This is a genomic window from Bartonella sp. AA2SXKL, assembly GCF_042197205.1.
GTDB lineage: Bacteria > Pseudomonadota > Alphaproteobacteria > Rhizobiales > Rhizobiaceae > Bartonella.
In genome coordinates this window covers 165,896-223,566 of record NZ_JBHIRN010000001.1, presented here as the reverse complement: position 1 = coordinate 223,566, position 57,671 = coordinate 165,896, and the positions used below count along the sequence as shown (strand labels likewise).

45 protein-coding genes (2 of these 45 running past the window's edge) are annotated in these 57,671 nt (G+C 36.1%); 23 read left to right on the top strand and 22 right to left on the bottom strand.

Annotated elements, in window-relative coordinates; genetic code table 11:
- From ACFINS_RS00825 to ACFINS_RS00810, 4 genes are all read left to right on the top strand, one after another.
- Nucleotides 1-144, top strand: the 3' end of a protein-coding gene (locus ACFINS_RS00825) for a septation protein A (protein ID WP_375639861.1). The gene continues 543 nt to the left of window position 1, outside the view; 144 of the gene's 687 nt are visible here — the last part of the coding sequence; the start codon falls outside the window, past its left edge; the stop codon is at nt 142-144.
- Between the two features lie 62 nt (nt 145-206).
- Nucleotides 207-968: a hydroxyacylglutathione hydrolase gene (gloB, locus tag ACFINS_RS00820; RefSeq protein ID WP_375629105.1), complete on the top strand. Its 762-nt coding sequence runs from the start codon at nt 207-209 to the stop codon at nt 966-968.
- Between the two features lie 2 nt (nt 969-970).
- Nucleotides 971-1,468, top strand: a complete 498-nt coding sequence (locus tag ACFINS_RS00815) for a hypothetical protein (protein ID WP_375620898.1) — start codon at nt 971-973, stop codon at nt 1,466-1,468.
- Between the two features lie 195 nt (nt 1,469-1,663).
- Complete coding sequence (locus ACFINS_RS00810) at nt 1,664-2,131, top strand: hypothetical protein (protein WP_375648941.1); 468 nt, start codon at nt 1,664-1,666, stop codon at nt 2,129-2,131.
- 23 nt (nt 2,132-2,154) lie between these two features.
- On the opposite strand, the gene ACFINS_RS00805 is transcribed toward ACFINS_RS00810, so the two are convergent.
- From ACFINS_RS00805 to rho, 6 genes are all read right to left on the bottom strand, one after another.
- Nucleotides 2,155-3,051 (bottom strand): ParB/RepB/Spo0J family partition protein, encoded by an 897-nt coding sequence (locus ACFINS_RS00805; protein WP_375639853.1) that lies wholly within the window; start codon nt 3,049-3,051, stop codon nt 2,155-2,157.
- Between the two features lie 41 nt (nt 3,052-3,092).
- On the bottom strand, nt 3,093-3,890 hold the full coding sequence (locus ACFINS_RS00800) for a ParA family protein (protein ID WP_273790170.1): 798 nt from the start codon (nt 3,888-3,890) through the stop codon (nt 3,093-3,095).
- A gap of 6 nt (nt 3,891-3,896) precedes the next feature.
- Nucleotides 3,897-4,544, bottom strand: coding sequence for a 16S rRNA (guanine(527)-N(7))-methyltransferase RsmG (gene rsmG / locus ACFINS_RS00795; protein WP_375639849.1), 648 nt, complete (start codon nt 4,542-4,544; stop codon nt 3,897-3,899).
- The gene (gene mnmG / locus ACFINS_RS00790; protein ID WP_375639846.1) at nt 4,544-6,412 is read right to left on the bottom strand and encodes a tRNA uridine-5-carboxymethylaminomethyl(34) synthesis enzyme MnmG; all 1,869 of its coding nucleotides are present in this window, start codon (nt 6,410-6,412) and stop codon (nt 4,544-4,546) included. The genes rsmG and mnmG overlap by 1 nt, the downstream gene beginning before the upstream one ends.
- A gap of 106 nt (nt 6,413-6,518) precedes the next feature.
- Nucleotides 6,519-7,826 (bottom strand): tRNA uridine-5-carboxymethylaminomethyl(34) synthesis GTPase MnmE, encoded by a 1,308-nt coding sequence (gene mnmE, locus ACFINS_RS00785; RefSeq protein ID WP_375688776.1) that lies wholly within the window; start codon nt 7,824-7,826, stop codon nt 6,519-6,521.
- A gap of 31 nt (nt 7,827-7,857) precedes the next feature.
- On the bottom strand, nt 7,858-9,123 hold the full coding sequence (rho, locus tag ACFINS_RS00780; protein ID WP_015857121.1) for a transcription termination factor Rho: 1,266 nt from the start codon (nt 9,121-9,123) through the stop codon (nt 7,858-7,860).
- A 552-nt stretch (nt 9,124-9,675) separates the two neighbouring features.
- Here rho and ACFINS_RS00775 point away from each other — a divergent pair.
- The 6 genes from ACFINS_RS00775 (at nt 9,676) to polA (ending at nt 16,495) form a co-directional block, all read left to right on the top strand.
- Nucleotides 9,676-10,515 (top strand): pyruvate, water dikinase regulatory protein, encoded by an 840-nt coding sequence (locus ACFINS_RS00775; protein ID WP_375612767.1) that lies wholly within the window; start codon nt 9,676-9,678, stop codon nt 10,513-10,515.
- Nucleotides 10,512-11,108: a Maf family nucleotide pyrophosphatase gene (locus ACFINS_RS00770; RefSeq protein WP_375611343.1), complete on the top strand. Its 597-nt coding sequence runs from the start codon at nt 10,512-10,514 to the stop codon at nt 11,106-11,108. The genes ACFINS_RS00775 and ACFINS_RS00770 overlap by 4 nt, the downstream gene beginning before the upstream one ends.
- Complete coding sequence (locus tag ACFINS_RS00765) at nt 11,101-11,973, top strand: shikimate dehydrogenase (RefSeq protein ID WP_375629126.1); 873 nt, start codon at nt 11,101-11,103, stop codon at nt 11,971-11,973. Before ACFINS_RS00770 ends, ACFINS_RS00765 begins: the two co-directional genes overlap by 8 nt.
- Nucleotides 11,970-12,557 (top strand): dephospho-CoA kinase, encoded by a 588-nt coding sequence (gene coaE, locus ACFINS_RS00760; RefSeq protein ID WP_375612770.1) that lies wholly within the window; start codon nt 11,970-11,972, stop codon nt 12,555-12,557. Before ACFINS_RS00765 ends, coaE begins: the two co-directional genes overlap by 4 nt.
- Before the next feature lie 4 nt (nt 12,558-12,561).
- Nucleotides 12,562-13,269 (top strand): DNA polymerase III subunit epsilon, encoded by a 708-nt coding sequence (gene dnaQ / locus ACFINS_RS00755; RefSeq protein ID WP_375629128.1) that lies wholly within the window; start codon nt 12,562-12,564, stop codon nt 13,267-13,269.
- 298 nt (nt 13,270-13,567) lie between these two features.
- On the top strand, nt 13,568-16,495 hold the full coding sequence (polA, locus tag ACFINS_RS00750) for a DNA polymerase I (RefSeq protein WP_375705761.1): 2,928 nt from the start codon (nt 13,568-13,570) through the stop codon (nt 16,493-16,495).
- Nucleotides 16,496-16,500: 5 nt separating this feature from the next.
- On the opposite strand, the gene ACFINS_RS00745 is transcribed toward polA, so the two are convergent.
- The 7 genes from ACFINS_RS00745 to ihfB all read right to left on the bottom strand — a co-directional run bounded on the left by ACFINS_RS00745 (nt 16,501) and on the right by ihfB (nt 22,412).
- Nucleotides 16,501-17,364 (bottom strand): endonuclease/exonuclease/phosphatase family protein, encoded by an 864-nt coding sequence (locus ACFINS_RS00745; RefSeq protein ID WP_375620887.1) that lies wholly within the window; start codon nt 17,362-17,364, stop codon nt 16,501-16,503.
- 112 nt (nt 17,365-17,476) lie between these two features.
- Nucleotides 17,477-18,250: a Bax inhibitor-1/YccA family protein gene (locus ACFINS_RS00740; protein WP_375611347.1), complete on the bottom strand. Its 774-nt coding sequence runs from the start codon at nt 18,248-18,250 to the stop codon at nt 17,477-17,479.
- A 1,121-nt stretch (nt 18,251-19,371) separates the two neighbouring features.
- Nucleotides 19,372-19,875 (bottom strand): signal peptidase II, encoded by a 504-nt coding sequence (gene lspA / locus ACFINS_RS00735; RefSeq protein ID WP_375611348.1) that lies wholly within the window; start codon nt 19,873-19,875, stop codon nt 19,372-19,374.
- Complete coding sequence (locus ACFINS_RS00730) at nt 19,865-20,719, bottom strand: TrmH family RNA methyltransferase (RefSeq protein WP_375611349.1); 855 nt, start codon at nt 20,717-20,719, stop codon at nt 19,865-19,867. The genes lspA and ACFINS_RS00730 overlap by 11 nt, the downstream gene beginning before the upstream one ends.
- A 2-nt stretch (nt 20,720-20,721) precedes the next feature.
- Nucleotides 20,722-21,654, bottom strand: coding sequence for a class I SAM-dependent methyltransferase (locus ACFINS_RS00725; RefSeq protein WP_375611350.1), 933 nt, complete (start codon nt 21,652-21,654; stop codon nt 20,722-20,724).
- Nucleotides 21,655-21,829: 175 nt separating this feature from the next.
- Nucleotides 21,830-22,126, bottom strand: a complete 297-nt coding sequence (locus tag ACFINS_RS00720) for a lipopolysaccharide assembly protein LapA domain-containing protein (protein ID WP_273790185.1) — start codon at nt 22,124-22,126, stop codon at nt 21,830-21,832.
- Nucleotides 22,127-22,133: 7 nt separating this feature from the next.
- Nucleotides 22,134-22,412, bottom strand: a complete 279-nt coding sequence (ihfB, locus tag ACFINS_RS00715) for an integration host factor subunit beta (protein WP_273790186.1) — start codon at nt 22,410-22,412, stop codon at nt 22,134-22,136.
- 183 nt (nt 22,413-22,595) lie between these two features.
- On the opposite strand from ihfB, the gene lptC reads away from it, so the two are divergent.
- The 7 genes from lptC (at nt 22,596) to rlmN (ending at nt 29,753) form a co-directional block, all read left to right on the top strand.
- Nucleotides 22,596-23,240: an LPS export ABC transporter periplasmic protein LptC gene (gene lptC, locus ACFINS_RS00710; RefSeq protein ID WP_375705760.1), complete on the top strand. Its 645-nt coding sequence runs from the start codon at nt 22,596-22,598 to the stop codon at nt 23,238-23,240.
- A gap of 76 nt (nt 23,241-23,316) precedes the next feature.
- Nucleotides 23,317-23,916, top strand: coding sequence for an LptA/OstA family protein (locus tag ACFINS_RS00705; protein WP_375612778.1), 600 nt, complete (start codon nt 23,317-23,319; stop codon nt 23,914-23,916).
- 6 nt (nt 23,917-23,922) lie between these two features.
- Entirely contained in the window at nt 23,923-24,717 is a 795-nt protein-coding gene (gene lptB / locus ACFINS_RS00700) for an LPS export ABC transporter ATP-binding protein (protein WP_012754448.1), read from the top strand.
- Between the two features lie 913 nt (nt 24,718-25,630).
- Nucleotides 25,631-26,095, top strand: coding sequence for a PTS IIA-like nitrogen regulatory protein PtsN (ptsN, locus tag ACFINS_RS00695; protein ID WP_375611353.1), 465 nt, complete (start codon nt 25,631-25,633; stop codon nt 26,093-26,095).
- A gap of 624 nt (nt 26,096-26,719) precedes the next feature.
- A complete protein-coding gene (locus tag ACFINS_RS00690) occupies nt 26,720-26,977 on the top strand; it encodes a hypothetical protein (protein WP_375705759.1) in 258 nt (85 codons plus the stop codon).
- A gap of 1,004 nt (nt 26,978-27,981) precedes the next feature.
- Complete coding sequence (locus ACFINS_RS00685; RefSeq protein ID WP_375611465.1) at nt 27,982-28,485, top strand: invasion associated locus B family protein; 504 nt, start codon at nt 27,982-27,984, stop codon at nt 28,483-28,485.
- A gap of 41 nt (nt 28,486-28,526) precedes the next feature.
- Complete coding sequence (rlmN, locus tag ACFINS_RS00680; protein WP_375705775.1) at nt 28,527-29,753, top strand: 23S rRNA (adenine(2503)-C(2))-methyltransferase RlmN; 1,227 nt, start codon at nt 28,527-28,529, stop codon at nt 29,751-29,753.
- Between the two features lie 787 nt (nt 29,754-30,540).
- Here rlmN and ACFINS_RS00675 read toward each other — a convergent pair.
- Entirely contained in the window at nt 30,541-31,182 is a 642-nt protein-coding gene (locus ACFINS_RS00675; RefSeq protein WP_375645381.1) for a LysE family translocator, read from the bottom strand.
- A 170-nt stretch (nt 31,183-31,352) separates the two neighbouring features.
- Here ACFINS_RS00675 and ACFINS_RS00670 point away from each other — a divergent pair, with 170 nt between their 5' ends.
- The 6 genes from ACFINS_RS00670 (at nt 31,353) to trxA (ending at nt 43,684) form a co-directional block, all read left to right on the top strand.
- A complete protein-coding gene (locus ACFINS_RS00670) occupies nt 31,353-32,591 on the top strand; it encodes an argininosuccinate synthase (protein WP_375648977.1) in 1,239 nt (412 codons plus the stop codon).
- 374 nt (nt 32,592-32,965) lie between these two features.
- Entirely contained in the window at nt 32,966-34,627 is a 1,662-nt protein-coding gene (locus ACFINS_RS00665; protein WP_375620882.1) for a lysine--tRNA ligase, read from the top strand.
- A complete protein-coding gene (locus tag ACFINS_RS00660; protein ID WP_375638149.1) occupies nt 34,627-36,201 on the top strand; it encodes a peptide chain release factor 3 in 1,575 nt (524 codons plus the stop codon). The genes ACFINS_RS00665 and ACFINS_RS00660 overlap by 1 nt, the downstream gene beginning before the upstream one ends.
- Before the next feature lie 386 nt (nt 36,202-36,587).
- Nucleotides 36,588-39,710 (top strand): double-strand break repair protein AddB, encoded by a 3,123-nt coding sequence (gene addB / locus ACFINS_RS00655; protein WP_375682594.1) that lies wholly within the window; start codon nt 36,588-36,590, stop codon nt 39,708-39,710.
- Nucleotides 39,707-43,183, top strand: coding sequence for a double-strand break repair helicase AddA (addA, locus tag ACFINS_RS00650; RefSeq protein WP_375705758.1), 3,477 nt, complete (start codon nt 39,707-39,709; stop codon nt 43,181-43,183). The genes addB and addA overlap by 4 nt, the downstream gene beginning before the upstream one ends.
- Nucleotides 43,184-43,360: 177 nt before the next feature.
- Complete coding sequence (gene trxA / locus ACFINS_RS00645) at nt 43,361-43,684, top strand: thioredoxin (RefSeq protein WP_375611361.1); 324 nt, start codon at nt 43,361-43,363, stop codon at nt 43,682-43,684.
- A 680-nt stretch (nt 43,685-44,364) separates the two neighbouring features.
- Here the strand turns inward: trxA and tsaE are convergent.
- From tsaE to coaBC, 8 genes are all read right to left on the bottom strand, one after another.
- The gene (gene tsaE / locus ACFINS_RS00640) at nt 44,365-44,835 is read right to left on the bottom strand and encodes a tRNA (adenosine(37)-N6)-threonylcarbamoyltransferase complex ATPase subunit type 1 TsaE (protein WP_375611362.1); all 471 of its coding nucleotides are present in this window, start codon (nt 44,833-44,835) and stop codon (nt 44,365-44,367) included.
- A gap of 51 nt (nt 44,836-44,886) precedes the next feature.
- The gene (locus tag ACFINS_RS00635; protein WP_375705757.1) at nt 44,887-47,352 is read right to left on the bottom strand and encodes an ATP-binding protein; all 2,466 of its coding nucleotides are present in this window, start codon (nt 47,350-47,352) and stop codon (nt 44,887-44,889) included.
- 34 nt (nt 47,353-47,386) lie between these two features.
- Nucleotides 47,387-48,784 (bottom strand): adenosylhomocysteinase, encoded by a 1,398-nt coding sequence (ahcY, locus tag ACFINS_RS00630; RefSeq protein ID WP_375705756.1) that lies wholly within the window; start codon nt 48,782-48,784, stop codon nt 47,387-47,389.
- 713 nt (nt 48,785-49,497) lie between these two features.
- Complete coding sequence (locus tag ACFINS_RS00625; RefSeq protein WP_375649002.1) at nt 49,498-50,496, bottom strand: complex I NDUFA9 subunit family protein; 999 nt, start codon at nt 50,494-50,496, stop codon at nt 49,498-49,500.
- 44 nt (nt 50,497-50,540) lie between these two features.
- A complete protein-coding gene (locus ACFINS_RS00620; RefSeq protein ID WP_375705755.1) occupies nt 50,541-51,860 on the bottom strand; it encodes a bifunctional folylpolyglutamate synthase/dihydrofolate synthase in 1,320 nt (439 codons plus the stop codon).
- A 4-nt stretch (nt 51,861-51,864) separates the two neighbouring features.
- On the bottom strand, nt 51,865-52,785 hold the full coding sequence (gene accD, locus ACFINS_RS00615; protein ID WP_375611366.1) for an acetyl-CoA carboxylase, carboxyltransferase subunit beta: 921 nt from the start codon (nt 52,783-52,785) through the stop codon (nt 51,865-51,867).
- Between the two features lie 986 nt (nt 52,786-53,771).
- Nucleotides 53,772-54,491 carry a sulfate transporter family protein gene (locus ACFINS_RS00610; RefSeq protein WP_375611367.1) on the bottom strand — a complete coding sequence of 240 codons (720 nt, stop codon included), beginning with the start codon at nt 54,489-54,491 and terminating at the stop codon, nt 53,772-53,774.
- Nucleotides 54,492-56,384: 1,893 nt separating this feature from the next.
- A protein-coding gene (coaBC, locus tag ACFINS_RS00605) for a bifunctional phosphopantothenoylcysteine decarboxylase/phosphopantothenate--cysteine ligase CoaBC (RefSeq protein ID WP_375612794.1) crosses the window boundary here: on the bottom strand, nt 56,385-57,671 show its 3' portion. 135 nt of this gene lie beyond the right edge of the window; only the last 1,287 of its 1,422 coding nucleotides appear in the window; its start codon lies beyond the right edge, outside the window — the gene reads right to left on this strand; it ends in the stop codon at nt 56,385-56,387.

Here is a 57,671-nt window from a genome sequence, read left to right as displayed (position 1 = left end):
CGTAATTTTAGCGATAATTTCTGGACAAGTTTCAAAGTATTTGGCGTCATGCCTATAACAGTCCTTTTCATGCTTACCCAAATGCCTATAATTATAAAACATTCAAAAGGACTTTTTACAGAAGAGGACAAATCTGATTCTTAAAAAAATCATCACTACCGATTATTTTATAGATTCATCGCCAAACACTGTTCGGGAGAAAAAATATGTTGATTGAACAGTTTATTTGTCGAGAAAACAATTTCGGTGTACTCCTTCATGATGAAAAAAGTGGTATGACAGCTGCAATAGATGCTCCTGAAGGCAAAGCGATTCACAACGCCTTAAAGCGCCACAATTGGACACTTAACACTATTTTTGTAACTCATCATCATCACGACCATGTAGAAGCCCTATCAGAATTAAAACAAGTTTACAACACTACGGTTATCGGACCAGAAGCAGAAAAAGAAAAGATTGATCATCTTGATAAAACACTTCAACCTGATGAAAGTTTTTCTTTTGGCTCACACCTTCTTTTAGCTCTTTCAACACCTGGTCATACTCTAGGCGCATTATCTTACTATTTTCCTGAAAATAATTTACTCTTTGCTGGAGATACACTTTTTTCATTGGGCTGTGGACGTCTTTTCGAAGGAACACCAGCACAAATGCTGAATTCTTTAAAAAAACTTCGTAAACTTCCTGATGAAACACTTCTTTATTGTGGACATGAATATACAAAAAATAACGCTCTTTTCGCACTAACAATTGACCCACATAATAAAAAACTCCACCAAAGAATAGAGGAAGTTTTTTTGCTACGTGCAAAAAACGCTATGACTTTACCAGTAACCTTAGGGCAAGAAAAAGCCACCAATCCCTTTCTCCGCTGGGATGATAGTGTATTGCGAAGAAACCTTGTAATGGAAGAAGAAACAGATGAAGAAGTTTTTGCTGAAATTCGAAGAAGAAAGGATAATTTTTAACCATGCTTAAGTTCGTATTACGTTTGTTCCTCCTTTTTCTTTTCGTGATACATATTCAACTAACAAGGGCAGAGGAAAAGGAAACAGATAATTCTTCTCTTATATCATCTCTCATTGCAAATTATCCCTTAACAGAAGATTTTCTTTTAAAGCTGGAAAAAATTGAAAAAGAATGTAAAAACTTACTTCCAGAAACAAAAAATAATCTTATAACTTATGATTCTAGTATCCACTCTAGTATTGAAAATTACACTACCTATATTTCTAGTAAACCAAAACTTGTAAATATTTTAAAAGAAAATAATATAACACCGAAAGATTTTGCTTCAGGAACCTTAGCTCTTAAAGAAATATCAACGCTTCTCATATTTGTACCTGAAAAGGAATATTCTACTGAGAAAAATACTATATTTCTAAACAATCTTGAATTTGTTAAAAAACATTTTTTTAAAGCGACAATTCTTTTAGATAGCTGCGAAAAACTCATTTTGAGCAACTAATCAGCTATGACACATTAAAAATATCATCCCATTAATCTAATAAAAAAGTCCGTGCATTAAAAATCACCGTGTTTTTATCATTCCTAATAATTGTGTTTATTTCGACTATATTTAACAAATGTTTTTATAAAAATAAAGAATAACAGACGAAAAAATATTTATTGAAATTCAAAAAAGAAAGGATAATTTTTAGTCATGTTTAAACTTCTTTTGTGCTTTTTCTTCATTTTTCCTTTTGCATCATACGCTCAAGAAAAAAAACAAGAAATAGATGATCTTTCTTTTATACCGCCTTTCATTGCAAATTATCCCTTAACAGAAGATCTTCTTTTAAAGCTGGAAAAAATCAAAATAGAATGTAAAAATTTATCTTCAGAAACAGAACAAATAAATAAAAAAAGTGACTTCAATACTTATAATGATAATATTGAAAAATACGCTGCCTATATTTCTAATAATCCAAAACTTGTGAATATTTTAAAAGAAAATAATATAACACCGAAAGAGTTTGTTATTGCTCACCTAGCACTTCAAGCGACATTGTATGTACTTACTGATGAAGAAAATTCTACTTATGAAAAAAACTTTTTACCTTCAAGCAATATAGAATTTGCTAAAGAGCATATGTATAGAATAATAAAAATTTTAAAAGATAACTGTTAAAAAAATCTTTTTAGAACAATTGATTAACTTTGTAAACGCCGACAAATTTCATCTAATTGTTCTAATGAAGAGTAATGTATTTTTAAATCTCCACCTTTTTTACCATGTCGAATAATAACTTTCATTCCTATCACATCTGCAAGTAATTTTTCTAAAGATTTTGTTTCAGCATCTTTCTCCGTATTGGTACGCTTTTTAGTTTTAGGATTAGCTTGCTCATATGCAAGTATTTCTGTTTGACGTACTGAAAGCCCTTCACGAATAATTTTCTCAGCTAAATTTTGTGGATCATCAACGGTTATAAGACAACGTGCATGACCTGCAGAAAGTTGTCCATCAGTTAAGAATTGTTGTACTTTTTCTGGAAGTTTTAACAAACGAAGCGTATTTGCAACATGACTACGACTTTTTCCTATAACTTGCGCTAAATCTACTTGCGTATAATCATGTTCATTTAGAAGCATCTCATATCCCTTTGCTTCTTCGATAGGATTAAGATCTGCACGTTGAACATTTTCAATAATTGCCAATTCCAAAGCCGTTTTATCGTCCACATCACGAATAATAACGGGTAATTGACTTAAATTTGCACGTTGTGCTGCACGCCAGCGCCGTTCACCCGCAATCAATTCAAACCGATGAGGATGATCTCTTAAAGGCCTCACAATAACCGGTTGAACCACACCGTGTTGACGAATTGATTGTGTCAAATTATCAAGCTCTGTTTCAGTAAAATGACGCCGAGGATTGTGAGGATTACATGAAATAGATTCAATAGAAATAAATTGCTCAGAAAGACTACCGGATTCATTTAATTTATCAAAGCTTGATGAACGTGCAATATTGTTGTTTAAATTGATATCTCCAATCAATGCCGCTAATCCACGTCCTAGTCTTTTTTTTGATAGATCATCGTTCATAATTTTGCTCTTTGAGTTTTCTTACAAAAAATTTTACATTTTTAAGCAGCAGCACGTGCTTGTTTTTCACGTTGAATCATTTCTGATGCTAGACGCAAATAAGCTTGGCTCCCAGCACATTTAAGATCATAAAGCAATACAGGTTTGCCAAAAGAAGGCGCTTCTGATACTCTTACATTTCGTGGAATAACAGTACGATAAACTTTATCTCCCATAAAAGAGCGTACATCTTCAACAACTTGATTTGAAAGGTTATTACGTCCATCATACATTGTTAAAACAATACCTTGGATCTCTAAAGATGGATTAAGTACGGATCGCACTTGTTTTACTGTTTCAAGTAATTGACTTAAACCTTCAAGTGCTAAAAATTCACACTGCATAGGCACTAAAACAGAATCCGCAGCCCCCATAGCATTAAGTGTTAAAAGATTAAGGGAGGGAGGACAATCAATTAAAATATAATTGAATTTTTTTTCCATTTCCGGATCATCATAGAGAGCTTTACGTAAGCGTTGTATGCGATCTTTTGATGAAGAAATTTCCATTTCCACACCTAAGAGATCAAGTGTAGAAGGAACTATATAAAGATTGGGTACGGCTGTTTTTAAAGCCGCCTGTGTAATTGAAACGCCCGAAACCAAAACATCATAAGAAGATAAAGGACGGCTATTACGATCAATCCCTAAACCTGTACTAGCATTACCTTGTGGATCAACATCCATAATAAGGACATTTTCACCAATAGCCGCTAAAGCTGTAGCAAGATTAATTGCTGTGGTTGTTTTTCCGACTCCACCCTTTTGGTTTGCAATAGCGATAATTCGTGTTTCGCTCATTTTGCTCTACCCTCTATATGATCGAATATGAGAAATTTCCAAAATAACAGAATTTTCATCAACTTTACTTTTATGTTTTAACAGATCAAAGTGCCAATTGGCAGAGGCATTTTTTATTTCTGTAGCGTAATCCCGACCTTTTTGCAAAAGAGCTATTGTTTTTTCTGTTAATAAAGGAAAAATGAGTTGTAAAAGAGTATCAAGCGGCGCTAATCCCCGTGCTGTTATAATATCAGATATGGGAATTTTTTGATATATATCTTCAATTCTAGCGTGATAAACCGTTGCTGGAAGATTAAGTTGAGCAATAACTGTTCGCAAAAAAGCAACTTTTTTCCCATTACTTTCAACAAGATTAATATGTCCTGATTTTTTTTCTTTCAAAAAGATAGCAATCACAATTGCAGGAAAACCTCCTCCTGATCCTAAATCACACCAATGTAAAGAATGAGCATACAAAGGAAAAATTTGTGCTGAATCTAGAATATGTCGTGTCCATAGATCTGGTATAGTTGTAGCAGATATCAAATTAATATGTGCATTCCACTGAAGTATTAAAGACTCAAACTGAATTAAATTTTCCATCGTTTCACGTGAAACAGAAGGAACAATATTTAATAATTGTTGATATTTTTTTTCTGTAGAAAAATTCATTAAGCTGTTTTAGCCTTTTCACGTCGTTGACGTTGAATATGTGTAATAATAAGCGATAACGCGGCGGGTGTCATGCCATCAATTTTTTGTGCATCAGCAATTGAACGCGGCGACACTTCTTGAATTTTTGATTTAAGTTCATTTGAAAGACCTGAAATTGCCTGAACATCGAGAGAAGAAGGAATTTCTAAACGCTCATCTCTCTGAAGAGAGGCAATATCTTGTGCTTGTTTATCTAAATAAACCGCATATTGTGCTTCAATTTCTAAAGATTCTGCTGTTTTAGAATCAATTGTTTTTAATTGTGGCCAAAAATCTGAAAGACGCTCTAAGGTCATATGAGGATAAGCAAGAAAATCATAAGCCGAACGCCGAATTCCATCATGATTAACATGTAATCCATGAGCAGAAGCTTCATTGGGTGTTAAAAAAAGATTTTGACATATTGATCGTGCTTGATCAAGCCGTTGTTGTTTTTTCTGATAACATTCCCAACGTATTTTACTCACAATACCCCATTTTTGTGCCAAAGGTGTTAAACGCGTATCAGCATTATCAGATCGTAAAGATAAACGAAATTCAGCACGTGATGTAAACATCCTATAAGGTTCACAAACACCACGTGAAACCAAATCATCAATCATAACACCAATATAAGCAGTAGAACGACTTATAAGTATTTCATCTAATTTACCTACTTTACGTGCAGCATTTAATCCAGCTAAAAGTCCTTGTGCTGCTGCTTCTTCATATCCTGTTGTACCATTAATTTGGCCTGCTAAGAACAAACCCGGTAAAGAACGTAATTCTAAGTTTCTCGTTAATTGTTGTGGATTAACAAAATCATATTCAATAGCATAACCAGGTTGCAAAACTATAGCATTTTCCAATCCTTCAATGGTTTTCAATAGAGAAATTTGTACATCTTCAGGAAGAGAAGTAGAAAGACCATTTGGATAAACAGTATCATCATTTAATCCCTCTGGTTCCAGAAAGATCTGATGTCCATCACGTTCTCCAAATTTAACAATTTTATCTTCAACAGAAGGACAATAACGTGGTCCTAACCCTTCAATATTTCCAGAATATAAAGCAGAGCGATAAATATTCTCGCGAATAATTTGATGTGTTTTCTCATTTGTACGTGTTATTGCACATTCAATTTGTGGTTGTTCAATTTTCTCTGTTAAAAGAGAAAAGGGTATGGGATTTTCATCTGCTTGTTGTTTTTGGAGAGCTTCCCAAGCAATTGTTTTTTTACTCAAACGAGCAGGGGTTCCTGTTTTTAATCGTCCAAGTTTTATATGATATTTTTTCAAATGTTCAGCAAGTTTTACACTTGACTGATCTCCCATACGACCAGCAGCCCATGTTTTATTACCAATATGAATAAAGCCATTTAAAAACGTACCTGTTGTTAAAACAACAGCACCAGAAAAAATTGTTCCTTGTTTTTTTAAAATAACACCTGATACACAATTATCTTTAACAACCAGATCAATAACTTCATCCTCAATAAGAGTAAGATTTTCTTGTTCTTTTAATAATTTTTGAATTGCTTTTTTATAAAGTTGTCTATCTGCCTGTGTCCGTGGTCCTCTTACTGCCGGTCCTTTACGTCTATTAAGTAGTCTAAACTGAATTCCAGCAGCATCCGCTGCTCTTCCCATAAGACCATCTAACGCATCTATTTCACGAACTAGATGCCCTTTTCCAAGTCCACCAATAGCAGGATTACACGACATTGTTCCCAGTGCTGATATTTTATGTGTAACAAGCGCTGTTTTGGCTCCTACACGTGCTGAAGCTGAAGCCGCTTCACAGCCAGCATGACCACCACCAACAATAACAACATCATATGATTGCATTTAATTCATTCCGTAGAAAATATTCTAAGGTTTCACGTGAAACAGGATATAAAATACATAATCTTTATAATCTGTCTATGAAATAATCAATGTTTCACGTGAATCATTATTTACCAACACAAAATTCTGAAAAAATAATATCAAGCAAATCTTCAACATCAATATCTCCTGTAATTTTCCCAAGAAAATCACTTGCACAACGGAGATGTTCTGCACGTAAACTGAGATCAAGGGAATGATAATTAAGAGAAAATTCAATCTCTTTAACAGCCTCCTTTAATAATTGAAGTTGCCTTTTACGTGCTGGAACAATATTTCCAATTTCAGAAGCACGATGATGACAAAATAATTCAAGTTCTTTTATAAAATAATCAAAATTTAAACCAGTTAATGCGGAAAATTGTATAGACCAACGCTGATCATTTTTTTCATAAAGATCAAGCTTATTGCCAACACACCATATTTCAGCCGATGTTTCTGGTAAATCAACTTGCTTAGGATTTCCTATATCATAAACCAAAATAACCAAATCAGCTTCCCTAACATGCTGTTTAGCAATTTCTATTCCCATCTGTTCTATTTTATTTTCTGTTTTTCTAAAACCAGCAGTATCGGTTAAAAAAACAGGTAAACCACCAAGAATAATTCTCATTTCTAAAGCATCACGGGTTGTTCCTGCTTCTTCCGTTACAATAGCAACAGATCTTCCTGAAAGACGATTCATAATGCTTGATTTTCCAGAATTTGGAGCACCAGCAATAACAATTTTTAATCCATCACGTAAAATACTCGCACGTTCTCCTTCAGTAATATATTCCCGAATAGAAGTACAAAGATCCTGAACATCTTTCCAAACTTTATCAGATATTGCGTTGGGAATATCTGCTTCATCAACAAAATCAAGTTCTGCCTCAATAAAAGCACGCGCCTTCATAAGCTTATGACGCCAATCACGATAAAGCGTCGTTAAATGTCCACTTGTACCCATAACAGCTAAACGCCGTTGGCTTTCCGTTTCTGCTTCTATTAAATCAGCAAGACCTTCTGCTTGAACAAGATCTAATTTTCCTTCCATAAAAGCACGACGTGAAAATTCACCTGCTTCTGCAATACGGCATCCAGAAAATGTCGACAATTCATCGAGAAAACGATTAACGACTGCTTTTCCTCCATGTAAATGGAATTCTGCACAATCTTCCCCCGTAAAACTATGAGGAGCAGGAAAAAAAACAGTTAAACCAGAATCTAAAAAACTACCATCACGAGCAGTAAGATTTCCATAATGCATAAAACGTGCTTTAGGTAAACGACCACAAAGCGTTTTAACTATATCCACAACATGAGGACCAGAAAGCCGAATGACTGCAACCCCTGAAGGTAACAATCCACTCGAAACAGCAAAGATTGTATCCACAGGTTTTATCCTAATAAAAACTTTAATGACTCTACGTATTCATTGAATCAAAAAATTCACTATTGTTTTTTGTTTGCTTTAATTTATCAATCAAAAATTCAATTGCATCTGTTACATTCATAGATGCTAAAATACGACGAAGAACAAAAATTTTGTGTAAATCTTGTCGTTCTACCAGAAGTTCTTCCTTACGCGTTCCTGACTTTAAAATATCCATAGCAGGGAAAATACGTTTATCAGCAACTTTTCGATCAAGAACAATTTCCGAATTACCTGTTCCTTTAAATTCTTCAAAAATAACCTCATCCATACGACTTCCTGTATCAATCAAAGCCGTTGCAATAATGGTTAAAGATCCGCCTTCTTCAATATTACGTGCTGCACCAAAAAAACGCTTTGGACGCTGGAGGGCATTTGCATCCACACCACCTGTTAAAACTTTACCTGAAGAAGGAACAACTGTATTATATGCACGCCCAAGACGTGTAATAGAATCGAGAAGAATAACAACATCACGCCCATATTCAACAAGACGTTTGGCTTTTTCAATAACCATTTCTGCCACTTGTACGTGACGTATTGCAGGTTCATCAAAAGTAGAAGAAACCACTTCTCCTTTTACTGAACGCTGCATATCAGTAACTTCTTCTGGTCGTTCATCAATTAAAAGAACAATGAGATAACATTCAGGATGATTAGTGGTAATAGAATGAGCAATATTTTGAAGTAAAACTGTTTTTCCCGTCCGAGGAGGAGCTACAATTAACCCTCTTTGTCCTTTTCCCAATGGAGATATCAAATCAATCACGCGTGATGACATATCTTTCTCTGTAGGATCTTGTATTTCCATTTGGAAACGTTCATTTGAATAAAGAGGAGTAAGATTATCAAAGTGGATTTTATAACGAATCTTTTCAGGTTTTTCGAAATTAATTGTATTAATTTTAAGGAGAGCAAAATAACGTTCTCCCTCTTTTGGACTGCGTATGGGACCTTCAATTGTATCGCCTGTTTTTAAAGAAAACGACTGTATTTGTGCAGGTGAAAGATAAATATCATCAGGACCAGGAAGATAATTAGCATCAGCAGATCTCAAAAATCCAAATCCGTCTTGTAAAACTTCAACAACACCTTCTCCTATAATTTCAACGTCTTGTAGAGCAAGTTTTTTCAAGATAGCAAACATTAATTCTTGTTTGCGCATAAGGGAGGCATTTTCAACTTCTAATGTTTCAGCAAAAGAAACAAGCTCAACGGGATTTTTGCTTTTAAGTTCTTGTAGTTTCATTTTTTGCATGAAATATGCTCTTTGTAATTAAGGAGAAGATTGTTCTAAATAATTTATGGAAATTTATGAGTGAAATATTATTAAGAAAAAATATCCTACACTCAATTTTTTTAATCTGCAAGTACCATTTATATGAAATTTGTTCCTGTAATATTAAGTAATTATATGAAAAACTTGAAAAAATATAAAATCCAAATAGTATTTAATTATTTTAATAACAAAAATGTGAGTTAGGATTATAGCATTAATGAAATGCTATTCAAAAGTATTTTTTACAGAAATTTATATTAATAAATTTATATTAAAGAAAGGATTATTCTTATTTATAACTGTGTTTAGTGTGGATTATTATTTATCCTCAATTTTATCCACAAAAGGAACTGAAAAAAGAATAAAAATATCACTATCTTAAAGATATTATCCCCTCTTTTTTTATAAGAGGGATTAAATTATCACAAGCATTTAATTTGTGCATAAAAAAGGAGAATTTTTCATAAATTTTAGTTTTATAAAAAACGGTGAGGATATATACACATGTCTTAACAAGGAGTTAAAATTTTTGTGACAAAAGAAAAAAAATTCTTTCATTTACACATGCTTTCTGATGCAACAGGAGAAACATTAATTTCTGTTGGAAGAGCTGTAGCATCGCAATATGCAATGATTCAGGCAACAGAGCATATCTATCCTATGATTCGTAATAGAATACAGTTACAGAAAGCTCTTGATGAAATACAACAAGAGCCAGGTATTGTTCTTTACACAATGATTGATGAAGAACTTAAACTACTCCTTCAAAAAAAATGCAAAAAAATAGAAGTTCCCTGTATTGATATATTGCATCCTGTTTTAAATGCTTTTCAGTCTTACCTTGGAATGCCAACACATTTACGTGCGAGCGCACAACATGATCTTAATGCAGATTATTTTCGCCGTATTGAGGCACTGGATTTTACAATAGAGCATGATGATGGACAGTCTTCCAGTAGCTTATCCGAAGCAGATGTGATCCTTGTGGGAATTTCAAGAACCTCTAAAACACCAACAAGCATCTATTTAGCAAATCGCGGAATCAAAACGGCTAATGTTCCTCTTATTCCAGGAATTGATTTGCCAGAATCTCTTTTAGAGGTAAAAAATTCTTTAATTATTGGTTTAATTGCTTCAGCTGAAAGAATCTCACATATTCGTCAAAATAGAGATTTAGGAGAAGGTTTTGCTCTTGATAATTATACTAATCGTATCAACATAGCTGAAGAATTAATCCATGCAAAACGCATTTGCGAACGTTTTGGTTGGCCTATTATTGATGTCACAAGACGTTCTATTGAAGAAACTGCTGCTGCAATATTTGAACTGTTATCACGATTTCGTGAAGGAAATGAGAGAAAATTCTCATGAACGCAGATACTTTAATATTAGCATCTCTTAGTTTTTATCGTGCAAAATTATTAAAAAAAGCAGGCTTAAATTTTTCCATTGAAGGAGCTTCTTTTGATGAAAGAGAAGTAGAAAAAAAAGCAAAAGAAAAAACACCTAAAGAACTCAGCTGTTTTCTTGCGAGCGCAAAAGCAAAAAATGTTTCAGACCGTTTTCCTGATGCTTTCGTTATTGGTTGTGATCAAGTTCTTGATTTTGAAGGTCAAGTTTTTCACAAAGCAACAAATATTAAAGAAGCACATCAACGTTTATGTGAATTATCAGGAAAAACCCATTCTCTTCATAGTGCGGTAGCTTTATTTAAAAATGGTCAAAAAATTTGGGTTGAAGCTTTTAGTGCACATATGTCCGTCCGTTTACTCTCATCAGAATTTATTGAACGTTATTTAGCACGCGTAGGAAAAGATGTTTTAAACAGCGTGGGAGTATATCAAATTGAAGGAGAAGGAATTCATCTCTTTGAAAAAATTGAAGGAGATTTTTTTACCATTGTTGGTTTACCTTTGCTGCCTCTACTCATAAAACTGCGCCACTTAGGAATTATTGATGGTTGACTTAACAATAAAAAAAACAAATTATCCGCGTGCTTTTGTTGTTGGTTCTCCAATTCATCATTCAAAATCGCCAAGAATTCACAATTTTTGGCTTAAACAATATGGTTTACAAGGAGAATATCTTGCACAAGAAGTAACATCTGAAGAGTTCAGTCATTTTATTGCGTCTTTACAAAAAATAGGCTTTTGTGGAGGAAATGTTACTTTGCCTTATAAACAGGAAGCTTTTCGTTTAGCAGATTATAAAGATGAGAGAGCAACAATGATTGGTGCTGTTAATACACTTTGGTATGAAGGAGATAAGCTTTGTGCCACGAATAGTGATGCCTATGGTTTTAGCGCTAATCTTGATGATTTTGTATCTGATTGGGGAGGGGAAACAGCTCTTGTTTTTGGAGCAGGTGGTGCCGCACGCGCTATCATATATGCCTTAAAAAGACGCGGATTTGAACAGATTTATTTAATTAACCGTACAAAACAACGTGCTGATAATTTAGCTCAGCATTTTGGAAAAATCATTAAAGTTTACGATTGGCATAAAATCCATGAAATACTTCATCAAGCTGATTTGATTGTTAATACAACCTCTATTGGCATAAAAAGTCCAGAAGAAAAAAGTGATTCTTTTTTTTGCGATTTTCATAAAGCAAAAAAAACGGCATTAGTAACAGATATTATTTATACACCATTGATAACTCCTTTTTTACAACAGGCAAAGGCTTGTGATCTCAAGACGGTTGATGGACTTGGGATGCTTCTACATCAGGCTGTTATAGGGTTTGAACAGTGGTTCGGAATAAGACCACAGGTAACAAAAGCGTTACGGACAGCTATTTTAGAGGATATGAGTGAAAAAAGAGAATGAAGATCATAGGATTAACGGGATCAATTGCTATGGGAAAATCAACAGTTGCTGATTTTTTCAAGCAAGCGGGTATTTCTGTTTTTAGTGCTGATGAAGCAGTACAACAGCTTTATAAAAGTGAGCCAGCTTTGTCATTCATAGAGCGTATTTTTCCTGGTGTGGTTGAAAACGGAGAAGTTAACCGTTTGAAACTTTCTGAAATTTTGATTGATGATAAAGAAAAATTACAAACATTAGAAAAAATAATTCATCCTTTGGTGCAAGAAAAAGAAAGGGAATTTATTGATATAGCGCGTGAACAAGGAAAAAAATTAGTTATTCTTGATATTCCACTTCTGTTTGAAAAAAATGGTGAAAGTCGTGTGGATAGCGTTATTGTTGTTTCTGCTCCACCAGAAATACAAAAAGAACGTGTAATGATTCGCCAAGGTATGAATGAGAAAAAATTTGCCTTTATCAACGCTCAACAAATGCCAGATGAAAAAAAACGAGAACGCGCTGATTTTATTATTGATACAGGGAAAGATTTAGAGAATACACGTCAACAGGTTTTTGATGTGATAAAAAAATTGCTAAAGAATTAAAATTATGCGTGAAATTATTTTTGATACAGAAACAACAGGTTTAGATAAAGAGAAAGATCGCATAATCGAAATTGGTTGTGTAGAAATGGTTGATCGTTATCTCACAGGACGCCAATTTCATGTTTATTTAAACCCTGAAGGCGTTATTATTCCTGATGAAGTTGTAGCAATTCACGGATTAACCAATGAACGCTTGAAAAACGAGAAAAGTTTTAGTGATATTGTTGATGAATTTTTGGAATTTATCAAAGACGCGACAATGATTGCGCATAATGCGAGTTTTGATATTGGTTTTATTAATGCAGAATTAAAACGCGTCAACAAACCGCTTATCAGTGTTGATAATATTCTTGATACATTGGCTATGGCGCGGCGTAAATTTCCTATGGGTCCTAATTCTCTTGATATTTTATGCAAACGTTTTGGAATTGATAACAGCCATCGTGTTCTTCATGGTGCTTTGCTTGATGCAGAGATTCTAGCCGATGTTTATATTGAGCTCATCGGTGGAAAGCAAGGTGTATTGGGTTTTGATAACAGAAGGGGTATTGATGAACATATCCAGAACGATAAAGATACATCTTATGCCGTTAAAATTCGCCCGCAGGCTTTACCTTCAAGATTGAGTATGCAAGAAAAAAAGTTACACGCTGATTTTATCTACAAAATGGGTGAAAAAGCTCTGTGGAATAACTTCAAAATTCATGAATAACATCATCTTTTATCTAAAAGAGTCACGATTGAAATTAAAGAATATCGATGTCAAAAAAAACGGTCGTTGTGGGGAGGGGAACACCACAACGACCCTGTCGCTACATCGTACCTCAGCTATCATAGGAGGAGCAAAATGAAAGCTATTAATCCTGTAACAGCAAAGAAAAGCTCTAGGTACTTAATATAAAGTGCAACGACTTCACGTCTTATGAAGAGAAAAAATGGCTTTTTAGAGGCAAAGTGAAAAAATATATAAGGGTAATTTGTTTTTTTAGCTGAAATGGAGAAAAAATGTCATGAAAGCAACAGATCATCTTTTTTTGGTTGACGGATCAGGCTATATTTTTCGTGCTTATTATGCTTTGCCGCCTTTAAAACGTAAAAAGGATGGACTTCCTGTAGGAGCAGTAGCTGGTTTTTGCAATATGTTATGGAAATTACTTTGTGATGCTCGTAATACAGCTACGGGTGTTGTTCCAACACATTTTGCTGTTATTTTTGATTATTCATCTGATACTTTTCGGAAACAAATTTATCCTGAATATAAAGCGAATCGCGTTGAACCTCCTGAAGATCTAATTCCTCAATTCGCGCTAATACGCCAAGCAACGAAGGCTTTTAATTTGCCTTGTATTGAAAAGGAAGGCTTTGAAGCGGATGATTTAATTGCTACCTATGCAAAGTTGGCAACAAAGGTTGGGGCAAAAACAACCATTATTTCTTCCGATAAGGATCTTATGCAACTCGTAAATACGCATGTATCTTTGTATGATGGAATGAAAGATAAGCATATAGGTATCTCAGAAGTTATAGAAAAATGGGGTGTTGCGCCTGAAAAAATGATTGATTTACAAGCATTAATTGGAGATTCAACGGATAATGTACCGGGTATTCCAAGCATTGGTCCAAAAACTGCAGCTCAGTTGTTAAATGAATTTGGTTCTCTTGATCTTCTATTGCAAAACGTAACAGAAATTAAACAAACAAAACGACGTGAAAACATTCAAGCTTATAGAGAACAAGTTAAAATATCTCGTGAACTTGTCAGGCTTAAAACAGATGTTCCTATAGATAATGATTTAGATGATTTTATTTTGGAGCCACAAGATGGTCCACGTTTAATTGCTTTTTTGAAAGCGATGGAGTTTTCAACATTAACGCGTCGCGTGGCAGAGGCAACAACATGCGATGCAGCTGTTATTGACGCACTTGATATAAATGTTGAATGGGAAAAACTAAGCCCCAGGAATGATTCTGATATCAGGCATGATTCTGATATCAAGAATACTGAGCGCGCATCCCTTCATAATTTTTCTGAAAATTCTCCACAAGTTTTTGCACAAGAACGTAAAGATCAAGCGCTGACTCAAAAAATTACAAGAGATGCTTATACAACAATTCTTGATGAGGAAATTTTAAAAGACTGGTTATCACAAGCACAAGAGCAGGGTTTTTTCGCTTTTGATACTAAAACAACATCTCTTGATCCGATGCAAGCAAAGCTTGTTGGTTTTTCACTCGCATTACAGCCGGAAAAAGCAGCTTATATACCTCTTGAACATTTTGATGAAGGAGAAGAGGACCTTTTGAGGGGCGGGCGCATTGCTTCACAGATTGGGGCTCGAAAAGCTTTAGCACTTTTAAAACCGATATTAGAAGATTCAGCGGTGTTAAAAATTGGTCATAATATAAAATATGATTGGTTGGTGATGAAGCAATACGACATTATGATAAGCTCTTTTGACGACACCATGCTTTTATCATATGCTTTTGATGCTGGAATGTTAACCCATAATATGGATGATTTGTCTGAACGTTGGCTTGAGCATAAACCAATTGCCTATAAAGATTTAACGCATAACGGGAAAAAAATTACTTCTTTTGCACAAGTAGATTTAAAACAAGCAACCCTTTATGCGGCGGAAGATGCTGATATAAAGCTACGTCTTTGGCAAGTATTGAAACCGCAACTTGTTGCTCGTGGAATGACAAAAATTTATGAGCGTCTTGATCGACCTCTTGTAGAAGTTCTTGCAAGAATGGAAGAACGGGGGATTCTTATTGATCGGCAGATTTTATTGCGTCTTTCAGGAGAGTTGGCACAAGCTGCTTTGATTCTAGAAGAGGAAATTTACAAACAAGCTGATGAAAAGTTTAATCTTGCTTCGCCAAAGCAATTAGGGGATATCCTTTTTGGCAAAATGGGATTGCCTGGAGGCGCTAAAACAAAGGGTGGACAATGGTCAACTTCTGCACAGACCTTAGAAGAGTTGGCTGCTGAAGGTCATATTTTACCGCGTAAAATTATTGAGTGGCGTCAACTTTCAAAGCTAAAATCTACCTATACAGATGCCTTGCCTTCTTATATTTTTTCAAAAACAGGGCGAGTTCACACGAATTATTCTTTGGCAATAACATCAACTGGTCGGTTATCATCATCAGAGCCAAATTTGCAAAATATTCCAGTGCGAACTGCTGAAGGACGTAAAATTCGAACAGCTTTTATTGCTCCCAAAGGACATGTGTTACTTTCTGCTGATTATAGTCAGATTGAGTTGCGCATTCTTGCACATATTGCGGATATAAAAGCATTAAAAGAAGCTTTTGCTAAAGGGCATGATATTCACGCTATAACGGCATCACAAATGTTTGGTGTTGCGATAGAAGGAATGCATTCAGATATACGACGGCGTGCAAAAGCGATTAATTTTGGTATTATTTATGGTATTTCAGCTTTTGGATTAGCCAATCAATTGGGAATTTCACGCCAAGAAGCGGGTCGTTATATTCAACTGTATTTTGAAAGATTTCCAGGAATTAAAGATTATATGGAGAAGACCAAAATCTTTGCACGTGAAAATGGTTATGTAGAAACAATTTTTGGACGTCGTATCCATTATCCAGAAATAAAAGCAAAGAATGTAAAAATTCGTTCTCTTAATGAGCGGGCAGCTATCAATGCTCCAATTCAAGGTTCTGCAGCCGATATTATTCGCCGCGCTATGATACATATGGAAGATGCTTTAAAAGCAGAAAAACTATCAGCAAAAATGTTGCTGCAAGTTCATGATGAACTGATTTTTGAAGTACCAGAAGAAGAAAGTAAAAAAACCATGACTGTTGTTAAAAATGTTATGGAAAATGCTACAATACCGGTTCTATCTTTATCTGTCCCGCTTGAAGTAAAAGTTATGACGGCTCAAAATTGGGATGAGGCACATTAATTTTTTTATTTATTTTTAAGAATATTGATTGCGTTGGAAAGATTAAGATAGGCTTTGATAGGCAAATGATCTGAAGCAATGCGTGCAAGTGGTGAATAATGATTTTCAATACTTGTTACCAATTGGTGGGGAAAAGAAAAAACTCTATCAAGGGCTAACAAAGGAAAACGAGAGGGAAAGCTTGGTACAACTTCAAAAGTGCTATCAAAATAGGGAAAAAAATGATTTAAAGATGAGCCTTTTCCCATTCGCCATTCATTAAAATCTCCTATGAGGAGTGTAGGCATAAGGGGGCGTTTTTGGAAAATTTCAAGGAGCATTTTTGTTTGTTGTTTACGAGAGTAACGTAATAATCCAAAATGAGCCGCAATAATACGAATAGGTCCTGCTGCCATTTCCAACTCTACAATTACAGCCCCACGTGGTTCAATACTAGGAAGAGTGACTTGTAAAGTATCACGTACATATCCCTTTCGCAAAAAAAGAGCATTCCCATGCCAACCATGGCCATGAGGTGACATAGTATTAAGAGGTACAGGAATCAAACCGGTTTCAGCTTTTAATAGCTGAAGATTAATCAAACCGATGCGTTCCCCAAAACGTTTATCTGCTTCTTGAAGAGCAAGGATATCAACTTGTAATTCAGTAATAACACGGACAATTCTTGTAGGATTAAAAACTTTATCAACACCTACACATTTATGCACATTATAGGAAGCAACGGTCAGATCATAATTACTATTTTGATTGACAATGTTTGATTGATGATGAGAGCGGCTATGAATTGTATTTAAAAAGGAGCTATGGAGTTTTTGTTGGATAAAACCGGTAAACCAAGGGAATTTTTGCTTATAAGGGATTTTTGTCATTTTGCGAAAAGAATAGTTTCTAAGAAGCAGAGGGTAAAGATTTACACTAAAAACAAAAGAACCTTGTTTCTAAAAGAAACAAGGTTCTTTAATTAAGTAATGATTTTTGCAATCAATCACGGTTTGAGCCAAGAAACTGTAGCAAGAAGACAAACATATTGATGAAATCAAGATAAAGATTCAGCGCGCCCATAATAACTTTACGTCCTCTAGTATCGCTTTCATCTCCTTCATAATACATCAACTTAATGCTCTGGGTATCGTAGGCTGTTAAACCAGCAAAGATAAAAACACCAATCACAGAGATAGCAAACTGCAAAGCGCTTGATCCAAGAAAAATGTTCACAATCATGGAAAGCAACAAGCCGATCAATCCAATGAATAAGAATGAACCGATTGCTGTGAGATCACGCTTTGTTGTGTATCCATAAAGTGAAAGAGCTCCAAAAGTTGCGGCGGAAATGACAAAGGTTTGCACAACACTTTCTGTCGTATAGCGCAAAACGATTGAAGACAGTGAAAGACCAACCAGAGCAGCATAACCAAAAAAGAGACTACGAGCAGCATTTGTGCTCAATGTATTAATTTTAAAACTGAGAAATAAGACTGCTATGAGTGGTGCAAACATAACAATATAAGAGAATGGCGATGTATAAAATGTTACTCCAAATGGTGTTAGATAAACACTGCTATTGATTTGAGCTGCTGCTTGGCTCATATCTGTTGTCGTTGCTAATGATACAATTGCATAAGCGGCAGCAGCTGTAATAAGCAAACCAATGGCCATTGCATTGTAGACACCCAACATATAGTCGCGTAATCCCTGATCAATTGATGCATCGGCATGAGAAGCAGGTGCCGAACGTAAATCTTTAAAATTAGCCATAATATAAAATCCTTTAGCATATGTTCTGTCAGGTATAGGGCTTTAAAGGTGTCTCTGTCATTACACAGATAAGCTTGGTATAAGCCTTAATTGGGCAAATACAAAAACCCTTAAGAATCACTGACAGAATTCCAGCATATATGCTCTTATTATGGAGATTTATTTAAAAATTACAAGAGATTTATATGAAGAAGGAACCTTACAAATTGGTAAGGAAATAGTTCATTTTAATAAAAAATATTTCCATTTTTTGCCATATTTTTGCAAGATAAAAAGACTATACTTAAAAACTTTTCTATTTTCACAGAAACTATGTAATACAATCCCTTATAAAATATTCACTATTTTTGCGTTTATGAGAAGAGCGGCAAGTATCATCACACTATTTCAACCTCCAATATTGCATCTGTTTTGCACGGTTATAAGAGCTATTGAATTGGATTTTTTATAATATATTGATGTATAATGATAAATTGTCTTTTTGAATGCTAAATGATACTCCGAATATCGCAAGATTCTCTGGTTGAAAATCTGTTCATATTAAATCAATCAAGATTATTGACTTGCTTGTGTCTTGCAAGAGACATGGTTTTAATGGATTCAACATGAACAGATTCCAAATAAAAGAGATTTAGAATAGTAAGGGCTTTTATTCAATATGAAAAACGGTAATTTATATTTATAATCAATATGTTGCTTTAACAAGACACCATTGAAAATAGTTGAAAAAATGTTTTTTATTAAACAATATATAAAATAAAAAAGGAGAGTTTTTAAACGAAGCACTTAAGAAAGGCTCTGTAAAATCGATATCTGTAAAAACTAAAAAACATACGAAAAGCAATTGTTCTAATCAAATAAACAGAACTTCGAATGCTGTGAAATGTCTCCTCAAAAATTGTGATGTAGGACACATGGATAAAAAATATTGATTCTATTTGAGTTCATTTCTTTTGCACTAACTAAGTGTAGAAATGTAAAGTTGAAAAGAAAGTAAGATCTTATAGTCCCATGAAGAGAAACACGTGAAATGACGAGCAACAAGAATTGATTAAGAGAAATCAATGCGTAATCAGACTTGTGATGGTCAATAATCTCTGTTTTCTAAGGCACTGAACATATCAGTGAGAAGATGTACTATTGGAATGACGCCTTGCTTTCATCCAAGTACGCAATTCTTCAATAAGGATGGCAATAACACCGAGAGTGATAAAACTATCTGCAAGGTTGAAAATAGCAAAATAAAAAATATCATCAATATGAAAAAGTATATAATCAGTGACATGATGAAAGCGAATACGATCAATGAGATTGCCGATGGCTCCCCCAATAATAAGAATAAGGCCAAAGCGCATTAAAGACTTATTATATTCAGTATTTTTCCATAACCATAGAAGAAAGATAATCACAATGATCGTGATGGCGATGATTCCCCACTGAGAAAAGGAAGAAAAAAACGAAAATGCAATGCCAGAATTGCGCACATGATAAAGGGAAAGAAAAGGAATAAGCGAAATTTCTGTTCCTAAAGGCATATTGTGCATAACCCAGTATTTGACAGCTTGATCAAGTACTACTGTAAAAGCCAAGCCCAAGAGAAGAAAAGGGAGTGATTTACGAATCATGTTTTTCCTCACATGGTTCCAGTATTAAATAGGGGCGACGGATTTCATAAAGCATAACAGCTGTTGCTACAGCTAGATTAAGCGAGTCTGCTCGTCCGCTTTGTGGAATACGCGTAAGTTTATCACACCGATTCGTAAGAAGATCTGATAATCCCTGTTTTTCATTCCCCATTAAAAGGATAATAGGGCCATTTTTGAAGTCAAGTGTGCGATAATCCAGAGAACCTTTGAGGTGTGTTCCAACAATCATACCTTTAAAGTGAGAAGACCAGTTTAAAAAGCCGTTTTCATCAAAACGATAAAGTGGTACAGAGAAAATAGATCCCATGGTTGCGCGGACTGTTTCAGGCGAGAAAGGGTCTGTTGTCTCGCCAATTAAAATAACACCTTTAGCACCTACAGCATCAGCGGTTCGAATAATGGTACCAAGGTTTCCAGGATCACGTACACGATCAAGCGCGATGTAAACATCTTTAATCTGCCCTTTTATCATTTCAAAAGAGTGCCATTTTTGCTTGAAAATACCAATAACTGTTTGTGGATTATCGCGTCGGGTAAGTGATTCCATAACCTTTTGTGAGGCTTTAATAACAAAACCACCGTTGGCTACAGCACGTGCGGCAGTATTTTCGATAGTAGCATTACCGATTTCACTTTTAGAAAAAATAAGCGTCTGTATTGTCCAGCCAAGATTGAGAGCATCAATGACCAATTTCAATCCTTCTGCCATGAAAAGACCTTCTCTATTACGGTTTTTCTTTTGGCTAAGTGCTTTAAGATTTTTTATGATGGGGTTGCTAAGAGAGGTAATTTCTTTCACTCTACCAGTTTTGGGTCTACACATATTCAAGCAATCCAACGGCTAAAAAGAGAAGTAGAAAGAGCACGTCCTGCAACTTCTTCACGCAAAATGAGTTCTCCTGATTCGACCGTACCACCAAGATTTACAAATGCATCACGCATTAAAGCATGAAGTGCAAAGAAGGAAGCACGAATAGAATAAGCTGTAAGGACAACAGAGAGCGGTTTATCAGAGAGAAGTTTACGACAATTTGTGATCATGGCGGGTAAATGATCAAACAGTTGCCAAATTTCACCATGGGGTCCACGCCCATAAGCAGGGGGATCAAGAAGAATCATATCATAGCTTTTTTTACGACGCAGTTCACGCTCGACAAATTTCATAGCATCATCGCAAATCCAGCGAATAGAATGATCTGGTAATCCTGCTCTTTCTTGATTAGCTTTTGCCCACGCAATGGCTTTTTTAGAAGCATCAACATGGGTAACATTCGCACCCGCTCGTGCTCCAATCAAAGAGGCAATACCTGTATAGCCAAAAAGATTCAACAATTTTATAGGGCGTTCGGCTTTAACAATTTGTTCTTCCATAGAGCGCCAATGGGCATCTTGTTCAGGAAAAACCCCCACATGACGAAAGGAAGTAAAACGGCCTAGAAAAGACAATCCATTCCAAGCAAGAACCCATGTTTCATCAAGTGGCTTTTTAGGAAAATGCCAACGCCCAACCCCTTCTTCATCAAGGTTTCCTGTGAAAATAGCATCAACATCAGCCCATTGTTTTTGTGGTAAAGCGGGTTTCCATAGTGCTTGACCTTCTGGTCGAATAATGCGGTAAGCTCCATAACGTTCTAATTTTTGTCCATGACCAGAATCAATGAGAGCATAGTTTTCGCTTATACCCGTTTCTAAAATAAGGGGCAGCTTTTCCTGCGGATATCTATTGTTATGGGAGAATTGAAAGCATTGTGCAGGCATGTTTTGTATCACGGTATATGAGGTATAAAAATATATTATAAAGCTCTTAAATGTTTCGTAAAAGTGCAAAAAAGCTAAAGTCAATTAAAACAATGTATAAAAAAAAAGAAAAAGAGCACTTTTAACTCTGTACTGAATATAGAATACAGAGAGAAAAGATTTCATTTAAATACCATTACACCAAATTTGTGATAGATGTTTTCAATTTTTCAATCTCGGCTTTACTTTTTTTGAGAGCTTTTTTGTATTTGTGATAGGAAAACCAACTGATCAGATTTCCTAATAAAATACCAAAACCAAAGAAGATAAAGAGCCATATAAAGAGGGGAGCATGATAAGTAAAACTTTCAGGATTTGCTCGAAAAGGATCAAGGGTTAACGGAACCATTTGACGATTAGCCACGATAAAAACAATCAAAACCGCTGCGAGAATCACACCGATACTTGTTAGAAGAATACGTTTAATTATCATAAGTTTCTCACTGATTAAGACGGTCGCGTAAATCCTTGCCAGTTTTAAAAAAAGGAATCCACTTTTCTTCAACAGAAACGGCTTCACCTGTTCGTGGATTACGTCCATTACGAGCTGAACGGCTTTTTACAGAAAAAGCTCCAAATCCACGAAGTTCAACGCGATTGCCATTTGCAAGTGCTGTTGCAATTTCCTCAAAAATAGCGTTTACAATATTCTCCACATCCCGTTGAAAAAGATGCGGGTTATGACGAGCGATAATTTGCACAAGCTCTGATTTTACCACAATAGCCTCACTTTCACACAAAAAAATTTTGTAATTGTGCACTCCATGCATATTACAATATATAAACGGATAAAAGCAAAATAAAATCAAGAAAAAACAAATTGCAAGAAACAAAATTTGAAAATACCTTCTATAAAGGGTATACAGATTAAAAATGCGGAGGATTTAAGAGATCAGGAGAGTATGTCCGTACACAATCATTATAAAGCCTTTTCAACGCAATCATCTTTTGGAGATGTTTTAAAAAAAGCATCCCGTCATTCGCGTCGCATTAGCATATTAAAAATTTTTTTACCTATCTTAGCGTTGATTTCAGCGCTGGTTTTTTGCTGGTTTACGTTTTTCTTGGTTCCCGTTACTTCTGATTCTATGCCTTTGAATAATGGAGAAAGTGGCGTGATGAATTTGACGATGCTCAATCCAAAATTAGAAGGGTATACGCGTGCTCATGAACCTTATTGGCTTAAAGCAGAAAAGGCATTTCAAGATCATACCCACGCTGGAATGATTGGGTTGCAAAACATTACAGCTAGAGCATTTATGGGCCAACAAAGACAGGTTTTTCTCGCAGCACAAGGGGGGGTTTACGATAACATTAATGGTTTTTTACAGTTGGACAAGCCATTCACCATTATGACGAATGATGGGATGATGGTACAATTTATGTCAGCTAGTATTAACTTATCCGAGGGACAGTTAAAAACAGATCAACGTGTTAATATTCAGCAAGCCGGTTTTCATCTTGCCGCAAACGCCTTACAAATTCGAGAAAAAGGAAAAAACATGTATTTCCATGGTGGTGTGCATTTAGTGCTTCAAAAGCAATAACGCAATATCAATACAAATCTTTAAAGGATATTTATAAAGAGAAGTATGTGTATATACAAACAAAAGAATTGAAATAATGAAATCGTACAAAAGATGGATAGGTGTGATGTTGGCTTTTAGCATGGGAATGTTAGGAGAAGGAGCAGTTTTAGGATATGCTGAAGTGGCCCATTTTGGAATAAGTCTATCAAGCGATAAAGAACCGGTAGAACTTCATGCAGATTCTTTGGAAATACGTGATAAAGAAGGGATAGCGCTTTTTAAGGGTGATGTTTCAGTGGTACAAGGTGAACGTCTTTTAAAAACGGCAGAATTAGTTGTTTACTACGATAAAGCATATAAAGAAATTGATAAAAACAAGGAAGATACAAAGGCATCATCTGTTTCTTTATTTGGTTCGTCGAGTATACAAAAAATGGAAGCTTTGGGAAAAGTTTATATAAAAATTGCTACTCAAGTTGCTACGGGTGATAAAGGCGTTTTTGATGGAAAGTCAAAAATGATGAGTTTGACAGGGAATCATGTTGTGTTAACTGATGGTGACAATGTGGCAACGGGGTGCAAACTAACGGCAAATATGGAAAGCGGAAAGGCTTTTTTAGAAGGTTGTGAGACGCCTAAGAAAAAAGGTCGTGTTTCTATTATTTTAAAACAAAATCAAAAGAATGGCCATTAAGATTTCATGTTTGGAATCAAAAGAAAAAAACAGACGGATAGGTATAATCTTGAAAGTGAAGCTTCAAAAAATCCCTTAAAAGGGACCTTGATTGCCAGTAATTTGATTAAAGTTTATCGAGGAAGACGAACTGTTAATGGTGTTTCTTTTGGCATTCGTACGGGAGAAGCCGTTGGCATTTTAGGGCCCAATGGGGCAGGTAAAACAACTTGTTTTTATATGGTGACAGGGCTTATAAAATCTGATGGAGGATCCATTAAAATTGATGGATTTGATATTACGCATCTTCCGATGTATCGACGTGCGCGTTTAGGTATTGGATATCTTCCACAGGAAGCGTCTATTTTTCGTGGTCTTTCAGTAGAAAATAACATTAAAGCTGTTTTAGAGGTCGTTGAAAAAGATCGCCTTAAACAACGTGAAGAGTTAGATAGCCTTTTACATGAATTTAAAATTGATCATTTACGTAAAATGTCTGCACTTTCGTTATCTGGAGGTGAACGTCGGCGACTTGAAATTGCGCGCGCTTTAGCTTCTCGTCCCCATTTTATGTTACTTGATGAACCATTTGCAGGAATTGATCCTATCGCTATTTTCGATATTCAACAACTTATTCGTCATTTAACGAGGCGTGGCATTGGTGTTTTAATAACGGATCATAATGTGCGTGAGACATTAGGGCTTGTCGATCGCGCTTATATTATTCATACAGGGCGGGTGTTAGTTCACGGTTGTCCTAACGATATTATCAACAACGTTGATGTACGCAGAATTTATTTGGGAAATCAGTTTTCTCTTTGATTTTACAGCTTTCACGAGTTTCCATTTAAGTTTAACCAAACATTATTACTGAAAATTTCCTTATTTATGCCAAAACTTCTTTTATGACTATAACCTTAATGTTGTTATTGAGTGGTGAAAAAGGCTTCATCATTAGAGGTTAGTTTGTTGTTTTATAAGTTTAGCTTACTCATAATTGTATCATAGATAAAGATATCACTAGATTAACGTGATAATGAGTGATAAACGAAGCTCTCAATAAATGCGTGTGTTATTGAAAGGTAAGAGATATTTATCATATTTTTCTCTGTCGAATCAAAAAATATATCGATGATGCTGTTTTAGGTATTTTAATGGGAGCACCGGTTTATATATTGCGGTTATTCAATAGGAGTTGTCGTATTTTATTGGTTTATATCGCCTATTTGAAAATAGGAGCTTGGCTACAGATATCAGGCTAAATCTATAAATCTTTTAAAATAATCATTAAATTTCTAAAAATCTTTATATTCTTGTTATAAGTCGATGTTCAAGCTATACAGTAATTTTCAAAGTAAAGGTCCATTTTGCTCAGTATGCTTTTCATCTTAATTTAAGGGCTCATTTTTAAAGAAAGAAAAACTTTGATGGCGGATTATACATCAAACTCTTATGACAAGTTTAATAAATTTATGAATAATGGCCTTTTCTAGAGTCGTAAGGAAATTAACTTTATGAACAACTTCATTTCCTTGGTTTCTCATGCCGTTAATGATGATCCGAATACTATTTATTATTGTTTTAGAAGTGATATGAGATGTATTGAGCCATCACCTATTATAAATTGAAAAGTAAAAACACATGCGATGTTGCGAAAAGTGAAAGAACATTAAGTATCTATAGCGTTTATAGGTTTATTGATGAGCATTTTAGCGTGTAAGAGGAAAATTAAAGTATGAATTTGAGTGAGTTAATAGCACCGGAAGCGATCATTCCGGCTCTTAAGGCTAATTCGAAAAAACAGGTTCTGCAAATTTTAGCCGAAAAAGCTTCCAAGCTAACAGGTCTTAGTGAGCATGTGATTTTTGATGTTGTTTTACAACGCGAGAAGCTTGGTTCAACGGGTTTGGGTGGAGGTATTGCGATTCCTCATGGAAAATTACCTGATATTAATCGGATCATTGGTATATTTGCACGTCTTGAAAGTCCTGTTGATTTTGAAGCTCTTGACGACGAACCTATAGATCTCGTTTTTCTCCTTTTAGCACCTGAAAATGCTGGTGCAGATCACTTAAAAGCTTTATCACAGATCGCACGTGTTTTGCGTCACACTGATGTTGTACAAAAGTTGCGCAGTACGCATAATGCCAATGCGCTTTATGCTTTATTGATTCAAACTTCAGAATCAAATGCAGCTTAAAAGTTATTATGAGCGTATAAATTGCGAGGTATGCACTACAGAGCGTAGGAAATAATATAATTTGCATCTTAAGACTAATAACAAAAGGTTATGTTATGAGATTTAAGAAAATTACTTCTAATTGAACCTTCTTTTTAAAGAGCAACCAACAAAAACGAAGGGCTTTTCCTTTCTTGTTCTCGTATATTAAAGCATCTAATTATTATGTTCGTGGATTCTTTTATCCTGTTATACTGTAAAAACACTATCATTTGAGATATGGTGAGATAAATTCTGTAAGTCTTCTTAATATATTAAGTGCTTTTAGAGTGCGTGGTAAATATTTTTAAACAGGACTTGTCTGTAGAGCCTTTAGTTAAGTGAATCACATGAGTGGGAAGAAAAGAGGAGATTGCTCGACAAGAATCCAAACTTTTTCAGTCCAGATTGGATTAAGAATCTTCGTCCTTTGAAAGCGGGAAAGAAATCAACAGAAAAGTTTATTTGTGCATTGAATTTTTTTGTAAGTTGAGTTTGAGTGTTTAGGGATAATATTTTAATGCTCAAGAAGAAATAAGAGATATATTGTATCTTCAGTATAGCAAGATATTGATTTTAAATATAATTCACTATTTCGCATGTTAGATGAGAGATCCGAATATTGTAAAATTCTCTCATTCCAAACTTGCTTATGTTGAATCAATCAAAACCATTTCCTTGCACGTTGTAAACGGAATTAGCGTGTGGATAAAAACTGTACAAGAAAGGGGTAAAAATGCTTCCTATGAATCGTCTCAAGTATCGAGAGTTGTAGCAAAACATTGGGAGCTGGAAAATAGTGTTATGGTGCCAGCTTTCTTCTTCACAAGTGGAGAGATCAACTATTTTATAGATATGATTTAGATGTCTGCTGTTGTATAGAGCTCATGCTAAAGAACAATTTTGTACGGTAAGAATGAAAATTATACCTTTAGGTTGGGTGAAAGAGTTTTTATGCATAGGAAGATTTATTTAAGTGTCTTTAATTGATTAAAATATTTCTTAAAAAACGGTAATGTTAGAACTGCTATAGAAAAAAGTTTTATATTTCTTTTTATAAATTACTTAGAAATAAGATAAGGAGACTTTCCCAAAGAATTCTTAAGAAGTTTTTTATAACAGAAAGAAAAATATCGTCTAATACATTAAAATAATACGATTAAGCTATTATAAGCTACTAAAATCATTTTAGAAATTAATAATTGGAGATGAAATATATAGGGAAATAAGATCAAAAGAAACAAAATTGTATGTGATTATTGAGATAGAATCTAAATTCTTTATGTTTTATTATTAATATCTTGATAATATTTTATTATTTTTACAAGGTCTTTTGAAGATTGAGAAAAAGTGTTATCGGGACGATATTGAATACGAAATATGAATGCACTATAATGAGTAAAAGATGGAGTATTCTGCGAACATAAGTGTATTGAATGCATAAAGTCGAGAAGTGATATTCGTAAGGCGATTAAGCTTTTTTGCGGGGAGTCTGGGGTGTATTTTCAAAATTTTGCATCAGATTGCTTGTGATATAAAGAGTATGGTTTATTTCTTAACAGAGTGATGGTATATTTTCATCTCGTTTTGAAGTTCTATAGCTTAAAGAAATCGTTTTTTATACAAAAACGAAATAAGTAGCGCAAAATGAAGATATTATTTTTTAATGTGGTTATTGAATAAGAAGTTTATGTTTTGGTAACGATTAAAAGGTCACAATGAAACGTAGAAATCTATTTTGATTAGTGTGAAAATATTTCGCTTATTGAAGGAATTAGGACAATAACACATGAATATCGAGGAGTTTTTGTTGAATTTTTCCAATGAAGAAAATCTTGTTAGAGACTAAAGAAGTGAGCTAAATGAAGATGTTTGAAAAGACTGTTATTGCTGCATCTGTAATGGTTCTTGTTACAGCGGGAGTGGCATATGCACAAACGCCAAGCCGTTTAAATCAATTTGAAGCGTGGGGAGCCTATTCTTATAAATCGCCCAAAAATACGATTTGCTATGTGTTATCGGTACCTTTGAAGGCTCTTCCAACGACAGTTAATCATGGTGATAACTTTTTCTTGGTTACCAAGCGTTCTCATTCACCTATTTCGTTTGAACCGCAGTTTATGGCTGGTTATACCCTTCAAGAAGGGTCGAGAGTGACAGTGACCATTGGAGGTAAGGACTTTGATTTTTTCACGAAAGATTCCTCAGCTTGGCTGGCGTCATCAGAGCTAGAAAAGCAGCTTGTTTCTGCTATGCGTGCTGGAAGCAATATGACAGTGCAAGCGATATCAAAACGAGGAACGCATACCACTTATACTTATTCCTTAAAAGGGGTCACTGCTGCATTAAATGCAGCTCAAAAGTGCCATTAAGGTTTCGATAACTCTAAAATAGTGATGTGAATTGGAAAGCAATGGCCATTTCCTATGACCTTAGACCAGTTAGTTCATGTTTTGCACGAAAAACAGATAATGTGGTCGTGAAGGAGAGTTCTAAGCTCTCTTTAATTGGTTTGTCGCAAGATGAAATGATGCAAGCTTTAAAGACAGTTGGTGTACCAGAGCATCAAACGCGTATGCGTGTGCGTCAGCTTTGGCATTGGCTTTATGTGCGTGGTGTTTCAAATTTTGATGATATGCTGAATATTTCTAAAGCAATGCAAGAAACACTTAAGTGTCATTTCTCCATTGCGCGCCCAGAAATTGTTGGAGAACAAATATCAAAAGATGGTACGCGTAAATGGCTCTTACGTTTTCCTGCACGTGGAGCTGGAAGGCCTGTTGAAATTGAAACGGTTTATATCCCTGAAGAAGGACGTGGTACTTTATGTCTTTCATCGCAAGTAGGGTGTACGTTAACCTGCTCTTTTTGTCATACGGGAACGCAGATACTTGTTCGTAATCTGACCGCAGAAGAAATTTTGGCACAATTATTGGTTGCACGTGATTGTTTGGGTGATTTTCCTGATAAGAATACCCCTGATGGAGCAATTGTTCCCATTGAAGGACGAAAAATTACCAATATTGTTATGATGGGAATGGGAGAACCTCTTTATAATTTTGAAGCTGTTAAAAAAGCTTTATTGATTGCCTCTGATGGCGATGGACTTTCTTTATCAAAACGTCGAATTACGCTTTCAACTAGTGGAGTTGTTCCTGGAATTATCCGAACTGGAGAAGAAATTGGTGTTATGTTAGCAATTTCACTCCACGCAGTACACGATACACTAAGGGATATGCTTGTTCCCATTAATAAAAAATATCCGCTTGCTTTACTAATAGAGGCTTGCCGTAATTATCCTGGTCTTTCCAATGCAAAACGAATCACATTTGAATATGTTATGCTGAAAGATATCAATGATAGTTTAGATGATGCTAAGCGATTGATTCAGTTATTGAAAGGGATTCCTGCTAAGATTAATTTAATCCCTTTTAATCCGTGGCTAGGGAGTAATTATCAATGTTCTGATTGGGAGCAAATCGAGCGTTTTGCTGATGTCGTTAATCAAGCGGGCTATGCTTCTCCTATTCGGATACCGCGTGGACGCGATATTTTAGCTGCATGTGGACAGCTTAAATCAGCTTCAGAGCGCTTACGTAAATCTGAACGTTTACGACTTGAAAATGCCATTGGTCATTAGGTAACGCAATTTTCAGCGATATCGAGGCCTATACTTTTTTGTTTGTAATTTAATATCCAAACTTCATGCGATGGCATATGTGAGACAGAGATTAAGATGGATAAGTGCTAGACGAACAGTTTCAGCGTTTATATGCTAAATGGGGTAAGAGATTGTCTATAGTCTGTTTACATAATCTCTGAAATAAGAAGGAAACCTAATTTAGAGGGAATATGAGGTCTTAAGGATTATAACTAATTTCTACCTTATTATCATACTCGTTAATTCGGTTTTATGTCTTTTAAAAGCATCTACGGTAATATCTTTTAAAAAGTGGAGATTGTGCAGTGCCTCATGCTTTTGTTTATTATTTTCTTAAATAAGATCACGCTTCACAAGCAAAACAGAGGATCTAAAATATAAATACCATTGAGTTATCCATTGATATGTTTTTTAAGTATCCCTTAGTGCACTCTTCATATCACGATAATGCTTGAGGAGTATAACAAAAAGCTTCTGTAAATGTATTGTACTCCTACACCTTTATGTTTAATAAAGGTGTAAATTGGTACCACCATTCTATTTTTCAGCTCCCAATGTTGTAACAGCTTTTAGTACTTGAGATGGTTTATAAGAGGTGTTTTTATTCTTTTCTTAGATAGTTTTTATCCATACGAAAACTCCAGCTTCTCTTGTGATGTACAAAGTAAAGGTATTGTTTTATTCAAAATAAACAGGTTTGAAATGAAAAAATCTTATAATATTTGTTTTGTTATTTAAATTAAAAGCGATACATTACACTTATAAATCAATGTTTTGTAATGATAAGGAGATGGAGGGCAAAGCTGGTAAAAGTACCAGCAATAAGCCAGTCGAGAAAGCGAATATAAAGAGGGTTCTTTTTGAGAGTTTTGGTAAGTTTATGCGCTGTAAAAACGATTGCAATTGTAATGGGGAAAGAAATAGGGATATAAGAGAGTCCTAAAAAGAGCAATTTTTGTGTTGCCATAGGATCATTCGCATTGATAAATTGTGGTAAGAATGTCGCGTTAAAGAGTATAACTTTAGGATTGAGAAGATTAATCCCAATACCAGCAAGATAGTTACGTTTAGCGCTTTGAGATTTAGAAGATGTCTGTTCAAAGGAAAAAGTGGGGTTTCTCCGTAAAGCTTGAAAGGAAAACCATAAAAGATAAAAGGCGCCAACAATTTTCAGAAGAACAAAAGTATGTGGGGCAGCAAAAATAAGCGCTGATAAGCCAAGTGCTACAGCCGTAACCTGAATGGCAAACCCTGTTGCACTACCCAAGGCGCACATAATTCCAGCTTTTTTGCTTTGTGTAATGGTTCGCCCTACAGAAAGCATCATATCTGGTCCTGGAATAAGTGCTAAAATCAACGATGCTAAAGCAAATTGTACAACAATAGACCACTCCGGTAGAAATGACACGTAAATCTCCTTTTATTTTTAAGCAGTGTTCACTATTTATACTTTGAGGCGCCTTTATTTACGCTTTTTGCGTCTTTTTAATGTTGCTTAAAAAGAATTTATTTTTATATTTCTTGCATCGTTTTGATTTTTGGGTAGAAATAAAAAAGTAGCTCATATAGAACGTTAAAATGAAAAAGTGGCAAAATATTAGAAAAGTTGTTTTGGCTTATTCAGGTGGATTGGATACGTCAATTATTCTTAAATGGTTGCAAAGTGCGCTAGGTGTTGAAGTTGTAACTTTTACAGCAGATTTGGGGCAGGGAGAAGAGCTAGAACTTGCTCGTCGTAAAGCTGAAATGCTAGGTGGTGTTAAAGAAATCTACATTGAAGATTTGCGTGAAGAATTTGTGCGTGATTTTGTGTTTCCGATGTTTCGAGCCAATACCGTTTATGAGGGGACTTATCTTTTAGGAACATCAATTGCACGTCCACTTATTTCAAAACGCCTTATTGAAATTGCTGAGGAAACAGGGGCCGATGCCATTGCTCATGGAGCAACAGGAAAAGGCAATGATCAGGTACGCTTTGAGCTTTCCGCTTATGCGCTTAATCCTGATATAAAGATTATTGCTCCATGGCGTGATTGGGATTTTAAGAGTCGGACAGATCTCTTTGAATTTGCTCGTATTCATCAAATTCCTGTAGAAAAGGATAAGCAAGGTGAAGCGCCTTTTTCAGTGGATGCAAATTTATTGCATTCTTCATCAGAAGGAAAGATTTTAGAAGATCCAGCACTTCCTGCTCCTGAATATGTCCATATGCGTACTCTTTCGCCGGAAGATGCTCCAGATCAAGCAACCAGAATTACTCTTGGCTTTAAAAAAGGCGATGCTGTTTCAATCAATGGAAAAAATTTATCTCCTGCAACTTTACTTGCAGAATTAAATCATTATGGGCGCGATAATGGTATTGGTCGGTTAGATTTGGTAGAAAATCGCTTTGTGGGTATGAAATCGCGGGGTATTTATGAAACACCAGGTGGAACCATTCTTTTGACGGCTCACAGAGCTATAGAATCTTTAACGTTAGATCGTGGCGCAGCTCATTTAAAAGATGAATTGATGCCACGTTATGCAGAACTCATTTATTATGGATTTTGGTTTTCGCCGGAACGTAAGATGTTGCAGGCAGCTATTGATTTATCTCAAGAACATGTTGAAGGTGAAGTCACGTTAAAGCTTTATAAGGGGAATGTAATTGTTGAAGGGCGCCAAAGTAAAAAATCACTTTATTCCAGTGAGTTAGTAACTTTCGAGGATGATCAAGGTGTTTATGATCAAAGAGATGCAACTGGTTTTATTAAATTAAATGCTCTACGTTTGCGTACATTAGCAATGCGTCATCAAGGTGATAAAGAAAAGAAATAGAAAATTACGGTGACAAGTGTAATATGGATTAGTGCTTTTGTATGAAATGCCTAGTTTAAGCATTTTTCTGTCGGTTTTTACCGTTCTTTCGTTCAATACTAGAAGCTTATCTTCTGCGCTAATAAATATAATAAGCAAAACCCATGATAATAATAGCAAATGAAGGCTTCGATAATCAAAACAGGTCAATTTTGATTTATAATATTGAATGTTTTTGATTTTTATCAGAACAAAATATGTTTATAACGAGGGCGGTTTTTGTATAGTGACTTAAGAGTATAAAGAAATTTTCATCTTTTTGCTTGCTATTATTGACGAATAAATTCAAGAACCATACACCCTATTTTGAAAGAGTGTAATTTTTAGGATAAATAATGATGCGTGATCAGTGTGATACCCTCAACCTTACGCCTGAATTAAAAGATGCAGCTTCTCAATCGAGAACTTGGCCATTTGAAGAAGCACGTAAGATTATCAAACGGTATGAAAAAACGGGTTATCCAGACAGTGTGATATTTGAAACAGGTTATGGCCCTTCTGGTTTACCGCATATTGGAACTTTTGGGGAAGTTGCACGTACAACCATGGTGCGTCATGCATTTCATATTCTCACGGAGAATAAAGTAAAAACAAAATTACTTTGTTTTTCTGATGATATGGATGGTTTGCGCAAGGTTCCTGAGAATGTGCCTGATCGCGAGAGGATGGAACATTATCTTGGTCAACCATTGAGCCGTGTACCCGACCCTTTTGGAGATGATTATCCTTCTTTTGGAGCGGCAAATAATGCGCGGTTACGGGCTTTCCTTGATCGTTTTGGTTTTGATTATGAATTTGCAAGTGCTACGGATTATTACAATTCCGGTCGTTTTGATGAAACACTTTTGAAAATCCTTGCCTGTTATGACAAGGTTATGGCAATTATTTTACCAACATTAGGTGAAGAACGGCAAGCGACCTATTCACTCTTTCTACCGATTTCTCCCTTTTCTGGAAAAGTATTACAGGTACCGATGATTGCGCGTAATGTTGAAAAAGGGACTGTCACTTATATTGAACCTGAAACAGGAGAAACCATAGAAACAGAGGTTACGGGGGGCAAAGTTAAGTGTCAGTGGAAGGTAGATTGGGCAATGCGTTGGACAGCACTTAGCATTGATTATGAAATGGCCGGAAAAGACCTTATCGATTCCACAAATCTTTCTTCTAAAATTTGTAAAGTATTAGGTGGAACCCCCCCAGAAGGATTCAACTATGAGCTCTTTTTAGATGAGAAAGGGCAGAAAATTTCCAAATCCAAGGGAAATGGCTTAACCATTGATGAATGGCTTACTTATGCCCCAACAGAGAGTTTAGGGCTTTATATGTTTTCAAAACCTAAAACAGCAAAAAGGCTTTATTTTGATGTTATTCCTAAAGCTGTAGATGAATATTATGCTCATCTTTCTGCTTATGGTCGTCAAAAATGGCAAGAACGGCTCAGTAATCCTGTATGGCATATTCATAATGGTTGTCCACCGCAGGTTGATTTGCCTGTATCCTTTGCGATGCTTTTAAATTTGGTAAGTGCTTCAAATGCAGAGAATGCAGAAGTTCTTTGGGGTTTTATTTCTCGTTACGCTAAAGAAGCAAATGCACAAACTTATCCAGAACTTGATCAATTGGTGAAGTTTGCCATTAAATATTTTGATGTTTTTGTTAAACCAAACAAGAAATTTCGTATACCAGATGATAGCGAACGAGCAACATTAGCACAAATTGATGAAAAATTAGCTCATTTACCTGAAACTGTTGATGGCAACATATTACAAAATATGCTTCTTGATGTTGCAAGGTTAACGGAACGCTATCAAGATCATAGCAAAAAAAGCCCTGAAGGTGGGCCTGGTGTTTCTAATGTTTTTTTTCAAATGTTGTATGAAGTCCTTCTTGGACAAGAGCGAGGTCCACGATGGGGATCATTTATAGCGCTTTATGGGATTAATGAAATGCGTGCACTGATTGCTGAAACACTTGCACGTCCTGTGGAGGAATAATGGAACGAAGAGTGCAGGAAGTAAAGCGACGCCGTACATTTGCAATTATTGCTCACCCAGATGCGGGGAAAACAACATTAACAGAAAAGCTTTTATTGTTTGGTGGTGCTATTCAACTTGCAGGAGAAGTAAAAGCCAAAAAAGATCGTATTCAAACCCGTTCTGATTGGATGAATATTGAGCGTGATCGTGGTATTTCCGTTGTGACTTCGGTGATGACGTTTGAATATGAAAATCATATTTTTAATCTCCTAGATACTCCAGGACATGAGGACTTTGCGGATGATACGTATCGCACTCTCACAGCTGTTGATAGTGCTATCATGGTATTGGATGGGGCACGCGGAATTGAGCCAAGAACACTGAAATTGTTTGAAGTATGTCGGATGCGGGATATTCCTATTGTTACTTTTATCAATAAAATGGATCGTGAGGCACGTGATCCTATAGAGCTTTTAGATGAAATTGAAGAAAAGCTTGCTCTTGATACCGCCCCCATAACATGGCCCATTGGGTCGGGTAAAGATTTTGTCGGGACCTATGACCTTCATCATAACCGTTTTCGCCAAAAAGATGATGAGATAACACAGCGGATCGTTTCAAATCCCAGTGAGGTTGTCCATTTACTTCCCCAATATCAACGTTCCACTTTTCTTGAAGGAGTAGAACTCGCTCAAAGTGTTTGCAAGAATTTTGATCTTCAAGCTTTCCGTGAAGGTCATATGACACCGGTTTATTTTGGTTCAGCTTTGCGAAATTTTGGTGTTCGTGATTTGATCAATGCGCTTATAGATTTTGGTCAAAGTCCTCGTGATCAAAGTGCAGATCAGCGCAATGTCATAGCAACTGAACCTAAAATGACGGGATTTGTTTTTAAAATTCAAGCGAATATGGACCCTAATCATCGTGATCGTATTGCATTTTTTCGGGTATGTTCTGGAACACTTGAACGTGGTATGAAAACAAAGTTGGTTCGAACAGGAAAACCGATGACACTTTCGGCTCCACAATTTTTCTTTGCGCGTTCGCGCCAAATTGCTGATCAAGCCTATGCTGGTGATATCGTAGGGATCCCTAATCATGGAACATTGCGTATCGGCGATACTTTGACTGAAGGAGAAGATATCCTCTTTAAGGGAGTACCAAATTTTGCACCAGAGATTTTGCGTCGTGTTTGTTTAGGCGATCCAATGAAAGCAAAAAAGCTCAAAGAAGCTTTGCAACAAATGGCTGAAGAAGGGGTTGTACAATTGTTTATTCCTGATGATGGGTCGCCTTCTCTCATTGGTGTTATTGGTGCTTTGCAAATTGATGTCTTAAAAGAACGATTAAAAATAGAATATTCTTTGCCAGTGAATTTTGAGTCTGCGCGCTTTAATTTATGCCGTTGGATTTCAGCGCAGAGCAAAGATGAGTTGCAAAAGTTTCTCAGCAATCACCGCTCTGCTATTGCGTATGATTTAGAAGGTGATCCAGTTTTTTTAGCGGAGAACCATTTTTCATTAAATTATGAAGCAGAAAGAGCTCCTAAAATAAAATTTTCTGCTTTTAAAGATTATCAAGTACGCTCTTAAAATAAAGAAGAATTTTTTATGTAACAATTTGGTTGATAATGATTTTTCATATTGAGTTGGGGATCTGAATATTGTTATTTTTTCTGAAAACAAAAGGAGTATGTAAAGAACACTTTCAGATTGCACTGTATAAAGAATACGGTAAATTTATTTTATAATATTCAATAAGTTATAATATATTTGTAATTGTAACGTCTTTTAAAATTTTGATATATTTTTTCACAATAGCTTAAGGCAAGGTCATATATTTCAGTATTTTGAATGTCAGCTAAAAATCTCCTGTATAAATAGAGCTTTTCAGTTTTTTCTTGTATGAAAATTGTATACAGTCAAAATAAAGCAAATAATCAATAAGATGAAATTTGTTATTCCCAATATGAGATCATATGACTTATAAACCACGTGTCTTTTCTATATCTTCTGGAATGGCTTTTTTGCCTCACTTTGTTGAGGCACTGCTCTCCGGTACCCTTATTGATAATTTCGCTCCCAATGGAGACATTCAAACTGCCCTTGCCGATAGCCTTATTTATGTTCCGACACGTCGTGCTGCTCGCGCTTTACGTTTAGCCTTTGTTGAAAGAAGCGATACACAATCAACTTTCTTACCAACCATTCGTGCTCTAGGAGATGTCGATGAAGACAGTTTCCTTTTTGTTGAAAATCATACCAGCACTCTGAATCCACCCATTGGAAAAAGTGAACGCTTACTGCTTTTAGCGCGCCTTATTCGCCCATGGCGTGAAAATTTACCTGCGCATCTGCGTGCCATGTTTGGTACAGAAGATGTACTTATTCCGGCTCATAGTGCTGATGCAATTTGGCTTGCTCAGGATTTAGCGCATTTGATGGACGAAATTGAAACAGAAGGAGCAGATTGGTCGAAACTTAAAGATATTGCACCTGATATGGTCGCTGAATGGTGGCAAATAACGCTCGACTTTCTGACTATTGTTACGCAAAATTGGCCACAAATCTTGACCGAAAGGCAACGAAGCAATCCCGCGGAATGGCGTAATCAAGCACTCACAATGCATGCAGAGACTTTGCGATGCACGCAGCCTGATAAACCTATCATTGCTGCTGGTGTGTCAGGTTCTATGCCCGCAGTTTCTCATCTTTTAAAGGTTATAGCTTCTCTGCCCAAAGGGGCTGTTGTTCTTCCTGGCCTTGATCTTCATATGGATGAAGAACAATGGAATGCACTAAGCACAAGCAATAAAGAAAAAACAGCTTGTGATTTTTTTGATCCTGCAGAAAATGTTTTTAGCCATCCTCAATATCATTTAAAAAAACTTCTAACTCTCATGGAGTGTCAACGTCATCATGTTTGCGAAATTGGCCAACAAAGTATAACAAAGAAAAAACGAATGGCTCTTTTATCAGAAGCACTCCGACCTGCTTCTACAACAGATAAATGGATACAAATTATCCGTGATGATTATGAAAATCTTTGTGCAGATTGGTCATTTATTGAAGCTATAAATGAACGTGAAGAAGCTCTCGCTATAGCTGTTACCTTACGCAAAGCTATTGAAGAACCTCAAAAAACTGCAGCCCTTATTACAAATGACCGTAATTTAGCACGCCGTGTTGCTGTGGAATTACAGCGATTTGGAATTGAAGCAAATGATTCAGGCGGAATACCACTTGCACAAACATTGCCTGTAACTCTCTTACGACTTATCTTAGAAAATGTATTGCAACCTGATGATCCCATTGCTTTTCTTTCTCTTCTTAAACATCCCCTTACAACACTCCAACAAAATCGTCATCGTTTACGGGAAATGGCAGAAAATTTTGAACTTTTTGTTCTTCGAGGGAATACAGGGCGTATTAATCTTTGCGAATGTGATCAATTTCTTGAAAAATGGATTGAAACATCTTTTCATAATAGTTCTGAAAATAACACCCTTGATCAGCAGAAATGTGAAGAAGCACGTCTCTTTTGTCATCTTTTAAAAAAAGCTGTTGAGCCTTTAACGTCTCTTATGAAACAAGAGAAAGAATGCACCATCAATGAGGCTGCAATAGCAACTGTTGAGGTTTTTGAAAATTTTGGTCGCAATGAGGATAATTCTCTTGCACATCTTTATCAACATGAAGCAGGACAAGCCTTATCAAATTTTTTGCGTGAATTGGTCAGTGATCAATCGGGATTAACATTTCATCTTTGTGAATGGCCCGCTATGTTTTCTGCCATAATAGCAACCCGTTCCGTCGCACCTTCGCCTGGAGGACATCCACGTTTATTCATCTGGGGTACTTTGGAATCGCGTTTGCAAACGGTTGATACAGTGGTCATTGGTGGTCTTAATGAAGGATCATGGCCGATATCAACCCGAAATGATGCTTTTTTATCGCGACCGATGAAAATGATGTTAACTCTGGAACCACCAGAACAGCGTATTGGTCTTTCCGCGCATGATTTTCAATGGGCGATGGGAATGGATAAAGTGGTGATGAGCCGAGCACTACGAGTTGATCATGTTCCTTCTCTCCCTTCACGCTGGCTACAACGCTTAGAAACTGTCGTAGGACAACAAGTTTGGAAACAAATCCGTGCACGAGGTGAAAAGATACGCCATTGGGCAAAGATGCTTGACAATACGGACATGTCTGCTTGTGCAACACGCCCTTGCCCTGTGCCACCCATTGCAGTGCGTCCACGTCATTTTTCCATCACCGAAATAACAACGTTACGCCATGACCCTTATGCCATTTATGCTAAAAAAATCTTAAGGCTCAAACCACTTAAAGCCCTTATTCATGACCTTGGTGCTTCTGAACGCGGAACACTTTATCACGCTATTCTTGCAGATTTTTGCACACAAATAAAAAATCTAAATGCTGCAAATGCATTAGATGTGTTGCTCGCTATTGGACGTAAAGAATTTGATAAGTTTAATTTGCCTGCTGATGTTGAAACAATCTGGTGGAATACATTTGAAAATCTTGCTCCCTTTATTTTGCAATGGGAACAAAGTCTAGAACCCCGAATACGACATTCGGAAGTGGAATCGCAAAAAATACCCATAGGTACAACAGGGGTAACTCTTTCAGGACGTGCTGATCGTATTGATATATTGCCAAACAAAACGGTTGAAATACTTGATTTTAAAACGAGTACACCCCCTTCATCAAAACAGGTTCGCGAATTATTATTTCCACAATTAGCATTGGAAACCGCTCTATTAATGAGAGGAGCTTTTACAGATTTTCAAAATCTGTCCCCCTCAAAACTATTTTATATTCCTCTTAATGGAAAAGGTAAGATTACTCCTCAATTAATTCTTTCAGAAAAAGCGGAAAAAGATCACCAAAATGTTATTAATCTTGGTGAAAGGGCGTGGGAACATCTTATCGCGTTAATGGAGTATTATCAAAATCCACAACAAGGCTATCTTTCACACGCAGTCCCTATGTTAAAACAATATGAAAGTGACTATGATCATCTGGCACGCTTATGGGAATGGTCAAATGGATTTCATAAAGGAGATCAATCATGACTCTTTTTTCTATTCCTGAAGCAGCCCTTGATGCACAAGCAACAGCAACACATCCAAAAACACATGTATGGGTTTCTGCAAATGCAGGATCTGGAAAAACCCATGTTCTAACCGAACGCGTTATTCGTTTGCTTTTAAACGGTACTTCTCCAGCACGTATTTTATGCCTTACTTACACGAGAGCCGCCGCCGCTGTTATGCAATCGCGGATTTTTCGCACACTCTCCAGCTGGAATGAACTCGATGATGCACAGCTTAAAGAAATCTTATCGAAGTTTGAAAACAAACCTATCAGTGCAACAAAAATAACCTATGCGCGCCAACTCTTTGCTCGTGCTTTAGAAACACCTGGTGGTTTGAAAATACAGACTATTCACGCATTTTGCGAATCTCTCTTGCATCAATTTATGCTAGAAGCCAATATTGCTGGACATTTTGAACTCATAGATGATATCAACCGCAAGAAATTACTACAAGAAGCCCGCTGCCAACTTTTAAAGCATCATGATATACAACCCGCTCTAAAACAGCTGCTTAAGGTTATCAGTGAACATACTTTTAACCAATTGCTGTATGAAGCAGCTGAAAAGCAACATAAACTGTCTGATTTTTTGTCTTCTCTTCTGTCTGAAAATGGAGAAGAGAAATTGCGGGCGCTGTTTAATTTAGCACCTGATGATACAAATCAGCAATTACTAGAAAAAATTCAACAGACTGCTCGTCTTCCTCTTTATGCTCTTAACCATTGTGAAACCCATGGGAATAAAAACACTAAGAGTATCATTGAAAAACTTCCCCAATTAGAAACTGCTTGTGATGAAGAAACTATCATTGATATTGTTTCAAATATTTATTTTACAACAGAAGGTAAACCTCGTAATTTTGCACTTATATCGTCTAAAAAATCAGATGAAATTTGGCCTTTTATTCAACAATTGATTAAAGATAAACAAAGCAAGCTTTCTGTTCTTTTAGAAAAATATCACTGTGCAAAAGTTGCCACCCTCAATATGGCTGCTTTTCAGCTTTGTGCCCTTTATCTCAAAATTTATGCAAATTTAAAAAAAGCCAATGGTTTTTTAAACTTTGATGATCTCATTGAGCGCACACTCCATTTGTTACAGCGCAAAGGTGCAAGCCAATGGGTGCACTATAAACTTGATCAGGGACTTGATCATATTTTGCTTGATGAAGCACAAGATACGAACCCTGATCAATGGAAAATTATTCAACTTTTAGCGCAAGAATTTTTTACAGGTCATAGTCAACGTGACAATATACGTACTCTTTTCGCTGTTGGAGATGAAAAACAGTCTATTTATTCCTTTCAGGGCGCTGCACCAGAAAATTTTGCTGCAAATGGCAAAATTATTCAAAAAAAAGCACAACAAGCAAAGCAGAAATTTGAAAAAATACAATTGAATTACTCTTTTCGCTCCACAGCCGATGTTCTTAAAAGTGTGGATCTTGTCTTTGAAACACCAGAGAATTATAAAGGGCTTTCAGCAGAAAATACAAAAACCATACACGAAGCTATCCGTACTCACAGTCCAGGTGAAGTTATTTTATGGGATGCCATTTCTAAAGAAAAAGACGAATTTCCTGATGATTGGCATGTAACTGTTGATCATTTAGATATACCAGCAGTACGTTTGGCAGAAAAAGTTGCTGAAACGATTGCAGGCTGGTTACACAAAGGAGAAATGCTTCCAGCAAAAGGGCGGTTATTGCGTGCTAGTGATATTATGGTTTTGGTTCGTAAGCGTGATCAATTTGCCCTAGCGCTTTCTCGTGCCCTTAAACAACGCAATATACCCGTCGCTGGTGCAGACCGTTTACAGCTTATAAAACATATGAGTGTGCGTGATTTAATGGCACTCGGACGTTTTGTTTTGCAACCACAAGACGATTTGTCTCTTGCTTGTGTTTTAAAAAGTCCACTCTTTGCGCTTAGCGAAGAGGAACTTTATCAACTTGCCGCTCACCGTACAGGCTCCCTTTGGAAAAGCCTTTGTGAACAGGCATCGTCGCATATTCCTTTTAAAGATACTTTTGAAAGCTTGAGTCAATATCGTACTTTAGTGGATAAAATACCAGTCTTCGAATTCTATAGTCATATCTTAAATGATGATAAGGGACGACAAAAAATTTTAGCGCGCTTAGGCTCGGAAGCCAATGATGTGCTTGATGCTTTTATGGACTACACACTCGCGATTCAAAAAACGGGGTTACCAGGATTACAAGCTTTTTTGGAAACATTAAGTGTCAGTGAACCAGAAATTAAACGTGAGTTTGACCAAAATCATGAAGAAATTCGCATCATGACTGTTCACGCCGCAAAAGGACTGGAGGCTGCTGTTGTATTTTTAGTTGATCCCGGTAGTGCGATTTGGCATCCCCAGCATTCACCTCACTTGCTTGAAGTTCCCTTGAACAATGCATATTTGAGTGACCAACAAGCTTTTATCTGGCGCCCTAATGCAGAATTCGATACAATGCCTTCTAAACAAGCAATTTTGCGTTTAAAAGAGCGTGCTGAAGAGGAGTATAGGCGCCTTCTTTATGTAGGAATGACACGCGCTGAAGATCGCTTGTTTGTTTGCGGGTATAAAGGTCCGAAAACGCCATCTCATACATGGTTACAACTGGTAAAGAGAGCTCTCGAACCACATGCGGTAGCTATAAAAGGTCCTGCGGAAGATATTGCAGCTTGGCGTTATTGCATTACACCGCCTTCTTCTACTTCTATAAACCAAAAAATTTCTTCCGTTGAGTGCCAAACACTTCCACCTCTACCAGACTTTTTCTCCCATAAAGTACCAGCAGAACCAGTGTTACCAAAACCGTTAAAACCGTCAGTGGCGAGCCTTTCCATTGAAGCTGATACAGAGCTGTCCTCAAGTCCAAAACAGCTTACCACTTCACCTGTTTTAGGAGCCATGAACACAAACAGAGCTTTTTCCATTGAATATGGTAATCTCGTTCACCGATTGTTACAGTATTTACCCGATTGTCCCCCACAAAAACGTCGAGATTATGCTCGAAACTATCTCAATATCAAAGCCTCTCATTGGCATGAGAGCCAAAGAGAAGATGCTCTTTGCCATATTTGGAAAATATTAGATCATGTTTATCTCAAACCCCTTTTCTCTGAGCATTCACGTGCTGAGGTCTCCTTAATGGGTATTGTGAAAATTCGTGGAAAAGAACAAGCAATCTCTGGTCAAATTGACCGTCTCTACATCACGCAAAACAGCGTTATCTTTGCCGATTTTAAAACAGGAACCCCGCCAGAAAATGAAGCTGCTATTGCTTCCCATCATTGGTTGCAAATGGCTCTTTATCGAAAGTTATTGCAAGCTATTCATCCCGATAAAGATATACAGGCTCTGCTTATCTACAGTAAAGAAGCCAAAATTTTTAAACTTCCTCCAGAAAAACTTGAGGCATTTCTTAGTGAAGTTGCCTTATAAGTTACTCTTTTCCTTGCAAAGCATTTTTACATTTTATTTACTTTCATAAAATCGCTCAAACAAACACAACGCACAATCCCTGGTGTAAAAAAGTCCTTTAATAATTTATCTTTGCAATAACTTGATATGAATTGTTATTATACCAATCTATAAAAGGTGAATATAAAGGATAAATCAATGACGTGTATAAAAGTTGATAAGGACAATTTCGAAAGTGAAGTTCTAACCTCTTCCACCCCTGTTGTGGTTGATTTTTGGGCAGAATGGTGTGGCCCTTGCAAAGTGATTGCTCCAATTTTGGATGAAATTTCAATAGAAATGCAAAATCAAGTTAAAATTGCTAAGGTAAATATTGATGAAAATCCGGAACTGGCTACCCAATACGGAGTACGTTCTATCCCTACATTACTAATGTTTAAAAATGGAAATATTTCATCGAATATGGTTGGCGCTACCTCTAAAGGACGTCTTTCTGAATGGATAAAAGATGGGCTTAGTTAATTCCACATATAATCACTATAAAGGAGAGAAATTTTGTCTCTCCTTTTGATTTTTTTAAAATATTCTTTTTTGCATTATATTATAATGAAAAGACAATAAAAATCAAAATTTTAAATGAATTTAAGAATTCGTGCTTTTATGCATGATTCAATTGACCATTTTTTATAAAAAATTGCTTTGTATGAAGAATATATGCAATTCTTTCCTTATAGGCGCGTTAAAAATATTGGGTGAATGATAATTTCATTAAAGGTATTTCTTCTTAGATAAGACTATTGAGATAGATAGTATTTTCAACACATAAAGGGAGATTTTAAGCAAAAACTTTGCAAATTACTTTTCTGAAGCTCACAATTTTTAAGCAGAAAGAGACAAGCAATTCACTACAGGTTATATAATGCTCTTATAAAGGGTTATCACTTCAATTTAAAATTCTCTTATACTATTCTCTAAAATCAAAATTGTAGGTATCAGATTCTCTAAAATAAATTGATGAATTTCTATAAATTAACGGCTGTCCTTTGCAATTTATGTCATTGTTATATAAAAGAGTCAGCATTTCGTTTCATCTTCCATGGTTGGTGCCTCCATGAAGCCTTCTTTATGTTGTCCATCATCTCAGATTTCATAGGTAGTACTGAGGTATTATCAAATTAAAAAATGATGATGTTCATGTTTTTTTAAAATGTACGAATTGTAAAAGACTGTTGCAAACATTCAATGGAATGTTGCGCTGATCTAACTGTTACATGACGCCCATGTTCTTTATAGTGTAAGGTGAGTGCAAAAGTGGCGAGTTCTAAAAGAGCTGTATTTCTTTCTGGCCATTCAACAAGTAAAATATTTTTCTCACGAGCTTCATGAAGCCCTAATTCATCAATTTCTTCTGCCATAGAAAGGCGATAAAGATCAGCATGAATAATTTCAAACTTTGGAAGTTGATAGCTTTGCACAAGAGTAAAAGTAGGGCTTGGAACATCTATAGTGTTATCGTTCGCAAGTGTTTGAATGATTGTACGTGCAATGGTTGATTTTCCAGTTCCAAGATCTCCTTGCAGCGTTACAAGATCTCCTGGCTTTAAAGAAAGAGCTAAATTTTGTGCAAAAAGCTTTGTTGCCTCTTCATTTTCAAGAAAAAAACTAAAATTCATTAAAAGTTCCATGAAATGGATGAAAAATTTTTGTTATCATAAAGGTTAAAATTAAAAAATCGTATCTCCTTTGGAGAGTGGGAAAAAACATTTAACTGTTGTTCCTTTTCCAGAACCGGTAAGAATTTCAACATGTCCACCGTGTAGTTCAACGAAACTTTTTACAAGGGAAAGGCCAAGACCCGCTCCCGCACGCCCACCATGGTGTGAATGGGAAGAAAAACGTTTAAAAATACGATCAAGAACGTCTTCTGGGATGTCAGAGCCCTGATTGTGAACGCTAAAGACAATGTTATCATCTTGTTCATCGACGCAAAATTCAATAGTACTCGCCTCCGTTGCAAAATTAATAGCATTACTCAGTACATTCACAAAAATTTGATGCAAGCGCTTTTCATCAGCAGAAATAGAATTTAAGGAAGGAGAAATTTGTTGTAAAAGCGTAATATGCCGTCCATTAAGGCGATCTTCTACACGTGCTACTGCTTGTATCATAGCATCGGCAATGTTAACCGATTTTATGTCCAACTCCATAATGCCTGCATCAAGGGTAGCAAGATCAAGAATATCGTTAACAATATTTAAAAGAGTTCCTGATTCTGAATGAATGTGTTCAAGATATTCTTGTTGACGTTCATTGATAGAGCCGAAAATTTGATCACGTAAAATATCCGAAAATCCAATAATATTGGTGAGAGGTGTGCGTAATTCATAAGAAACATGTTGGACAAATTCATTACGCAAACGATCAGCACTTTCTAATGCTTCATTTTTTTCTTGAAGAGCACGCGCAACATGGACAGTGTCCGTAACATTCACAAAAGTAAGCATCGTTTGTCCATTAGGAAGAGGGACCAGAGTATAGTCAATAATCATATCATTTTTAAGATCTATACGACCTGAAAATGTTTCACGTTTTTCAGCAAAACCGGTAATGAACTTGGTAAATTGATCCCATTCTTGCCCCAAGGTTAAGGCTGAACAATGGCTTTGTAACTGTGTAATATGGGTTCCTTCTACCAGTAAATTATAAGGAAGAGACCACAATTTCGACAAGGCAGGATTCGATAAGCGAAGGCGTCCATCAGTACCAAAAACGACCACACCTTCAGAAAGTTTATCAAGTGTTTCACCTTGTATTTTAATAAGTGTATTATAACGACGCTCAAGATCAATTTTTTCTGTAAGGTTTTCGTAAAGCCAAGTGACACCTCCTTGTGGATGAGGGTTCGAGACAACACGCACCGTACGTCCATCTGGAAGATTCCAAATTTGTTGGTTCGATTCTGTTTGCCAATAGGCTTTTAAAAGTTCTTCTTTCCATGCGCGCCAATCAGGGTGTTCAGCAATGAGCCCCTTTTCACGTAAACGTTCAAGAAACAATGTGTGGCTTGGTTCACTTTCTAAAAAAGAACTCTCCAACGGCCATAAAATTTTGAAAGCATGATTACAGAATTTTAATTTTTGGTTTGTATCAAAAATGGCTACAGCTGTTGAAATTTGGTCAAGTGTTTCACAATGGCTTTGAAGAACATATCTTAATTCATGAGCAAGATTTTCATATGCGCTGTCATCACGTGCAAAAGCTGCCATCCCTTCAGCTGTTGTAATACGTGTGAGATGAAAACGGTGCCGTTCTCCACCAATAACCGTATAAACATGTTCTTGAAAAATTGTTTCTGTTTCATCTGTTTTGCGTTGTGTATTTTCATTGAAAAGATCCCCCACGTCATCACTGTCTTCACGAGAGTCTGTCATTTCTCTAAAGGCGCGATTGATAAAACAAACTTTTCCTTCACAATCTTTTATCCATACGGGCTCTTGAATAAGATCAAGAAGATTACGCTGCATTCTCAGTTCAGTAAGAAGGCGGGCGATATCTTTCTGTAAACGAGCATTTTCACTCTGTTGTTTTGAGATATCTTGAAAGCGAGCAATAGCGACTGTTCCTGCGATGACTCCTGTAACTTGTAGCGGTACATTGTTTGTGGTGGTGATAGAAAGATCAAAAGGGTGACATTTACAACGTAGTTGAGTCAATGCATAATCAAGTTCTCGCAGAGAATTTTCTTCAACCCAGAGCTCAAAACGCTGAAAATCTTTCTGGTCGATTCCTATTTTTTGCAATGCAGAAAGGGCACCAACGACACGGGGTAAGGTTGTTGGATTTTCCCAAATAAGAAGGAATTGCTCGGTTTCTTCCAGAAGCCATTCATAATATTTAAGTTTTTCAGAAAAATTTGCCTGAATTATCTTCAAAGGCTTCTGTGCAGTTTTTTTTGCACGCATAATAACAGCTAGGCACGTGAGAAGTGAAGCACAAGAAATTCCTCCACACAGCGCTAAAAGCAGCCATGGACCATTCGGCAAAGTGAAGAAAAATGGTAAATAACCTTCCAATGACTGAGCAAAAGCGCATGTTGGAGAAAAAAAGAAAAAAAGGCAAAATATATACGTATAGATTCGGATCTCTTTTTGAGCTTTTTCTTTGGGGTTATAGTCACCAAAGCTGAGCACGGCATCTTTCCCTTTTTTAACCCAAGGAAACGTATTAGTAACGATAATGGTTTGGTTTATAAGGTCCTTGTGGTGAGACTCCAATATAAGCGGCTTGTTCTTCTGATAAAACACTTAATTTTATTCCTAACCGATCCAGATGTAGACGTGCAACCTTTTCATCAAGATGTTTAGGCAAAACAGTGACTTCATTTGTATAGTGTTCTGAACGGGTAAAAAGTTCAATTTGCGCTAAAACTTGATTAGTAAACGAGGCTGACATGACAAAAGAAGGATGCCCAGTCGCATTCCCGAGGTTTAACAAACGCCCTTCAGAGAGCAAAATGATGCGTTTTCCATCGGGAAAGGTGATCATATCAACTTGTGGTTTAATATTTGTCCATGGCAAATTTCTAAGGGCAGCGACTTGGATTTCGTTATCAAAATGACCAATATTTCCAAGAATACACATATCCTTTACTTGTCGCATATGATCTAAACGAACAACATCTTTATTGCCTGTTGTCGTGATGATAATATCAGCACTGGAAGCAGCATCATCCAAATTAACAACTTCATAGCCATCCATAGCGGCTTGAAGAGCGCAGATAGGATCAATTTCTGTTACTTTAACACGAGCCCCAGCACCAGAAAGAGATGCTGCTGAACCTTTTCCTACATCACCATAACCACAGACAATGGCAGTTTTACCAGCGATCATCACATCTGTTCCACGTCGAATACCATCGACCAATGATTCTTTACATCCATATTTATTATCAAACTTTGATTTAGTGACGCTATCATTAACATTAATAGCAGGAAAAGGTAGAAGTCCTTCTTTTTGTAACTGATAAAGACGGTTTACACCTGTTGTGGTTTCTTCGCTTACACCTTTAATTGCTGCGCGCTGTCGTGTAAAAAAAACTGGCGTTGCATCCATACGCTTTTGTATTTGTTTGAAAAAAATTTCTTCTTCTTCTGTTTTGGGATGCGATAAAATATCTTTATTTTGTTCTGCACGACTTCCCATTAAAATATAGTTTGTGGCGTCAGCTCCATCATCTAAAATAAGATTGGAAGGATTACCATCTGGCCATTGGAAGATTGCATCTATATAAGTCCAATATTCTTCCAATGTTTCACCCTTAACGGCAAATACAGGAATGCCAGTTGCGGCGATAGCTGCTGCTGCATGGTCTTGCGTAGAAAAAATATTGCTAGAGCTCCACCGTATATCGGCGCCAATCGCTTTTAATGTTTCAATTAAAACAGCTGTTTGAATTGTCATGTGCAATGAGCCAGAAATACGCGCTCCGCGCAAAGGTTGGCTGGAAGAAAACTCCTTACGACAAGCCATCAAACCAGGCATTTCAGTTTCAGCAATATTAAGTTCTTTACGACCATAAGCGGCAAGTGCAATATCTTTGACAACAAAATCTTGAGCTGCCATTCTTCATTCCTTTAAAATAAGTTTTTCCAAGACGGTAGGAGAAATTAAAAAAAAATGCAAGACAAGAAGAGGACTTCTCTATGTGAAAAAGCTCTTTTAAAATCTCCATAAATTTGTGCAACAAATATGCATTTACGGATCTGAGTAGTGATGTTACTAACAGAATAAGAGATCTTCATGATAAGTCTTATTATATAAACAAAACTCTATCCTTTTCACGTAACTTTAAAGCTTTTAAAAATCTCTAGAGGGAATACCTTTTAAATAATAAAAATGGTGCATTGCTTCACAGTTTTTATATCGATTTTTTATGGGATAATATCGAAAGTAGTATACCCATATTCTACTCACTTATGCGGTTGTTGAAAAAGGAAGTATTACTTTAATCTCATTATTAAGCTTTTTAGCAAAATAATATAATGCAAAGCCATAGGCTATCATGTTTATGAATAGGCAATTCAGAATCGGTTCTTTAGGATTCCAATGTTGCATCTGCTCTTGGATAAAGACAGTTTATAAGAAGTGCTTTTCTCTTGTTTTCAACGATTTTTATCAAAAGATTATAGATATACGATTAAACATTTTTTGTGATACTGAATAGAGTATTTAAAATGTAAAAACATCACTCTATTGAACACTCTGATTTTAAAACTGCTAACAACGAGCGATGAATTATAAATCAAATAATTAACTCAGTTTTAGAAGAATTTATTCTAAACGAATAGGTTTTGGGAAAATTGACCATGTGGACGAAATCGCCAAAGATAACTTGGCAAGAATGCTGCCATTGCTCTGGGGGTAATTCCCACACCTTCTAGAGTATATCCATTCTCTATAGCTTCTTTAGAAACAATGTTATCCATTTGCAAAAAACGTATCTGATTGGCTGTTACGAGTGTTGGTACAAAAGGCAATTTACCGACTGTTCCCAAAATTCCTCCAATCAATAGACCAGCAGAAAGGGGCATGGATAGGATTGTTTTTTTACGGTGAATAATTTTGAGTATATTTTCAAGAGTATTTTGGAAGGTGATAATCTGGGGACCACCAAGATCATAATTTTTTCCCCAAGCAACTTGTCCATCTAAAGCGCGCGCGATAAACTCAGCAACATCACCAACATACACGGGTTGCAATTTGCTTTTCCCACCTCCAAAAAGAGGCATAATTGGTAAAAAACGTGACAAATCTGCCAAGGTGTTAAAGAAACAGTCCTCTGGTCCAAAGATAACGGATGGACGGATAATAATTGCTTGAGGATGCTTGTTATGAATGATTTGTTCACCCATAAACTTAACACGTGCATAAAGACATGAAGCATTCTCGTTAGCCACAAGTGTTGACATATAGATTAGCGGAATACCAGTTTCTGCTGTTAATTCAGCAACATTGTAAACACCATCAATTTGTGTTTTTTTAAAATTCGATTGATTTGCTTGTTTTAAGCTACCAGGCAAAAACACTGCCGCATCAGCTCCAAGCAATGCGCGTGCAACAGAAGCACGATGCTTGATATCTGTTTTAAGCATTTGGGTTTGTCCTACTTCTCCTATTTGGAGCATGTAATAAGCTTTTTGTGGACAACGAACAGCGATACGAACGCGATATCCCCGCTTAGTCAAAGTTTCAACGACATGTCGTCCTACAAAACCGGATCCGCCAAAAACAGTAATGAGTTTAGGATGTTGATAAAGTGCACAATCAAGTTGCATGATTAAAAAGTCTATCTTTCAAAGCTTTAAAAATAGCTAATTATCTAGCACGGTGGTGTTTTATTGTCACGCAAAATATCACCCGCAAGATAAAGAGAACCACTAATAAGGACAATAGCCTCTTTATATTCCATTTTAATTTTATGCAAAGCATCTTGTAGGTGCGCTTTTGGGGCAGCAGGGATTCCTACTTTTTGGGCTGATTCAGCTAAGTCTGTTGGAGAGATACTGGCATTATTGTCAAGCAGCGGTATCGTATATACTTTATCGACAAGGTTAGCTAAAGGACGAAAATAACCGACAGCATCTTTGGTATTAAGCATGCCAGCAATCATAATAATGGGGCGATCTGTTTTTTTTCTCCATTGTGTAAGTTCTGCCGCAATAACTTTTCCTGCAGCAGGATTGTGACCACCATCTAACCATAAATCAATATCAGGAGATAGTTGATCAACCAAAAGTCCTTGGGTAAGATGCTGCATTCGTGCGGGCCAATAAATATTTTTTAAAGCGTCATTTATGGTTTGTTCTGAAAGTTGAAAACCCGCTTGATAAACTGCTTCAAGAGATGCACCAGCATTGGCAACTTGGTGGTCTCCAATAAGGTTAGGAAGGGGAAGATCCATGAGACCTTGATTGTTTTGAAAAACCATACGTCCATGTTCTTTATAACTTTGATAATCTTGATCAAAGAGAGCATAAAATGCTTTATTTTTATTAGCAAGGGGTATTAAAGTAGCAAGAGTTTCTTCATAATTTTGCTTCCCAATGACTACAGGAACGTTTGGTTTGATAATCCCTCCTTTTTGAAAAGCGATTTGAGCAATTGTATTTCCAAGAAAGCTCTCATGATCATAATCAATGGGCATAATAAGCGATACAGCTGGTTTGTTAACGACATTGGTAGCATCAAAACGTCCTCCCAATCCAACTTCTAAAATGACAACATCAGCTGGATGTATACTAAACAACATAAAGGCAGCGGCTGTAAAAATTTCAAAAATAGTAATCGGCTCTTGACGATTTACTTTTATAATTTCACGGATTGTCTCAGCCAATTGGTTTTCTGTAACAAGTTGACCACCTCCTTTTTGACCTAACCGGCAGCGTTCATTCCAGTTGACGAGATGAGGTGAGCTATAAACATGAACGCGGTATCCTGCACTTTCCAAAAGAGCACGGCAAATTGCTGAAGCAGATCCTTTGCCATTTGTTCCAGCGATGTGAATAACAGAGGCAAGTTTTAAATGTGGGTTACCAAGACGCTCTAAAAGGTGAACAATACGCTCTAAAGAAAGATCAAATTTTTTCGGATAATTTTTTAGTAAATCATCCACCACCCTTTGTATTTGACTTTGTTGCATAAACTTAAGCTGCTTTTGTCCTAGAAAGCGATGTTTGAGAGTCTGTTGGGGATGGATCGGAAGGGTTAAAAACAGCAGGGCGTTTCATCATCAAGCGTAAAATACGCGCAATTGTTGTTTTCATTTCTAAACGCGATACAACCATATCAATCATACCATGTTCAAGCAGATATTCACTACTTTGAAAACCTTCTGGTAGGGTTTCGCGTATAGTTTGTTGAATCACACGTGGACCAGCAAAACCAATCATAGCGCCAGGCTCGGCAATGTGAATATCACCAAGCATGGCGTAAGAAGCAGTAACACCACCGGTGGTTGGATTAGTCAGCACAACAATATAGGGAAGCTTTGCTTCTTTCAACATTTCAATCGCTACAGTTGTACGGGGCATTTGCATCAACGAGAGTGTTCCTTCTTGCATGCGTGCACCACCAGAAGCAGCAAAAAGAACCAGCGGACGCCTTTCAGCAATGGCAGTATCAAAAGCTTTGATAATAGCTTCTCCTGAAGCCATACCAAGTGATCCACCCATAAAGGCGAAATCTTGAACAGTTGCAATAATTGGCAAACCCTCAATCGTACCACGTGCACTTAAAATATTGTCATCAACCCCAAGTTTAGAACGATAATCTTTTAACCGGTCAATATAGCGTTTTTCGTCACGAAATTTTAAAGGATCTGTTACAACTTTTGGATTTTCAAGAGCTGTATAAACACCATCATCAAAAAAATGCATGAGACGATTTTTAGCACTGATACGCATATGATGACCAGAATTGGGAGCTACAAATTGATTAGCTTCCAGATCTTTATGGAAGACCATTTCACCACTGGTAGGATCTTTAATCCATAGATTTTCTGGAATTTCACGGCGCCCCAATATAGAGTTAATTTTAGGACGAACATAATTTGTAATCCAGTTCATCTTTATAACCTTCCTTTAAATATTGTGCATCTTTTGCATGATTTGAAAGAATATAGAACTTAAGCAGTCACATTTACTTTACCGGTTGAACAAAGGAGTCTATTTAATACTTTTATCAGCGTACGTATAGCTTGTTTTTTAATTTTTAATTTTTCCCATATCATAACAATCATATGCATCATGAAGAGTATTCCCTATAATAAATTTCTCATAAGTTCTAAGAACTTACATGTTTGTATTTTTTACTTTGGTGTTAAAATTTACTCCTTGCGATGGTTAACAAACGCCTTATTTTTAATAAAAAATGAATATCCAATTAATCATTCGTATCAACAGTTTTGAAGAAAAGAAACCTTATAGTATAAGGCGCTAACAAGGCTAAAATAATCCATTAAAGATAATGAATACAATAACGCTATATTAGCGAAACGCTAACATCAGAGCAAGATTTTTTTCAAAAGGTTTCTTTAAAGCGCACGCTTTTTACAATTAAAATAGAATACGCTCAAAATATCATTATATTACTCATTTACGTGCTTGTTTTACACAGATATCTTTCAATAATTTCCAAAACTCTCTTATGAAGAGTATACACTCTCCATGAATGGTATAAAAGACATTATGCTATCCGTTTTTACTGAAATAGAGGGTACAAAGCGGCACCATCATATTCTTTTTCAGTTTTCAATACGACGATAATGTTTGCATTAAGAGGATTCATATAAAGATATTTCACGCTTTTTTGAAAGTACTTTTATCCGCACACCACCTCCGTTTATGACATATTAACAAACGATTTCAATTGATCCAATATGAATAGGATTAAAATGAGAAACCCTCATAATATTTAGGTTTTTCACTCATGTTGTGAAACGATAAGTTATCATTATAAATCAATATATTGCTTTAATAAAAGATAAAGCATAAAATTTTATATTATGCTTTCTTTGGCTGGCAAGTTTTATTAACCTTAAAGTCAAGGAACACTATTTTTGTGTAATGCGTGCTATGGTCTTTTGGGAAAGCATTTTGTGTAAATGTGTCATAAAGGCGGCGGCAAAAAGCGGTGTTGCTAGATTAATAATAGGAATCGAAACAAAAAGCGCTATCAATAATCCTGCGCCAAAAACTGTTGTGTAATGAGTATGTAAAAAAGCACGCGCATTTTGCTCTGTTCGAAAACGGTAAGCCGCAAACAAGAAATATTCATGACCGAGCAAATAACCATTAATAAGATAAAAAGCAATTAAATTAATACCTGGTATGAAGAATAAAATAAAAGCAATTCCATTACCAAGAAGGCTTAAAATAACAAATTTAAAGGAAATGATAAGAGAACGCTGAAACGGCAAGGCTTGTCCAATAGGCTCGTTTGGGTAATCCTCCTTTTCAATGATTTCAGCAGCAGAGTCAATGAAAAAACCACCAATCATAGCTGTGATGGGTGCAATCAAAAAAGCCAACAAAAGAGCCAACCCAAGATTAAAGATGATAAGCATGCTAAAACCAATCCATCCCGCCCAACTAGGGAGTCCAGGAAGAAATTGAGCAATCCAGGGCCAAAAGTAAGACACAAAAAGTTGGTGCACACATAACCATAAAATGGTGAGAATGAAAAAAGTAACCCCCAATGCTTTCAGTATCATAATACGATATTGCGAGGTCAGAAGACGTTGTAAAGCACGATAAGCAGCAGTAAAAATCATAGATTAATAAACTAAGGAAAGAAGCAAAAAAAACAAGAAATATATTTAAAGTATGTACAGTGTAATTTTTTCTTTCTTTGAATTACAAGATTTTTTTCAAGAACATTATAAAAAACGGTTAAGGTTTCTTTGTTAAAAATAAAGTTTGAATAAATAGAAATTTTGATTTTTAAAAACAAAGAAGAATTTAAAAAGTAGCTGTTGTAGAAGAAATTTTTAGTATTTTTGTACATAGTGTAGATTATTGCGTTTATATGATATATGTAAAAAATTAAGGAATAAGAACTATTTGGGAGAAAAGTTGTTTACTTCTATTTATTCAGTAGAGTTATCTAACTTCGTTTATCTAAGTGCTTAATTGTTTTGCACAATTCCTAAAATTCTGTACTTTTCTACTATTTGGCGGCATGCTTTTGCCTCTCACTTTCAAAAAAATATTGAGTTCAATGGAATAAATAGGGGTAACGTAGTAGCTCCGTAGATATTCTAATTTTGGGCAACAGAATGATTAATATGATAGAAGTGGAAAAAATAAGCTTAGGCGATTGACTGTCAGATCCCATAGAAGAGCAGTTTTTTGAGAAGAAGCAAAGAAAGGGAGAAACCACGGATGCTTAAAAATGATGAGATTTTGAATTTTAAAAGCCATAAGTGCAATGAAGTCAGCATTCATTGAAGCACTTTTCATACAAGTGGTGCACTGTATCAAATAATTTTTAAATAATAACACCACTAATTTATCGAAGAGAATTGATCATTTTCAACTTGAATAAGAATCCCAAATATAGAAATATTCTTTAATTTCAAAGACTCTATTCAACATCAAAAAATTATTTACGTACACATTATAGGCGAGACCAATGTATGGATACAAAGCTTTCGATAAAGGAATAAAAATGCTTCTCATGAAACATCACAATGTGAAGATATCATGGATAAAATTCTAGTCTTTGTGGTCTTGGTATTCTGGAGAGAGGACACAGACATTTAATCTTAAAGACCGATCACTGAGGAAAATAATAAAGGCTTCAGTTTCATAAACTTATAGACAGTGGTACAATGAATTTTGTCTACATTCTTTATGAGCGTCAGCATGAAGTATGCTTAAAATTGCATTGAGATGTTATAATATCATTGATTTATACATTATTTTTCATAGCGAATAAGAGCTCAAAATAAAGTTGTCATATTTTCTCATTAGCTGCTCTCATCATGAAACAATCAAAATCATTTATTTGCATATCATAAATATGACCAATATGTGGATAAAAACATTGAAGAAAGAAAATGCTTTTTATAAATTTTATCCATTACAAGAGCTTTGTCAAAATTGATGGTAGCCAAAGTGAATGATAGCTTGTTTTTTTATAAGCTGGCGAGACAGTGGTGCAATAGATCCTGCTTTTATGAAGGCTAGGGTGAGATAGGATTTTTTAAAAAAACATTTCCCAACGGCTCATCACACCCATTTCGCAACAGAGTTTGTGAATGGTATATGGGTAAAGCTCTCGTGAATAATATAAAACTTTTAGGGCATCACTAACTTTACGCTTAATAAAAAGAGCACGTTGGCACCATCATCCTCAGTGTTGTCCGAGACAAGCCCTTGGTTCTTGAGACGGTCCATTATAAGCGCTTTTAGTTCTTTCTGAAACGTTTTGTATTCATACAGTTATCCTTGTTTACAACGTGCAAGAAAATGATTTTTATTGATTCAACATGAGAGAGATTAGGAATGAGAGAATCTTATGATATCTGGGATTCTAATTTAATATGAACAATGCGATATTATCATTATAAACCAGAAATATTATATACTAATTGAGATGGATAGACACATATTGTCAGTTCTATTTTATAAGGTGTTTTAATATCAACGCGTTTGAAGAGTTCTTATTTGCAAAGGGGTATATTTTCCTCATGAGGAGTAGGTGTTTTGGGGGCAAGAAATGATACAATCACATTTGCTAATTTTTGCGCTACGTGTTGTTTACTCATATGGGGCCATTGTTCAACTTTTTTTCTACTTACGAGATAAACTTGATTTGTATCAGCACCCATGACACTTGTACCATCTAGTTGAAGAGAAATATCATTAGCAAGAATGAAATCAGCTCCTTTTTCAACACATTTTTTTTGCGCATTGGCAATGATATCACATGTTTCAGCAGCAAAACCAATGACCAATGAGGGGCGGTTTGGAGCGTGTCCAATCGTTGCTAAAATGTCAGGATTTTCAACCATATGAAGGGATGGTGGTATTTTATGAGCATTCTTTTTAATTTTGTGTAAAGACTGCGTTTGACTGCGCCAGTCACAAACAGCGGCAACAAAGATAGCACCATCAGCAGGCAATGCGGTTTGAACGGCTTGTAACATCTGTTGTGCTGTTTCAACATGAATGGTTTTTACTTCTTGTGGGTCTGCAAGATTAACAGGTCCACAAATAAGTGTTACTTTTGCACCCAAATGCGCAAGAGCGGTTGCGATGGCATGGCCTTGTTTACCTGAAGACCGATTAGCAATATAACGCACTGGATCAATTGGTTCATGGGTAGGGCCAGAGGTAACGATGAAATGGCGGTCAGAGAGAGGTTTTTCATGCACATTCAAAATAGTCTCTATGGTAGCGACAATAGTTAAAGGTTCGCTCATGCGTCCATATCCTATCTCGTCACGTTCAGCCATATTTCCGATTTCTGGTCCGATGATATGAACGCCATCTGCGCGCAGTTGTGCAACATTGCGAATAGTGGCAGGATGCGCCCACATGGACGGATTCATGGCGGGTGCAATTAAGAGTGGACAGCGTGCCGCTAAAAGAATGCAATCAGTCAGATCATCTCCTATGCCATTGGCTATTTTTGCAATGCGGTTGGCTGTAGCAGGGGCTAAAATAATCAGGTCAGCATTACGTGCTAAACGGATATGTCCGATATCGTGTTCTTCTTCGCGTGAAAATAAATCAGTATATACAGTACCACCGCTTAAAGCTTCAGCGGCTAAAGGCGTAATAAACTTTTGCGCTGCTTTTGTCATTACAACTTTTAAATGTGCTCCACGTTCTTGTAAACGGCGAATCAAATCAAGTGCTTTATAGGATGCAATACTTCCACCAATAATAAGAAGGAGAGATTTTGATTTCAATGATTGCATTTCAACAGCGCTAGTATGAAGGGG

Excerpts from the sequence above, each read along its gene's own strand:
- accD (WP_375611366.1), bottom strand. The coding sequence starts at position 52,785 with ATGAACTGGATTACAAATTATGTTCGTCCTAAAATTAACTCTATATTG.
- mnmG (WP_375639846.1), bottom strand. The coding sequence starts at position 6,412 with ATGCAATCATATGATGTTGTTATTGTTGGTGGTGGTCATGCTGGCTGT.
- gloB (WP_375629105.1), top strand. The coding sequence starts at position 207 with ATGTTGATTGAACAGTTTATTTGTCGAGAAAACAATTTCGGTGTACTC.
- ACFINS_RS00705 (WP_375612778.1), top strand. The coding sequence starts at position 23,317 with ATGAAATCGTACAAAAGATGGATAGGTGTGATGTTGGCTTTTAGCATG.
- ACFINS_RS00665 (WP_375620882.1), top strand. The coding sequence starts at position 32,966 with ATGATGCGTGATCAGTGTGATACCCTCAACCTTACGCCTGAATTAAAA.
- coaE (WP_375612770.1), top strand. The coding sequence starts at position 11,970 with ATGAAGATCATAGGATTAACGGGATCAATTGCTATGGGAAAATCAACA.
- ACFINS_RS00720 (WP_273790185.1), bottom strand. The coding sequence starts at position 22,126 with ATGATAATTAAACGTATTCTTCTAACAAGTATCGGTGTGATTCTCGCA.
- lptB (WP_012754448.1), top strand. The coding sequence starts at position 23,923 with ATGTTTGGAATCAAAAGAAAAAAACAGACGGATAGGTATAATCTTGAA.
- trxA (WP_375611361.1), top strand. The coding sequence starts at position 43,361 with ATGACGTGTATAAAAGTTGATAAGGACAATTTCGAAAGTGAAGTTCTA.
- dnaQ (WP_375629128.1), top strand. The coding sequence starts at position 12,562 with ATGCGTGAAATTATTTTTGATACAGAAACAACAGGTTTAGATAAAGAG.
- ACFINS_RS00730 (WP_375611349.1), bottom strand. The coding sequence starts at position 20,719 with ATGTGTAGACCCAAAACTGGTAGAGTGAAAGAAATTACCTCTCTTAGC.
- ACFINS_RS00690 (WP_375705759.1), top strand. The coding sequence starts at position 26,720 with ATGAGAGATCCGAATATTGTAAAATTCTCTCATTCCAAACTTGCTTAT.
- ACFINS_RS00625 (WP_375649002.1), bottom strand. The coding sequence starts at position 50,496 with ATGCAACTTGATTGTGCACTTTATCAACATCCTAAACTCATTACTGTT.
- ACFINS_RS00800 (WP_273790170.1), bottom strand. The coding sequence starts at position 3,890 with ATGAGCGAAACACGAATTATCGCTATTGCAAACCAAAAGGGTGGAGTC.
- rlmN (WP_375705775.1), top strand. The coding sequence starts at position 28,527 with ATGGCCATTTCCTATGACCTTAGACCAGTTAGTTCATGTTTTGCACGA.
- rho (WP_015857121.1), bottom strand. The coding sequence starts at position 9,123 with ATGCAAAAAATGAAACTACAAGAACTTAAAAGCAAAAATCCCGTTGAG.
- ACFINS_RS00770 (WP_375611343.1), top strand. The coding sequence starts at position 10,512 with ATGAACGCAGATACTTTAATATTAGCATCTCTTAGTTTTTATCGTGCA.
- rsmG (WP_375639849.1), bottom strand. The coding sequence starts at position 4,544 with ATGAATTTTTCTACAGAAAAAAAATATCAACAATTATTAAATATTGTT.
- ACFINS_RS00685 (WP_375611465.1), top strand. The coding sequence starts at position 27,982 with ATGTTTGAAAAGACTGTTATTGCTGCATCTGTAATGGTTCTTGTTACA.
- ACFINS_RS00725 (WP_375611350.1), bottom strand. The coding sequence starts at position 21,654 with ATGCCTGCACAATGCTTTCAATTCTCCCATAACAATAGATATCCGCAG.
- ACFINS_RS00815 (WP_375620898.1), top strand. The coding sequence starts at position 971 with ATGCTTAAGTTCGTATTACGTTTGTTCCTCCTTTTTCTTTTCGTGATA.
- ACFINS_RS00740 (WP_375611347.1), bottom strand. The coding sequence starts at position 18,250 with ATGGCTAATTTTAAAGATTTACGTTCGGCACCTGCTTCTCATGCCGAT.
- ACFINS_RS00620 (WP_375705755.1), bottom strand. The coding sequence starts at position 51,860 with ATGCAACAAAGTCAAATACAAAGGGTGGTGGATGATTTACTAAAAAAT.
- lspA (WP_375611348.1), bottom strand. The coding sequence starts at position 19,875 with ATGATTCGTAAATCACTCCCTTTTCTTCTCTTGGGCTTGGCTTTTACA.
- addB (WP_375682594.1), top strand. The coding sequence starts at position 36,588 with ATGACTTATAAACCACGTGTCTTTTCTATATCTTCTGGAATGGCTTTT.
- tsaE (WP_375611362.1), bottom strand. The coding sequence starts at position 44,835 with ATGAATTTTAGTTTTTTTCTTGAAAATGAAGAGGCAACAAAGCTTTTT.
- ACFINS_RS00765 (WP_375629126.1), top strand. The coding sequence starts at position 11,101 with ATGGTTGACTTAACAATAAAAAAAACAAATTATCCGCGTGCTTTTGTT.
- ACFINS_RS00805 (WP_375639853.1), bottom strand. The coding sequence starts at position 3,051 with ATGAACGATGATCTATCAAAAAAAAGACTAGGACGTGGATTAGCGGCA.
- ptsN (WP_375611353.1), top strand. The coding sequence starts at position 25,631 with ATGAATTTGAGTGAGTTAATAGCACCGGAAGCGATCATTCCGGCTCTT.
- ACFINS_RS00745 (WP_375620887.1), bottom strand. The coding sequence starts at position 17,364 with ATGACAAAAATCCCTTATAAGCAAAAATTCCCTTGGTTTACCGGTTTT.
- ACFINS_RS00610 (WP_375611367.1), bottom strand. The coding sequence starts at position 54,491 with ATGATTTTTACTGCTGCTTATCGTGCTTTACAACGTCTTCTGACCTCG.
- ACFINS_RS00670 (WP_375648977.1), top strand. The coding sequence starts at position 31,353 with ATGAAAAAGTGGCAAAATATTAGAAAAGTTGTTTTGGCTTATTCAGGT.
- ACFINS_RS00810 (WP_375648941.1), top strand. The coding sequence starts at position 1,664 with ATGTTTAAACTTCTTTTGTGCTTTTTCTTCATTTTTCCTTTTGCATCA.
- lptC (WP_375705760.1), top strand. The coding sequence starts at position 22,596 with ATGTCCGTACACAATCATTATAAAGCCTTTTCAACGCAATCATCTTTT.
- polA (WP_375705761.1), top strand. The coding sequence starts at position 13,568 with ATGAAAGCAACAGATCATCTTTTTTTGGTTGACGGATCAGGCTATATT.
- ahcY (WP_375705756.1), bottom strand. The coding sequence starts at position 48,784 with ATGGCAGCTCAAGATTTTGTTGTCAAAGATATTGCACTTGCCGCTTAT.
- ACFINS_RS00660 (WP_375638149.1), top strand. The coding sequence starts at position 34,627 with ATGGAACGAAGAGTGCAGGAAGTAAAGCGACGCCGTACATTTGCAATT.
- addA (WP_375705758.1), top strand. The coding sequence starts at position 39,707 with ATGACTCTTTTTTCTATTCCTGAAGCAGCCCTTGATGCACAAGCAACA.